The organism is uncultured Apibacter sp. (assembly GCF_946479295.1).
Lineage (GTDB): Bacteria > Bacteroidota > Bacteroidia > Flavobacteriales > Weeksellaceae > Apibacter.
On record NZ_CAMLFD010000014.1, the window covers coordinates 1 to 57,671 of the forward strand.

The window sequence follows — 57,671 nt, forward strand, 5'->3', positions numbered from 1 at the left end:
TTAGAATATAAATGCAAGGAAGATTTTAATGATACACAGTATACATTTATTCAGATGAAAAAAGAATTTTTGGACTATCTGTATCGTATATAGAGATAAGCATATGTGTATATAATTAATGCTATTTTTATTTTCACTTCTATTAATATTTACGCCCCATATCTTATAAGGTAATTACTATTTTACAACTATTTACAGTATTAATAGACTGATAATAAGCAATAAATAAATTTTAGTAATTACTACAGTTATAACTAAGCTTTCATCTAAAGTATTAAAGACTAAGGCTTTGCCCTGAAGGGCAAGAGGAGAACAGGACTATCGTCCTGTTCCCTCTTGCTCAATTTAGCCCGAAATCAAAGAATAGGATAAATTGAAGTTTTAACTCTCATCAGAACTCATCTAGCTTTCTACTTTCTTTAGAAGGTAGGAACCTTAGAGCATTCAAGGCTTTGGTCAGATTGAAAGGTTTTCGCTTATAGATATCATCTGTTCTCTTGTAGATATCTCTAAAGGAAGCATTAAACATCAACTCAAAAATGCAGGCAATCTGTTTTCTTGATGTTGGCTTTCCATTAGAACTTAGAATTTCTTTACTAAGGAAAAGACTTTCTGCGATCTCTACCAAAGCAATAATCCCCAAATCTTTAAATTTAGGGATTACATATAGATTGGACTTAAAAGGTTGTTTTCGGATAAATTGCTCAGGATGGCAAAAGCGTCTTTCTAAGAGGGATAATCCGAAATCAATGATAACTATCGCTTTTTGACAATATAAAAATTTAAATGCATTTTTCTCCCTGCTTGTATCTGATTTGTTTAGATAGGCATGCCAACTCGATACGAGTTAGATTCAATAACCGATAGATTCTTGTATAATCTCTACCGGATCGATTTAATGTTTCTACATTTCTTACAAAGTTCTCATAGGCGCTTGTTGCATTTTATTGGTTGGTTCTTGTGAGTTCTCAGATAATAGGCTGAAAAATCTTGTTTCTGACAAATCATTCATATGCATAATTATTAAGGGTGAATAAATCGGATTATATATTAAGAATCCTTATATGCTGAATAATTAAGTTCATCCTTTATGTGAAATTTCTAATTCTAATAACTTCTGTTTTCTCCACAATCCGCCTCCATATCCAGTCAATGATCCATCCGAACCTATCACTCTGTGGCAAGGAATAATTATAGATATCTTGTTCATTCCATTAGCATTAGCAACTGCACGAGTTGCAGTAGGCCTATCCAACAACTCTGCTTGTTTGGCATAGGATGAAGTTGTCCCGTAAGGTATCTGTAATAATATTTTCCACACTTGTTTTTGAAAAGTTGTCCCAACCATATGTAAGGGTAGATCGAAATGCTTAAGTTTACCTTGAAAATACAGATTTAATTGTTTCTCTAAGGGGGCGAAAAATATATTGTCACCTTGAATTATAGGAGCCTGTAAGGATGTTGTAAGATGTTTTAATTCTGTTTCAAGCATCTTCCTATCAGAGAATTCTAATAAACAGATTCCTTCATCAGTTGCACAAGCGATCATTGTTCCTAAAGTTGTCTCAATACGAGTTAGATTAATTATTTGTTTATTTTTGCTCTTTAACGGTGATGTGCCTACTATGTTCTTATACATATTGTTAAAACCACTTAATGATTCATATCCAGATTCAAATGCAATATCAGTAACTCCAGAACCATTTTTCAGTTTTTGGAAAGCACTATTTATTCTATACATTCTTTGATAAGCGTGAAAGGTTATTCCGTGATTTTTCAAAAACCATCTGCGAATTTGACTTGGCTCTAACCCCATTTCTCTTAAATTAAAGTCCTTAATTTTTATTGATGGGTTTTTCTCTAATAAATCGAACAAGTGAACTATAAATTCAGGAGCTTTACCTTGTTTTTCCATTGGGCGACAAACTTTACATGCTCTATATCCTTTTGTTATTGCATCTTTTGTAGATGAAAAGAATTCAACATTCTCTCTTTTAGGTTTGCGAGCAGGACAAGTAGGACGACAAAATACTCCTGTTGTTTTTACTCCTACAATGAAAGTTCCTTCAAAAGAACTATCTCTTTCAAGTAGAGCCTTATAAAATATGTCTTCTTTTTTCATAGCCTTAGTTTTTGAATGTATTATTATGAATTAATGGATGACTATATAAAACCTTAGTAGACTTTTTATTTAGAGGTATATTCAAAGATTCTATAATTAGCCGAATTTCTAAAATATTATTTAATCCCGGGATGAAAATTCTATCAGTTCCTGCTTGTTCATAATAATTAACTCTCTTTCTGGTTTCTTCTAACGGATTGAATAGTTTAAGATAAGTATCAGTTCTTACATTAATAAAGAAATTAGAAAAACCTTTTTTATCTAAACTTTGTCGTATATTTTTTAGTAATTTCCCTTGTTCTGTCTTTTTAATCTCCCGTCAATTACATCTTAAATATTTATGCTTAAGCACCCTATTTCTGCCAATGATAAGATATTAGTAATAATATTTTTATCTTTTTTAGCAAATCCAGATTCTATATCTACAGATAATGGCATATTTGTTGCCTATTTTGTATTCTTTACTATACTAATAATCAGAAAAAAATATCCTTTCTCCATCATTATAACTCAACGTATTTGCAACACCCCAATTCGTAGTCCCTAATGCTTTAAAATTTGAATTTTGCATTATTATTGCAGACAATGTATCCCATACATTTCCTAGGAAAATACATTCTTCTCTTTTATGTAAATCAAAAAAATCCATCTTAATATCTATTTCATGTTAAGTATGGAGCAAAGCTATTCTTTTATATTTTTGCATACAACCGAAAAATTAACAACCATTTTTGTCTCTTATTATAATACTCATATCTTCTCTGTAATTTGCATTACAAACGATTCCAATTTTTGAGAAAGTGCTTCCATATCCTGACTGGTTTTCTGATTGGTTTTCTTAGCATATATCTATGTCGTTTTTATGTTCGTATGTCCTTATATGCGACTGACTGTCTCGATGGGAACTTCTTTCGATAAGCAGATTGTCGTCGTCATGGTATGATGGGCTACGTGGTATGTGGGCTTTATCGTAATTCCGCAGTTCAATCCTATTTTTCTTAAAATATTATTGCATTGTCTCTTGCTTGAAATAGGAAAGACTTTGCCATTTCTTGATAACCCTTTGTACTTTTCCAATATACACTTTTGGACTTCAAGCAAACGAACATTAGATGGTGTGTTCATCTTCTGTCGTTTACTGTCCGTCAAATGATTTTCTTATTTTATCCGGCGTAAGGTTATTACCATCTATATAGGACAAATCAGCAAAGACCGAAAAAATAAATTGATCGCGAATTATTTCATGGCTTGCTTTCTTGAACTTTAAATCCATTACTTGCTGCAATTCTTCGTTGTTCAAAAAACTTTTGCCTTTTGGAATATGCTTTGCTTTATAAAAAGAAATAGGATTAGTATGTAGTACTCCTGATATGCAAGCTTTGGACGCAACATGTTTAAGTGCTGTCATGTAACAATTAATACCGTTGGTGCTACATTTGCGTTCCGTCCTTAAATATTGTTCGAAATCTTTTATAAATGTGCATTCTAATTCTTTAAGAAATACATAATTGCGTTTATGACATTTAGTTAAGAATCGGACTAAATATTATATAAGGAAACATAGGGCTTATAAGTTTTCTTCGAACATATTACTCCAAGTTTTTGTCAAGCTCCTTATTATGAGATTCAAACAGAGGCATTAATGTATGCTTTTTTACATTTAATCCTCAATAAGTATTTTTTATTTTATCGGCAGTAGCGTAGCCATCTTTCTGCATTGCTTTCTGATAGCAGTTATTAATACCCGTTCTTATTTTATCCAATTTAGCATTAACGGATTGCGCTTTCCTTTATCTTTGTTTGATTTCATGTCCCCTAAATCCAACAGAACACTTATTTTACAACTGAATTGTGCAATCCCTCATCAATTGATATGCGACACATTACAGGAATGCTTCCATCTGGTTTGGGAGTATTCTTTTTTAAGTAAAATAAAATTTTAAAAAAAGTACTTTTCATTTTTCAAAGTTTTTAATAATACAAAATTTATTTACTTCGAGTTATAAGAGATTATGAAGATATATGCCAAAGGCTGACGATTAAAACATTAGCATCTGATTACACTTTCTAAGCAAGTAATGTTTTGATAACTGAATTTTTGCGTAACCTTGCTTTATTTATGAAAATCGACTTATGACAGAGGAAAATGGTATGTAGGTTAAATTATTGTTAGTCTGCAAATTATAGTCTTTTACTTTATCCTGCTGTTTAGCCTCTCTTTTTAGTATCGTAAAAGACGCAAATTACAAAGTGGATCTTGTTTATACAACGCAAAACCAAAAAAATGTCAACTATACAAAATTTAGGAATTTTCAGAATTTTAATTATTGTTTATACAATAAATCAAATTAGTCTTAGCCAATTGGGCATATGGATACCATTATACAACAGGAAAGAATTTTAAAAATCGTGGAACGAATGATGGTTGGAACTTTAGAGGGCGGGGCTAATTTGGAAAAAGAATATTAGATTTCAATGGATATAAAAGTATTTCAAATAAAGATTTTTACAATAAAGTAGTAACTATATTTAAAAGAAAATTAGATAGAGTAGTACTTCTCATAATAGATATGTTTATGTAAACCTTAATAACATTTGTAATAAAAATTTCATCAAATATCCAAATTGAGAAAATAGTGTTTTTTATATTATTAAGCAGAGTAATTTCATATCGCAGTTTTATTTTATTTCTGAAATAGTAAATTATCAGAAAGAATATTCAAAGATAGCATAAATAGAAAACGCAATATCATTATCAAAGGAATTAGATGATGAAAAAGTTTCTATAGAACGCTGGAGATATTTGAAAAATTTATCCCAACAAAGACGTTTCAACCAACAATTGCTTATATCAAGGAAAAAATATTTATTTAATGATGATAAAAGTCAGTTTGGTTAATTAATAGTGCTGAATTTATGGAATCTTTGATAATAATCTTTGGTTATACAGAAGATAAAAAATTATTGAATTGGGTAATGGAAAAAACTATGAGAGAGCTTGGGAGTTTGTTTGTTCAAAAATAATATTTTTGTAAAAAATTACAACAGGAGTGAAGGCATTCTGAGCTATATATGAGAAAACACCAATAATAAAAAAAGAAAGTACGCTATGCAGTTGTTATATTTAAATGATAGAGATAATTGGAAAGATTTTAGTGACTCAGAATATACCAAAATATTAGCCTATATGGCGAATACCTTTGATCCTTTGACAGAAAAATATGAACAAGTAGAATTTCAAAGTTCTGCAAAATAGAGTATTGTAAGAGGTCTGCACTACTCTCTATCTGAAGAAGAATGGGATAATTAAATTAAAGAATTTAAGAAAGATAATTATTATAATCTATCTCGTTTATAAGAAACTATAAAAATTGCTAAAGAATATTAATTATTATGAAATTAAAACTATCAGTACTATTTATCTTTACTTATTTTCTCATGCTTCATGCGCAAAGTAGAAAAGATGTTAATATAGATTTAGAGAAAATTACTCAATATATAAAACTACAAGAAAGAAATTCAGAAGAAATAATAATAATACCTGAAGAGGAATTTATACCTACAGAAGAATATATGCTTCTGCAGCAATCTCTAATAGAAAAATCATTAGAGAAAAGTGGGTATAAAGTACCAGAATATTCTATATTTAGAGAAAGGATAAAACATGTTTTTGGAATTGATTTGGATAAAAGTAAAGAAAAAGTAGTTACCTTGTATGGAGATGCCCCCGTTAATGGTAGAGAAAAAGCATATGATGATGATGAAATAAAAAATCTGCTTCCATTTGCCAAATTGGGATTCAATCAATATAAATATGAGTATTTTGGTTATCCATACATATGGAATATGTTTATAAATAAAGAAAAAAAAATATTAAATTATTATATAAAAAATTTAGGAAGTCTAATTAAAATTTATAATAAAAAAAATAAGAAATATAAAATTAAAAAAGACTTATTATTACTACACTTAAATAAATATATAGTGTATAATGATAAAGCTAGCTTAGATTATTTATTATCTGAAGTGCCAGCTTTAACAAGATCATTAGTATCAAATTTTAATTATGATAAAGAAGATAAAATTAATGAAAGTGTAATGGATGATTTATACACTACTAATGCAGATGATCAACCTATGAGAGAGTCAGAATTGAGGGAATTGATTTTTGTAAAGAAAATTCAAACCGATCCAGACCGGCTATATATAAGAGAGGGGATATTAAAAACTATTGAAAATATAACTAATGAAAATAATTGTAAGTATGCTATAGATTTAAGTAATGCATTAGTAGATTTATTAGATAGAAAGCGAGAAGGAGAAGATATAGGTTGGACGAATGAAGAATTGTATAAAATGGTAGCTTATTCTGCTAATTATATAGATCCATTGTATTGGAAGTATCATAATTTAGAAACAGTAGAATGGGGGGATGGTAATATATTAGGAGCTTATGATTCTTTATTATCTAAAGAAGAAGGGGAAGCTATGTTAAAACAATTTGAGCAAAATAATTATTATAATTTACCTTATTTAAAAGAAGCTATAAAAATTACTAAAAAGTACTAATTATTATGAAATTAAAACTATCTATACTATTTATCTTTACTTATTTTCTTATGTTTCATGCACAAAGTAGAAAAGATGTTAATATAGACCAAAATATAGAAAAACTAAAAAGAATTTCAGAAGGAGGAATAATAGTTCAACCTACAGAAGAAGATATGCTTCTGCAACAATCTTTAATAGAAAAATCATTAGAGAATAGTGGGTATAAAATACCAGAATATTCTATATTTAGAGAAAGGATAAAAGATGTTTTTGGAATTGATTTGGATAAAAGCAAAGGAAAAGTAGTTACCTTGTATGGAGAAATCCCTGTTTATGATAGAGAAAAAGCATATGATGATGATGAAATAAAGTATAATATACTTCCAAAGATTAATGATTTCACAACACTTAATGTATATAAATATACCTTGTGGGAAGAACATCCGTTTAAATGGAATATGTTTATAAATAAAGAAAAAAAAATATTAAATAATTATTTATTCAGTGAGAGTATAGGAAGTCTAATTAAAATTTATAATATAAAAAATAAGAAATATAAAATAAAAAAGGACTTATTCTTACTACACTTAAATAAATATATAATGTATAATGATAAAGCTAGTTTAGATTATTTATTATCTAAACAAGCAGTTTTAGTAAGGTCATTAGTATCAAACTTTAATTATGATAAAGAAGATAAAATTAATGAAAGTGTAATGGATGATTTATACACTACTTATGCAGATGATCAACCTATAAGAGAATCAAAATTGAGAGAATTGATTTTTGTAAAGAAAATTCAAATCGACCAAAGCTGGTTATATAGAAGAAAAGGTATATTGAGAGAATTGATTTTTGTAAAGAAAATTCTAACCGATCAAGACAGGTTATATATAAGAGAAGGAATATTAAAAACTATTGAAAAAATAACTAATGAAAATAATTGTAAATATGCTATAGAGTTAAGTAATGCATTAATAGATTTAATAGATAGAAAGCGAGAAGGAGAAGATATAGGCTGGACGAATGAAGAATTGTATAAAATGGTAGCTTATACAGTGAATTATATAGACCCGTTATATTGGAAGTATCATAACTTAGAAACAGTAGAATGGAGGAATGGCAATATATTAGGAGCTTATGATTCTTTATTATCTAATGAAGAAGGGGAAGTTATGTTAAAACAATTTGAGCAAAATAATTATTATAATTTACCTCATTTAAAAAGGTTAGTAAAAGAAATAATAAATTGATAGAATAAAAATATCATTTCTATCATTATAGTGGAAAGAGGTAATAGTAAGAAGACATGGAAATATCCAAGATGTAACAAATGTAACAATTAAAGAGCTTACTGACTTATCCCTGAATGTAAATAAGCAATTAATGTAGTAAAGTAGATCCTTTGTAAATGAGTATAGAAATAAATACTTGCAGGAGAAAAGCTCATTTTTTCGCTCAAATAAAATTAGAAATAGGTTTTAGCTCTTTTACAGAAAGCTTAAATTGCAGTTATGATAACTTAATGAGTAGTGATTTAAAATATTATAAGGGGTAATACATAAAGATGTAAGGAAGATACCCAAGATCCGAAGGCTACTGGAAATAATAATGCTTAGAATGGGTGAATGAAAAAAAGAATGGAGCAGATGATGACTATAGTTTAACTATTATTTCTTTTAATTATATGATATATGAATTAGAAATCATATAAAATGATTAAAACCATATAATGCTTCTCTTAAAATAGAAATAATCTCTCTTTTTTCAAGTATTTGACATTATAATATATGCTGTATGTATTGCTAAAAAATAATCTCAAAAGCAATCCTTTAAATAAAATTTTATATTAGTCATGTAATTCATTTACCATGTGTAAATTTTTGGTGCATAACAGTTTGCATTTTCTTTAGTCGAATTGAGAAGAAAAGATAAATATATCACCTAATTTATAGGATAAAATAACTAAAATAATTTTTATTGGATTTAATTATCTTTATTTGTTAATTTTTAAAATAAAGATAATAAAAATATATATTTATATATTATAAAAATATATATAATGTATTTCTTGTATAAAAAAAAATACCTAAGTTAGCAGGTAAAAATATTTTAAATACATTCTAAAATGAATCGTAGGTTAAAGAATTCGATCAATAAGTTTTATAAGAAAATAGATTTTAGAATACTATATATATTCATTATATTTATTTTGATTGGCTTATTTATCTTATTCTATAAATATTCTCGGTTTGTTAGTTGTGAGCAAATAGATTTTGCTATTGAAGCTGAAAGGAAGCAAGTAGGAGAAATAATCGGTTTTAAAGATTTAACTCCTGGAGCTAAAAGTTGGTTATGGGATTTTGGGGACAATTCCCCTAAAAAATATGAACAGCATCCTTTGCATAGATATTCAAAATCAGGAATGTATATAGTGACATTAAAAGTAAATGGATCTTGTATTTTGCAAAAAACAATAGAAATAAAAAATATGGGCAAAATCATAGATTCCAGGAAAGTTCCTCAAATAATTTCTCCTACTGTAGTAACTGTAGGTCAACCATTTAATGTCTATTGTAAATATAGCGGAGAAGCCTTTTCTTGGGAATGGAGTTTTGGAGAATCTGGTCAAATGGATGATACTTCAGAATACCCTATATATAATTATAGTGAACCTGGAAAAAAAAGATTGACTCTAGTAATAAATGGAGATATAGCTCATATTGCCAGCAAAGATATTTACGTAAAACCTAGAGTATTAAATGAAGTAAAGGAAACACCAATACTAGGTTTTATACCTGATAAAAATGATGAAGATTTTGAACCTAAACATAATATTTTACCGGAAAATCCATGGGTACCTGTTTTAAAGAATATCTCGGGAGTTCCTGAAGAAACTCCTTTAGAAAAAGAAAAAAATAAAATCATTGAGGATCAAGCACCTTCAATATCTGAAAATCAATTTAAAGAATTATTATTAGAAGTTGCGAAGCAGGGTAAGACAAAGGAAGATTTTAGTAAATATATCAATAACTATGATTTTTCTGTAATAAAAAATGATAAGACCATCATAACCTTTTCTGAATTATGTGAAAAAATTGAAAATAAAAAAATAAAGATAAAATCATTACGTATTGATAGAAACAATAATAATTACATAACAAATATTAATATTAAATATAAAATAAAAAAAGGGCCTTTTTGGATTTATGACTAAATATTGATAAAAACCTTTTAATAAAAAACACATTATATAATTATTTATATATGGAAGAAATTTTTGCTGAAGAAATATATACGGCTTTAGATATAGCTAAAAAATATTCAATAGAAAAAAAGAATGCACAATTTGGTGCTCCCCATCTTCTAAAGGCAATACTTCATAGAGATTTATCTCTACTAAAGGAATTGGAAGCTATGAAAAAAGATGTATTTTTTATAGAAGAATGGGCTGAAGTACGAATTGATGATTTTCCAAAAGCAAGTAAAAACGTACGTCCTGAAGCAGATGAAAGTATTGATAGAATAATAAAAGAAGCGGATGAAATACGAAATATTTTAGGGAGAGAAGAAATCGATCTTTATTGCATAATGGTTGCAATAGCAACTCCAGGAGTAGGTTTTAGCTTTGATCAAATGAAAAGTTTTCCCATTATCAGAGATGAATTATTAATTGATGTTAATAAAGAGATAAATTCTGGAAATATAAAAGATGATCATGTTCATACCAACATAAAATATTTATACAAATACTGTAAAGATCTCTTAATAAAAGCCCAAAAACAACCTAAGCATATTGTAGCTAGAGAAAAAGAGATTAAAGAAATTGTAGAAATTATATGTCGTTTTTCTAAACCGAATGTCCTTCTACAAGGTTATCCGGGAGTTGGGAAATCTGTTTTAATTGAAGGATTTGTAAATTTAATAGTGCAAAAACAGGTTCCGGATGAATTATTAAAAACAAAAATTTACGAATTGGACTTAGGCTCCTTAATAGCAGGTGCTTCGTATAAAGGAGAAATAGAAGATCGTTTAAAAAAGATATTACAAGAACTTAAAACTTATCCACAATCTATACTCGTCATAGACGGAATACATGTTCTATTAGATAAAAATAGTGATAATTCAGGTGTTTCCAGTATTTTAAAAAGTGAAATATCAAGCAATAATGGTCTTACTCTTATTGTTACTACTACTGTTGATGAATATACAAAAAAAATTGAAAAAGATGAAGGACTATCAGGAATGTTTGAGGTTATTAAGGTTGAAGAGCCTAATGAAGAGCAGACCTTTAGAATAATAAAATCGGCCTTGCCTTCTTACTTAGTTCATCATTCTATAAAAGTAACTGATGAATCGATAACAGAATCTATAAGGCTATCACAAAGATATTTAAAGGAAAAGAGTTTACCGGAATCAGCATTAAATCTATTGGATAGAACTATGTCTGTCATTAAAACTGCAGGTGTATCCTTTCTAAAAGAAAAAGATGCCCTTGAGAAAAAGTTGAATGAAATAGGAGAAAGCAATGGTAAAAAGAAACTTGAATTAAAATGGTTCTATGAAGATTTAAAAAAGAAAGCATTGTATTTGATAAGTCAGAAAGAAACTTTACAAGATGATATTGAATTATTATCAGAAGAATCTTTATACGAATATTTAAAATCTTTACTTCATCAAATAACTCAAGTGGCTCAATCAAAGAAAGAGCATATAGATCCTATAGATTTAGCAGCAGTTGTAGCACAAAAAACCGGTATTCCCTTAGGAAAGTTACATTCCGATGAAAAGGATAGGCTTCAAAACATGGAAGACATACTAAAAAAAAGGGTGGTGGGACAAGATTATGCTATTAAGGTAATCACTGAAGCTGTATTGGAATCTCGTTCTGGGTTAAGTAAGGCTGGTCAACCTATAGGTTCATTCTTTTTTCTAGGGCCTACAGGAACAGGGAAAACAGAATTAGCTAAATCTTTAGCCGATTTTTTATTTCAAGATGAACAAGCAATAATTCGATTTGACATGTCTGAATTTAAAGAAGAACATTCAGCTGCCTTATTGTATGGTGCTCCTCCGGGCTACGTAGGTTATGAAGAAGGAGGTTTATTAGTTAATAAGATTAGACAAAAACCATACTCTATCGTGCTTTTTGATGAAATAGAAAAAGCACATACATCTGTATTTGATGTTTTTTTACAAATTATGGATGAAGGAAAGCTTCATGATAGACTAGGTAAAGAAGGTGATTTCTCTAATGCTCTAATATTATTTACTTCTAATATAGGTTCTCAATTTATAGTAGAATCAGTTAACAACGGAAAAGGATTACCCTCGTCCAACCAATTGATGGAAATAATGACAAGAAATTTTAGACCGGAGTTTTTGGGACGTCTTACAGAAATTATTCCTTTCAGTCCGATAAGTAAAGAGAATGCTATGGGCATATTTGAAATTCATTTGAAAAAAGAATTATTAGACTTAGTTAAAGATTTAAACATAAGTCTGAGCTTATCACAAAGCGCCAAATCTTTTTTAGTAGATAATGGATTTAACGCAACTTATGGAGCAAGACCATTAAAGGGAATTATTCGTTCCTCATTAAGAAGGCCTATGGCAAAGAAAATAATTTCGGGAGAAATAAAAGAGGGAAACAATGTCGAAATAGATATCCAGGATGATAATTTACGGTGGATTATAAATTAAAAACAATAATTAAAAAACTTAGATATGTTAAAAAATTATGGTATTGGAGGAAATGAAGTTCCTTTGGATGCAAGCGAAGCAATATTAGAAATTGCACAGAATCGTACTCTTATAGCTCAAAAATTAACTGGTCAAACCCCTATAAGACCTGAAATTGTAGAAGGATTATCAACCGTTGAACAAGTATTCGAACATTTTAAACCGGAAGTGAAAGTGAATTTTGAAGATGCAGATGGAAATACAAAATTCGAAGAGCTAAAATTTAAAAATTTAGGAGATTTTGGAATAAAAGGTATAACTGCTCAAAGTAAATTTTTGACAGATTTACAGGTTGAAAAAGAACAATATCAAAAAATAATAAAACAGCTTAAAACCAACAAAATTTTAAAAGCCGCACTAGAAGATCCTGAAGCTAAAAACGCTTTAATGGAAAGTATAGAAGGACTTATTAATGAATTAAATCAAAAATAATTATGGCTAAAGAAAATCTAAAAGCACAAGTCCAGTCAATGGATGTTCCAATATCAGAACAGGTTAATAAAAAATATGATGTCCAAAGCGGATTGGAAAAATTAGCAAAATTCGGTGGGTTTGATTTATTGGAATCTACTATTGAAAACGTTCAAAATATGAATCCTGAACGAAAAGCTAGACGTCAAATTTTTCTGGGTGATACTAATAAAAAAAATGAACGAAATGCTCTAAAGAAAACTTTGGAACTTTGGCTTAACGTATTAAAAAATAATGCGAGCTTAACAGATATGGTAGCACAAAGTGAAGATAAAAGTAAGCTTGCGGATAAGACTTTACAAAAAAATTTAGCTTCCACGATAAGAGAAACTGAAGAATTAGAAAAAGCTTACCGAACTATCGCTTTATTTTATAAAAACACCGATCAAGATAAAGTTAAAAATGTATCCATAGTTAATGCAGAATTAGAGCAATTAACCGATTTAGATAATACACGTTTTATAGATGCCATTCATTCAGAATTAGTAGATAATTATGATAGATTGGATTTAAAAAATAATTATGGCTTATTAGTTATTCCGGGATATTTAGGAAGCAATAAAGTTGTTGAGAAATGGGCAAAAATAGCTCATGAAAATAAAGTAATGTTGGTAACAGATTTTGCACATTTAGATGAACCGGATGATGTGATGGAAATGTTTGACGAAGCCTATCTTACAGGCGGTGAAATTTATCGCTCAAACGTGCTAATGACTTGTAACTGGTTAGTAGGAAGAGGTAAATTTAATGAAATACAAGAGGAAAATGATTTATACATTCCTCCTTCTGCAGCTTTGGCTGGTAAGATATATGGGACATTAATGTCACAAGTTACAGCAGGTAAAAAATTTGGAGGTATTAATGAAATTGACGGGGTAAAATTTGACCTTAAAAAAAGCGAAATAGCCAATCTCGAAAGTATGGGATTAATACCCATGGTTAATGAATATGGTAAAGTTATGGCCTTTTCAGGCAAAACCTTATTCAATGGAGATAATTTAGGCTTACAAACCTATTCAGTTGTAAGAGTTTTCGATTATGTGACCAAAGTATTAATGGATTTTTTGAATCGAAGAGCATTCGAAAATTTTACAGCAAAAACGAGAAAAGAAATTATGAATCAAATTGTACGGTTTTTAGATGGTATTACTGGACCTGATAAATTGATTGAAAATTTTGAAGTGAGAAGATTCGAGCAAGATGCAGTCCAAAAAGATAGAATTTATCTAGATATACATTTAAAACCCTATTTCCCAGCTAAGAATTTCCTTATAAAAATGGATGGACATAAAGGAGATGATGGAAATGAATGGGATACAGAATACGAACAAAAATAATAGTTGAATATAGCAAGAGAGGAAAATTTTACTCCTCTCTTTTATAAAAAAAATCAATATGAATATTATAAGCAAAATTTTCAAATTAATTTTTGTAAGCGTATGCGCGATATTCGGTAATTATGAATTATACGGGCAATCAAGTGTACCGATGAAAAAAATAACTGAAGATACTTTGCTAACCCGAATAGTTGATTGTAATGCTTTATTTACACTTAATAACAGAAAAATAGATTATTTAAAAAATAAGCCTTATATCTATGCAGAACCATATTTTGAAAGAATATATAATATTAAAAATGATTTTGCAGTATTTCAAATAATAAAGAGAAAAGGCAACAGACCAATACTTTATATCAAGATGTTTAAACCTAATACTTGTTTAAAAAAGGGTGAGGTTTTGGAATTTATCACAGATAAAGGATATCGATATAGAATGAATAATTATTATAAACCAAACTGCGACGGCTATTTAATAAGTAAAATTAGAAGGAAGGACATTAAAAACCTTACACAAGGTGAAATTAGCAGCATAAAGTTACTAACTTTTCATAATGACTATGAATTTAATTTACAATTTATTGAAGCAGAACGGTTAAAAGACGAATTACAATGCTTAAAAAATAATCATTTTAAATTCAAATAAATGCCAATACCTCAATTAGGTTTATCATTATCTATAACAGATAATCCCGGATCTCCATTATATGCAGGAAATGGAGAAAGAGAAAAAATGTCGGATTTTGATTCCGCTATGCATCAACATACAATTACAATAATAATTTCCGATGAAAAAGTAAATGAAATTGAGTTTAATACATCAAATAAGGATATTAATAAAATTAGGTTGCCTGCTTATAAAATGATAGTAACAGATGATAAAACAGAGGAAAGAAGCTATTATGAAGTAACCCGAGATTCAATATTATTTGATGAATTAAAGATCAATAAAACAGGAGGTTTTTCCTTTTTAGGTATTCCTATTTTTAAGAAAACAGTATATAAATTGCCATTAATCGCTTTTGAGCCATTAAATTCAGTTAAAGAAATATTTGAAGTAAGCAAATTTCGTACAAAAAAAGATAATTATTTATCGTATACACTTAATAGAAATTCTGAAAAAGCACTTTTAGTAGCAGGAATTATGCCTGAAACTTTTATAAAACCAACAAATTATGAACATTTCTTTTATATAGAAGATCATAATCAAGGCCAAAAATTTATTGGCGATATTTCATATAGAGAAAAATTTATAAAAACAATTCCAAAAGTCGAAATACATCTTATCAAACGTGAAAGGAATATAAAGGAGTATGAATTAGACAAAAGTGGAAAAGTTAGTAAGATAATATATTTATAATAAAAATTATAGCTTGATATGTATGGAATTTATTATAACACTCCTATAAACTTTAAACAACTAATTGAAAAAAGAGATGTTGAAAAAACTAATTTAGATAAATCTATAGCAAAATATATTAATTTAATAGTAACCTCTTCTTTTGGTGAATGTAAATTCAATGAAATGCTTGGATGTAAGATTTGGGAAATGGATTTTGATTTGTTATCTGACACCAATAGTCTTAGGGATAAATTCAAAAATGATATTAAAGAAGCTATTATTGTGAATGAGAGTAGATTAAATCTGTTGGAGGTTGATGTTATTATTGGGGTAGGACAGAACCCTTCTTATAATAATTCGATAAGATTAAAGAAAAAAGTAACAATGAAAATCGAAGGATTGATAAAAAAAACTAATCGTCCATTCAATTTTTACGGACATTTTTTTATAGGACCACTTTCACAACTTTAACATGGATACTAAAGAAAAAATAAAAGATAGAATATTACGAAGAGCAGCTCAAACATGGGGATATACTGACAGTGAGTTAGAAACATCCTTTGATCCTATAGTAGCTCTTTTACTCGAAGCATGTGCTTCTGAATTGGAAAAAATATCCTCTGAACTAAACAATTCTCGTTCTCGTATTATTGAGAGATTATTAGAAATTATGTCACCGGAAATCAATACGGGAATTGTACCTGCAAGGTCAATTATTCATTTGGAACCGATTGAGAATAATTATACAGTATCAGTTGAACATCAATTTAGATCTAAAAAAGTAATTCAAAACATTTATGATCCCTTACAACCTATAGTTAAAGATATTTATTTTGGAACTACTTTACCGTTTATTTTATCAAAAGCAAAATTAGAATATATTGCTTTTGGAAACTCATTATACTCTTTAAAGAGAATTATACATAAAGACCCAATTACAAAAGAAAACCGATTTTTAAAAAATGGCTCATTATGGTTAGGAATTAATTGTCCCGAAGGAATTGATAAAATTGAAAAGCTTATGTTTTTTACAGATGTTAGAAGCTCTCAACGAGAAATTTTTTATAATTATCTTAAACAAGCAAAATTTTATATAAATGATCAAGAAATTCCTTATAAAGAAGGGTTTAATGTTGAAAATTATACAATAGATATTGATGCAGTTGTAAACAAAAACTATAATAAAATCAATCAATTATACTCAGAAGTTAATGATTTTTATTCAGACAAGTTTTTCCATTTTACTAAAGACATCATTATTAAAGACGAAGTATTTAAAGTTCCTGATGAGCTAATTAACATATTTGGAGACAAGGTAACCAGTATGAACGAGGCAGGGAATATAATCTGGCTTCAAGTTCAATTTCCGGAAGTAGTGATTAATGAAACTTTTGAAAATGTAATGTTTTATATTAATGCAATTCCGGTTATAAATAAAAGACTTTTAACTCAGAATCAAACAATAGGCTCTTTTATAAATTATATTCCTTTATCTTCTGATGACATTTTTTTAGATTTAGATAGCATTAATGATTCTAGAGGTTATCAATACCATATAAAAGAGTTTTCAGAAGGAAATTTAGATATTGGAGATGCTACTCTAAGACACACAGGAGTTACCCGTTTTGATGAAAGAAATGCTTCCGAATTAATACAATATCTCATTGAACTATTAAAAGATGAGAGTGCTTCTTTTACGGTTATAGGAGGAGATTTTATTGATGGAACAATTAAAGAAATTAATAAATCCATAGCTACATTAGAACAGCATATAAAGGAAAAGAAATTTACTAAATCAAATTTTCCTTATGCGATTATCAGACCTAAATCTACAGCAGTAAAAAATGATAATGATTTCTTTACAGTTAGTTATTGGGTAACAAATGGAGATGAAGCCAATGATTTGAAGGTTGGCACCCATTTAGACTGTATAGGTACCAGTGATTTTAAACAAGATACTATCATGTTTATAAACACAACAGTTGGAGGAAAATCGAGGATGGATACCAAAAGTAAAATTGATTCTTATAGAGAAGCTTTATTAACCAGAGGTAAAATTGTAACTTTTGCAGATATAAAAACCTTTTGCCAAAACCATTTTAAATTTACCATTAAAGGAATTGAAATAAAAAAAGGTACCAAAATAGATTCTTCTACTAATAAAGGATTTGTAAGAACCATAGATATAATTTTAGAAAGAAATTTAGCAACTGAATACCAAATTTCAGATTTTGAATGGCAGTATTTATGCGATAATATGCTTTATAAATTAGATAAATCCTCATCTAATATTTATCCTTATAGACTAATAATAAAATGAGAAAAAATATATTTGTCTTATCTGTTTTAATGTTTTTTTTGTTGTATTCGTGCCAAAAAAAATTTTATAATGAAGTTCCTTTTAAGATCACTTATAACCAACAAGAAATAATGGCAAAATTAGGTATTTTACCTAATACTCCTAACACTCCTAATACTCTTCCCATTAAAGATACAACTTTAACTGATAGAGAAATTTATCTTAAAGAAAAGTATTCAATTATATTAGGCATTAAACCCGAAGAATTAAATAATTATAAATTTTATGATTTCATAGATAGATGGATAGGAACTCCATATTCATCTAAAGGATTTACCATGGATAGTCTAAATATCGGACCATTTACGAGTGCTTTATATGAATACGCATTCAAACGTAATTTACCAAGCACTCCTCTAGGAATTTTTAAATCCCCAGAAATAAATTTATTCACAGGACGTGAATTTCTTAAAGAAGGAGATATACTTTTTTTTAGAAATGAAAAGGATACAGCTATTGGTGATATTGCTATATACCTGAGGAATAATAAGATATTGGTTAGTTCCATAAGCCAGGGATTGATAATAAGCAACTTTAATTTTGATTACTTTCAATTAAGTTATGTCAGCGCAGGAAGACTTTATTATATTGATCAGGAAAATAATAAATAATGAATACAATAGAAAAAGATACTTTATTAGAAGAAATAAAGAATACGATAAATAGTATTAAAGATGATTTAAAAGCCGAAGTAATTATTTCAGAAATACTTGAACAAATAGATTCAAAAGAGCAAAATATATTAGTGGATTACAAAGGTCAATTTAAAAGACCTTATAGAAAAGATGTTTTGGGTGCGGAACTCATAAACTATAATTATGATTTAACGGAATATGTAAAAATAAATTTATCTAGGGATGGTATTTATGATACACTCCCGGAAAGTCTGATTCACGAATTAAGTTCTGAAAAGCCCCAAAAAACGGTTTCAGATATGACTGAGCAGTTTAAAGCTCATAAAAAAGAAGAAGAATATGCTAGGAAATTTTTTTTCCCTTTTGAAAATGAATTTTTCATTAAAGCATTAGAAAGAGAAAATATAGAAAAAGAAATTTTACTTGAGCTTAATGGTTCCAAACCATTAGATTTTTTTTATGATTTTTGGCACATTGATCGAGATTTGCCCCCAATATTGGTTTCCAAATTAATCAGAATATTACCTTACTTACATAAAATTGTTGGTAATTTACAAATGACTGTAAATTGTTTAAGCTATTTATTGGATGAAAAAGTTGAAATTGCAGAACAAGGTTATAAAGAACAATCAAGCTCTGAACAAGAAATAAACCTGGGAGAGAGTAGATTGGGGTTGGATATGATTTCAGGAAGTGCATATATGGACTATTCATTATACTTGGAATTTAAAATCGGTCCATTGAAAAAGACTTCGTTTTTAGATTATATTCATCAAGGTAAATTGAAAAAATTTATAGAATTATTTTATGATTACTTTTTACCCATGGAAGTTGATGTTAAAACATCAATATTATTAGAAACCGAAACAGAGATATTTAATTTAACTCAAAATACAATTTTAGGAATAACCACACGAATATGAACTTCAAAACGTATTTTAAGGATTTAATAGATCCCTCAATAATTGCAGGTTTGTTAATTATTTTGGCATTATCTGTAATAGTTTTTGTTTATTTTGGCGCTAAAATAAATGGTTTTAAACAAAAATATAAAAATAAATTTATATCCTATGTTGTTATATTGATATTGATAACAGCATTAATAGTTTTTATAGGGTCATCAGAAGTTTTTAATAATCAGATATTTGGAATATTTATTTTTTATCAGGTTATATTCTTTATTTTAGGCATTATACATTGTATTGTATATAGAAATTACTTTGATGAATTCGATACTAAATCTCCTTGGATTGAAATATTTTTCAGTCTAATAATGATCATTTACATTCTCTTCCCTTTTTTATTTATTTATACAATAGTAAAAGGAAATACCTATGTATACAATATGATGTATTCTTCTTTAGTTTTTTCGATCCCTACTTTAATCTATTTAACATTTAATGCCTCTATATCCATTCCGCCCAAAATATATAAAACCTGGGAATTTCCGGAAGAACATGCTTATCCTGATCCACCGGATAGTGAGTATAGAGATATGGTAGTAATTACTTTTATTTTCCATAGAGACCCTAATTCAGATACAAGAACCGAATTTAGAGCCAAGGCCCCAATACGTATGGATTTTGGAAGATTATTTTACCACTTTGTAAATGATTATAATTTAAGAAATCCAGATTCAACAATAAACTTGCTTGATCATAACGGAGAAAAGCAACATTGGGTCTTTTACTTAAAAAGTAAGTATCTAGGTTTACCTAAATTTATAAAACCGGATTATCCATTATATGTAAATTCTATTGAGGAAAACAGTGTAATTATATGTCAGCGTACACCACCATTAATTAATTCTGAAGAAGAATTGAAATATAATTTAGAAAAATCAGAAAATGATAAAATAGAAAATCTTAAAGAAAGAAATAATGATAATTTTTAAAATACAACCTTTATTATGTTAGAAAAGTTAAATTATTTTCCTGTTAATTGGGTTGATGGGATGAAGATAAATAAGTCACATTTTATATCCATGCAAGATAACTTTGTTGATATGATGCGGGATGCCATTGGTAGTCACGTAACTCCAATAAATTATGGTCTCCTTCCAGTATACAATACTATGGAATCAATAAAAATATCACTTGTTATCGATAATCATAAATTGCTACGGGTAAAAATTGAAGAATGTCATGCTGTAACTCCTAATGGAGCAAGAATTGAAATTACCCCCTTAACTAATTCGATTGATATACAAATGCCTTATCCTGAAGCGGTTTACGATTTGACTGAAGAGCAAGAAATTATTTTACTTGCCAATATAGTCGTTAACCCCTTTCAAAATTTACCTTTTGGGATTTTAAATCCAGAAGAAAATCCTCCTAGATATCCCTTTCTTACCCCAACCTATAAATTACATTTGGTTCAAGAAGGACAAATATCAGATCAATCTTCAAATGTAGGCTATCAGCTTACGGTTGGAAAAATTGTCGTGAGTAGAGAAGAAACATATTTACAGCCAGGATATATACCTCCATGTACCTCAACCAATAGCCATAAAGACTTAGTAGATGTACATACAAATATTGATAAGTTCATGGGACAACTGGAATTATATGCCGTTCAAATCGCCCAAAAAATAAATAGAAAAAATCAAACTAATGATTTGGCATTAATGGTATTGAAACTTTCCGATTTGGTTATAAATTATCTGGGGAATGAAATCAATTCTTTACGTTGGCTAGGATTATATACCACACCAGCATATATGTTGGATAAGATAGTAAGACTTGCAAGAATTATGAAAAATTTTGTAGATGCCAAATCTGGAGCGGGTAAGGAAGAGTTATTGAATTACTTGGCAGAATGGTGTGGGCTTTCTCAAGGAGATTTCGAAGTTCTCTTTACGGATTTAGTGAATGTAGGATATAACCACTCACAAATTGATAAAACAATTAAAAAGGTAAATATATTTATGCAAATGATTGAACAATTATTTGCAGCACTAAACAGACTTGATTACATTGGAAAAAGAAATGATACAGGCATATTTATTAAAGAAAGTTTTGAAAATAATCCAATTGAAAAAACTAAAAAAAGTAGATTTTTTGATGACTAAAAAATTATTATATGGAAATATTGAATAAAAAAGATAGATGGATAGCTTTTCTTCTGTTTATATCGTTGTTTACAATAACAATTGTTGTTATAGTTATATCTATATTCTTTAATTACCAATTACCTTGGAAAGAAAATTACGAGCTTAGAAAAGAGAATGCTGCAATGATATATGAATTTAAGTATCAAGAAAAGTTTGAAAATCAAATGGAGGTATTAAAAAAATATATTGACTCAATAGATATGCCTAATAATGATATTTATTATTATCAGCAAAAATCTATAGATATGATTATAAAAATGGAGCAAAATATGCCTGGTAAAGATAGCATACGAAGAAGATTATTATATACGAATTTTTTGTTAACAAGTCGTTCTCTTATTGATGCTAAGAAAACCTTGAAAACTTATGCTAAAAGTAAATCTGAAATTGATACATTACTAGCTAAAGTGGATGCCTATAAAAAACAATTACAAATTGTAACAAGGGAATTACAAATATGCAGCCAAATAGTAACAACCAAAAATTAACAAATATTTAACATTGATTAATGGGATAAGATTTTTTTAAAATATTTATATTTGTGTTATAAGTATAAATAATTTTATTAATTAATAATCAATAATTTTTTTTTTATTATGTCATTTAAAGCAAGACTTGAAGTAGCAGGTAAGACCTACAACATTTTAAATGTTAATTATTCTTTAGCTCAAGAAACAGATCCAACAGGTCGTCCATCTTCTCAAACTAGAGGAGGAAGAATAGAAGTTACTGTAGAATCTACAGGAGAAAGTGACATCTTTGAATGGATGACAAACAGTTTTGAAAGAAAAGATGGTAAGGTAATCTTTGTAAAAAGAGATTCTAATGCCACATTGAAAGATTTAAGTTTTACAGATGGATATGTAGTTAAGTATAAAGAAAATTTTGATGCTTCCGGTACTAATCCACTTACTGAAACATTTACCATTTCTGCAAGATCAATTAAAATGGGAACTGGAGAACATATTAACGAATGGGTATAACCCCATCAATTAATTACTTTCTAAAATAAAAGGGAATTTTTAATTCCCTTTTATTTATGCAAAAATTAATATAATCAAAATAAAAATAAAGATATGTCATCATTCTTAGCTAAATTAGAAATGGATGGTAAAACACATAATGTTCTACAGTGCAAATACAGTTTTAATCAAGGAGTAGATAGTACAGGAAAACCACAGGCTAGCATTCGTGGAGGGCAAATTCATTTGACGATTGAAAGCACAGGAGCTCCCTATTTTGTAGATTGGATGCTTTCGACGGAAAAAACGAAAGATGCAAAGATAATATTTTATCGTAGAGACGCTATGAGTAAATTACAAGAAGTTAAATTTGAGAAAGGATATTGTATAGAATTTTCGGAAGAATTTGACTCTGTGAATAACGAACCTATGAAAATTAATCTTTTAATTGTAGCGAAAACACTTTCCATAAGTAATGTAGCTTATGAAAATGTGTGGAAAATAGGATAAATATGTTTATTTACCTATGTACTATATAAATTTAATTAAGTATAGATAAAAAGGCGTATTTCGCCTTTTTTAAATTTAAACATATACTTAATTAACTGTTTTTTTTCTCTTTTTCTTTTTATGATCATTATTGATAGCCCGTTCCCTTTTTAATTCTAAATATTTTTCAAATTGTTCCGGAGATAAAATTTCCTTTAATTTAAAATCAATTTCTCTATTATTATTTTCCATTAAAAATCTTAACTCAGTATCGCTAATTCCTGTATCTATTGCATTTTTAACCTTTGTAATTTTTTCTAATATAAATTCGTGAAGTTCCAATTTTTGGAAATCATCAAGATATACATCTTTATCTAAATCATTAATCTGTTTTTCAGTAATTTCTTCAGGTTTTATAGTATTATCTTGAGCATAAGTAACTATAAAAGTAGCTTGTAGGAGAAATATTAGTAAAAAAATTTTAGAAAATCGCATATGGTATAAATTAATGTGATAAAATTACTTAAAAAAATAATTTTTAATGCTATTTGTAACATAAATTTAGAACTTTTTTATATTTTAGTATCCTAAATAAGAAATGTGTTTACTTTGTCTAACATAAAAAAGAAATTAGCAGATTATTGCGTTTATCAAGAACGCAGTCATTATGAAGTAGAACAAAAATTGAAAGAATATACTTTTTTAGATCAGGATGAAAGAGGAGAAATAATTGTATGGTTAATTCATAATAATTTTTTAAATGAAGAAAGATTTGCGCTATCTTATACAAGGGGTAAATTTTATCAAAAAAAATGGGGTAAAATTAAAATTACACAAGGATTAAAACAAAAAAAAATTCCTAACAATTTAATAAACATTGGATTGGAACAGATAAATGAAGATGATTATATTTCAACAATTAAAGAATTAGCAAATAAAAAGTGGAATACAATTAGAGAATCTGAAATATTTTTAAAAAAGAAAAAATTATATAATTATCTTCAACAAAAAGGTTATGAAAATCATTTTATACATGAAATTATTGAGAATATTGATTAATCAAGTTTATAATTTCTTGAGTAGTCCTAACTCCACTATCTCTCCATTTTATTTCACCGTTCTTAAAAAGTATAAGTGTAGGCACTGATTGAACACGATAGGAATTTGCTAACTTTGGATTTTTATCGATATCCACTTTTAAAATTATTATTCTTTCGCCAATTTGTCCTTTAACTTCTTTTAAAATAGGTGCTAATATTTTACATGGTTGACACCATTCAGCTGAAAAATCTAATAATACAGTTTTATCGCTATTAATAATATTTGAAAAATTTGACATATTTTTTACTTTATTAGTATATTATATTTAGTACAAAAATTAAACCGATAGAGAGTAAAAATTAATATCTTTTTAAATTGCTTCATGTCAATGCCTTTAAATTCATTTGTTTTTTAATCTAAAAATGACATTTAAATGCGAAAAATGTATAATTTAAAAATAAATGAGCGAAAGCTAATTTAGAAATAATAGAATAAATTTAAAACTTGTTTTTATAAAAAAATGTTTGTTTGAATAAAATTGAAATTTATTCGCTACATTAAATAAAATGATAATAATTTCTTAAAGAATTAAAAAATTATAAAAATTCAATTTTTATCTTAATATCAATCACTAAAAAGTTAAAAATTGCATTAGTTGCAGAAATTGAATTCTCAAAACTTATAGAGCATAATAAAAGAAATATTTATAATTTACTAGACTTACTAAAAAAAATCCTGAATCAGAATTTGGGTTTTTGTATAGATTAAAACTATAATACTTAAAATAAAAGCGTTATTCAAGTATATAATATTGCTTTTTATTAGAATAGATAAATAAATTTAAATTCTACTTATGCTCATATCAAAAAAAAGCATAATTTCGTTTATTTATTAAAATTGCTAAGAAGATCAATATTCATACTAATTACTATATGTATGGGAATAATGGCCCATGCTCAAGTTATTGATTGGAAAAATCCTAATTTTAGATATAAGATCGTTGAAATCAAAGACTCTATTTTGAAAATAGATACTTTAATTGTTATTCCCGATAAAATATCTATTAAAAATATAAATGATGAAGAAATTAATCCTGATTTTTATTCATTAGATTCATCAAGTAATACTTTATCTTTCAATCCTTCATTGATAAATCAGAATTTAAAAATTAGTTATTACATATATCCGGAAAAAAAAGAAAAAATAATTTTTTCTAAAGATACTTCACTTATAGTAAGGATTAATAAACCTAAAAAGTATTTTGAAATAATAGAAAATTCTAAAAAAAAGAATGAATTTTTTCAAAATTTATCAAGTTCCGGAACATTAATAAGAGGTATAACTTTTGGAAATAATCAAAGTGCTTCTGTGCAGTCCTCATTAGATCTGGAACTATCCGGACAATTAAGTAAAGATGTTAGAATAAAAGCTGCTATTTCAGATCATAATATACCCATTCAAGCAGACGGATATACCCAACGGCTAGATGAATTTGATAAAATATATATTGAGTTATCAACGAAAAGTTCATACATACGTGCGGGACATTTAGATCTTATTCAAGATAAAGATTATTTTGGTAATTTTTCTAGAAAAATTACCGGTATACAAATAGGGACTCGAATAAAAAATAAAAATTCATACACAGATTTATACGCTTTAGGTTCATTATCCCGAGGAGAATTTAATAGAATGAAATTTAATGGTATTGAAGGTAATCAAGGACCCTATAAATTAAAAGGAAATCAAGGAGAACTTTTTATAATTGTCATTTCAGGATCGGAAAAAGTATACATGAATGGTTCATTATTAAAAAGAGGAGAAGATCAAGATTATATAATGAATTATAATACGGGAGAACTAACCTTTACCCCTAAAACTTATATATCTTCCAATAGTAGGATTGTCGTTGAATATATTTATAATACCACTACTTATACACGTTTTTTATTAAACACTGGCGGTAAATATGAGTCGGATAAATTTAGCTTTAGCGCTAATATATTTTCTGAAAATGATACTAAAGAAAGCAATCAAGATTTAACAGATGTTCAAAAAAATGTACTTAGTCAAGCAGGTAATGATAAAGATAAGATGTATGCATCTAACGCTAAACTAACTGAATATGATCCCAATAAAATCCTGTATAAAAAAATAAACTTTGGATCAGATGAAATATACCAATACTCTACCGATAGTTCGCAAGAATTATACACGCTTTCTTTCACTTATATGGGAAAAAACAAGGGAAATTATAGAATCATTCAATTACCTGTCAATGGTCGTGTATATGAATATATTCCTCCCATTGACGGTATATTACAAGGAAATTACGAGCCGGTAACCCAACTAATGCCACCGCAAAAAACGCAAGTAGTTTCAACAAATACCGAATATAGATTTGCTTATGGAAATGTCGGGATAAATTTAGCGTTAAGTAATTACGATGAAAATACATTTTCTTCCGTAGGGAATAAAAAAAACACAGGTTATGCAAGCAGATTTTATATAGATATAAAGAATGAAAAAAATAATTGGAAAAGTAATCTGAATTTATCCCATACATTTATTCAGAAAAATTTCCATATTTTAGAAAGAATACATGAGGTAGAATTTGATAGAGATTTTAATATTTCGCAAGAATTTAACGGCATAAATCAACATAAATTTAGTTTGAATTGGAAGAATGTTTTTTTTGATAAATGGATCGTAAATTACACTTTTAATTTATTAGACGAAAAAAACTTCTATACTGGTTATAAAAATGACATATTGCTAGGATATAGAAAAAAAAATACTGACTTTCATTCTAAAATAAGTTATTTGCATACTACACAACAAGACAGTATAAAATCAAATTTTATCAAATACACTACAGAATTTCATCATAAAATAGGAAGCCTGAAAACAGGCATAGGATATAAAGGAGAATCAAATAGAAATAAAAATAATTTAGTATCGGAATATACTTCTTCTAGTTTTAACTGGAATGAAATATATACTACTTTTTCTTTAGATAGTTTAAAAATAACCACAGAGTTAAAATTATATATTAGATCAGACGACTCAGTTCGCGTAGGTAAACTGAAGAATTTTACAACTTCCTATGGAAGTATACTAACTAATCATTTAATAAAAACTCAAAAACATAATTTATACTTAGATTTTCATTATAGAAAAGTTCATTATAGTAAAGCAGTATATAGTAATCAAAATGATGAAAATTACATATTAGGATCACTCCGTTGGAATAAAATATTATGTAATAATGGGGTACAATTAAATTCAGTTTATGAGTTATCTAGTGGACAAGAAGCGCAAAGAGAATTCAAATATGTGAAAGTAACAGATGGGAAAGGTATTTATAAATGGACGGATTATAATGGAAACGGAATAGAAGAGCTTGATGAATTTGAAGTTGCAGAATTTAGTGATCAAGCCCAATACATACGTGTATATACAGATAATATCAATTATGTAAAATCAAATAGCAATAAATTTATTTTTAGCTTACAAATATCGCCTTCAAGATTTTTACGATCAAGCTGGTGGGAAAGAATAGGATTACAATCGGCATTCCAATCAGTTTCATCGTATAAGAAAAAAAATAAAACAGCAGAATTAAATCCCTTCTCGAAGAGTGACCTTTTAACTCAAACGCAAAGTTTTACCACAAATTTATCTATTAATAGACTAAGTATTCATAAGTGGATGGCAACCTTTCAATATATGGAAAATAATAATACACAATATATATTTACAGGGAGAGAAAAAAGAAATAATGATAATTTTCAAGTGTTATTAAATTATAAACCATGGAAATTCTGGATTTTTGCCATTCAAAGTAATTTAATAAAGGATAAAAGTAGATCTCAACTTTTTTCAACCAAACGCTTTACTATAGAAACTACGGCAATAAATCCATCTGTAACCTATGAAATACAAAAAAATATTAGCTTAAGTACTTTAGTTAAATATCAAAACAAAAAAAATATATTAGGAAATGAACGTTTAGATTGGAGAGAGGTAGGTTTAGAATTACGTTGGAATGATGAAAAAAGAACCTCTCTTACAGGTAGTTATTCATACATTAAAAACGATTTAAAAGGGAATAACTATTCATTAGTTTCCAGTCAAATGATGGAAGGCTTACTAAGCGGAAAGAATAGTGTTTGGAAAATTTATCTTCAAAGAGAACTCAGTTCTGTCTTTACCTTGAATATAATCTATGACGGTCGTAAGAGTGAGGAATCCCAGGCAATCCATACGGGAAGTGTTCAGATAAGGGCTTCTTTCTAATAAAATTCAATAAAAATTTAATTTATTTAGAAAATTTATTTGAGCTAATAGAAAAGAATTTCTTGAATAAATCACATTTAATTTTTATTGCATAAATAAAGAACTATTTATAAATCAGGTCATAAATATCATGCAGATTTTTAAAAATATAACACCTATTTTCAATTTTATATAAAAAAATGTTTTTAAGAAAATAAAATTAGGGTATAACGAATGGTATATATTTGCGAAATTTATTACATTTGATACGTAAACTCTAATTATAAAAAACAAACGCTTATCATGAAAAAACTGATTTGGATTTTTTTTACTCTTGCAATAATAGTACAGGCTCAAGTAAAGAATCCTATCAAGTGGAAGTCTGAAATTAAGCATACTAAGGAAAACAAATACGAGGCCATATTTACAGCAATATTGGAACCTGGTTGGCATGTATATTCCAAAGATATTAAAGTAGAAAGTGCCATTCCTACTCAATTTGTGTACTCTGAAAACTCTTCTATTCGATTAGTAGGTCCAACCAAAGAAATAGGTAAAAAGATCGAAGAATACTCGGACGTATTTGAAGGAAACTTAATTTATTATTCTAATAAGGTAGAATATCGACAACAATTAGAGATTAAGGGTACTAATCCCGTAGTATTTGAAGCAGAAATCGAATTTCAGATATGTAACGATAAAGTTTGTTTAGCACCCGATGTAGAATCTTTTACATTTACAATAACTCCGGAAGATAAATATGAAGAAACAACTCAAATAATACAAAAAGATACAATTAAACATTCTTCGGTTGTATTAACTCCTAAAGTGGACTCTATCGATTCTGACCGAATGAAAGATTTTGTCGAATCTAAAACAGCAGTTAATACAATTAATAAAAATCAAATTATAATTCCCAGCTTAAATGTAGCAGAACCCATATCTAAAGAGTGTGGTGAGAAAATAATAAAAGAAGAGGGGAATATGTGGATTTTCGCATTTGGATTTTTGGGGGGATTGGTAGCTTTGTTAACTCCTTGCGTTTATCCCATGATTCCGTTGACCATATCCTATTTTACCAAACATGCTAAAAGTAAAAAGCAAGGGAAAAAAGATGCATTGATTTATGCCTTTTTCATCCTATTAATCTTTGTATTATTCACTTTACCATTTCATTTAATTAGTGGAATAAATTCCGATATTTTTAACCAAATAGCTACCAATATATGGTTAAACCTTATCTTTTTTATAATTTTTATTCTATTTGCATTTAGCTTTTTCGGTTATTACAATATCACACTTCCTAGTTGGATGGCTAATAAGTCCGATAAAGCTTCCGAATCGGGAGGGGTAATAGGATTATTTTTTATGGCATTAACTTTAGTCATAGTATCTTTCTCATGTACCGGACCTGTATTAGGAAGTATATTAGCCAATGCAATTCAAAATCCAAACCAATTGACCATGGCATTTGGAGGTTGCGGTTTGGCTTGGGCATTAGTTTTTGGCATATTTGCATTATTTCCACAATTTTTACATAACATGCCTAAATCCGGAGGATGGATGAATACAGTAAAAGTTGTCTTAGGATTTCTTGAATTAGCATTAGCGTTTAAATTTTTATCTAAGGCAGATTTAGTAGCAAAAACGTTCTTTTTGAAAAGAGAAATTTTTATTGCCATTTGGATTCTTATTTCCATATCAGTAGTGCTCTATTTATTAGGGGTAATTAAATTTCCTCATGACGATAAGCATCCAAAGATTGGAATTGGGCGAAAAATCTGGGCATGTATATTTATAGGTATAGCGGTATATATGCTTCCCGGATTGTTCCCTTCAAAAAAACCGAATTTAAAATTACTTAGTGGATTAACCCCACCCTTAAATATAAGTATTTATAAAAATAATCAGACAGAAGGAGTATTAGGACTTACCAGTGTACATGATTATTATGAAGCCATAGAAATTGCAAAAAAAGAAAATAAGCCTATATTAATTGACTTCACAGGATACGGATGCGAAAATTGTCGAAAAATGGAAGAATATGTTTGGAGTGAAACAGATATTTGGAATATCTTACATGATAAATTAATTATTGCATCACTGTACGTAGATGACTCAGAAGAATTACCAAAAAATGAACAAATAACTATAAGTTTGAAAGAGGGTCGAAAAAGAAAAATTAAAACGGTTGGAAATAAATGGTCTACTTTTCAAAGGGAGAACTTTAATTCTAACTCTCAACCATTTTATGTTTTGGTAACTCCGGATAGCCAAATAATAAATTTCCCAGTTGCCGGCTATATGGATAAAAAAGAATTTAAGAAATTTCTGCTATGTGGAATTAATGCTTATGAGGAGATGAAAAAATAGAACCAAATATTTATATTAAATGAAAATATTAATTAACTAATTGAGAACATATAGTATGAAAAAAAAATTAGTTGTATTAACAGGAGCAGGAATGAGTGCTGAAAGTGGTCTGAGCACTTTTAGAGACTCAGGTGGATTATGGGAAAATTATAATGTGCAAGAAGTTGCTTCCATAGAAGGATGGTATAAAAATCCGGAACTTGTTCAGAATTTTTATAATATGCGTAGAGCAGAATTGCAAAATCACGAACCCAACCAAGGACATTATTTGCTAAAAGAATTTGAATCCATTTTTGATATTTCAATCATAACGCAGAATGTTGATAATTTTCATGAAAGAGCTCAATCAACAAAAATTCTTCATTTACATGGGGAGCTTACAAAAGTGAGAAGCGAAACTAATGAATCATTAGTTTATGAAACCTTACAAGATGTTCATATGGGAGATTTAGCTGAAGATGGAGGACAATTAAGACCCCATATTGTATGGTTTGGTGAGATGGTGCCCGAAATGGAAAAGGCTATCGAAATAACTCAAAATGCAGATTTATTTCTTATTATAGGGAGTTCTTTACAGGTTTATCCAGCAGCATCTTTATTAGACTTCGTTCCTATAACCTCAAAAGTGTATGTAATCGATCCTAAACCTGTTGAAACAGCGTTACGAAATGATATTATATTCATTCAGAAAGGAGCATCCGAAGGATTGGAATATTTTAAAAATCATTATATCGAATAAAGAGTTACACTGGGGCATAATAAAATAATTTATATTAAATAATACGTATATGGTCAACATATACTTATAAATACAATTAATTATAATGATTAAGATAAAGTAAATTCTATGATATAATTTTATATATTTGAAAAAATAATAAAGTAGAAATTATGAATATTATTCTTTTTGATGGGAAAGAATACTCCGATCTGTTGCCGTTAACTTATACACGTCCTGTAGCAGAATTAAGAATGGGAATATTGACTTTTGCTGAAAGATGGAGATCAATATTCCAGACAGAGAAAATTTCATATTTGACTCAAGAATATCTTTCAAAAAAATATTCCCTTCATACAGAAGAACAAAATTTTTTCATTAACCCAACTTATTTCCCCTACCAAGAATTTATTCTCACACTTAAAAATTTAGAATTTGGAGAAGCTATCTATCATAATGAGGAACTAATAGCTTCAAAAACTACACTCGAAAATTTTCAATTAAATAAATTTGATAAGAAGAATAATATAGAATTCAAAGGAATTCATATACAATATCCATGGGACTTATTTACCTACAATGCAAAGGCTATAGCCTATGACTTTACATTAGTAACACAAGGAAGAAAATCAAAGGATTTATCTGATACGGTTAAAATTATAGGAGATCCATCACAAATTTTTATAGAAGATGGAGCTGTTGCAGAATGTGCGATTTTAAATACCAAAGAGGGGCCTATTTATCTAGGGAAGAATACAGAGGTTATGGAAGGTGCAATGATTCGAGGTTCGTTTGCCTTGTGTAAAGGTTCCAAAATAAATATGGGGGCAAAAGTCTATGGAGGAACAACTATAGGACCGTATTCCAAAGTAGGAGGAGAAGTAAATAATATTATAATATTGGGATATTCTAATAAGGGGCATGAAGGATTTTTAGGAAATTCGGTAATAGGGGAGTGGTGTAATCTTGGAGCCGATACAAATGCCTCTAATTTGAAGAATAATTATGCAGAAGTAAAGCTTTGGAATTATACCGCACGAAAATTTATAAACTCAGGATTGCAATTTGCCGGTATGATTATGGGCGATCATTCAAAATCTGCTATAAATACACAGTTTAATACAGGTACAGTAGTGGGAGTTTCTGCAAATATATTTACCCCAGGTTTTCCTCCAAACCTTATAAAATCATTTTCATGGGGAGGTAGGTCAGAAAGCCCTCTTTTCAAATTAGAACAAGTTTTTGAGGTAGCAGAACGGTCTATGAAAAGAAGAGGGATTGAATTATCAGAAGTAGATAAAGAAATAATAAAGTATATATATAATAACTATTAGGAATTTATATAAATTTAGCAAAAAAATAAGGTTTAAGATTCGATTTGGTTTGAATAAGTCAAATTTCATTAAGTTAAGTTTTTTGTAAGAAAAAAAAATTATAAATTTGCCCCTTGAATTAATTATATAAATTAATAATAAGATAGGATGGCTAGAACTTATAATAATGTTCTTGAGTTAATTAACAATACGCCGTTAGTTCGCTTAAATAGAGTAACAGAAGGGATGAAAGGTTCTTTTTTTGCAAAATTGGAATGTTATAATCCCGGACACTCAACTAAAGATAGAATTGCACTTCATATAATTGAAAATGCTGAAAAACAAGGTTTATTAAAGCCAGGTGCAACTATAGTGGAAACAACTTCAGGGAATACCGGTTTTTCCATAGCTATGGTAAGTATCGTTAAAGGCTATAAATGTATTTTAGCTGTAAGCGATAAAACAAAACCTGAAAAAATTTCATTTCTTAAAGCAATGGGAGCTAAAGTATATTTATGTCCGGCTAATGTTCCGGCAGATGACCCCAGATCCTATTATGAAGTTGCTAAACGAATAGCCGCGGATACCCCTAATTCGTTATATATTAATCAATATTTTAATCAAGAAAATACAAAATCTCATTATCTAAGTACAGGTCCTGAGATTTGGGAGCAGACCCAAGGTAAAATTACCCATCTTATAGGATGTACAGGAACAGGTGGAACTCTAACCGGTGCAGCACAGTTTCTAAAAGAAAAAAATCCTAATATTAAAGTGATAGGAGTAGATGCCGTAGGCTCAGTATTAAAAAAATACTTTGAAACAGGAGAAGTTGATCCTAATGAAATAAAGCCTTATCAAATAGAAGGTCTAGGTAAAAACCTAATACCTGGTGCATTGGATTTTTCCGTAATTGATAAATATGTTAAAGTATCAGATGAACCTAGTGCTTATGCTACAAGAGAGTTAGCGCTTAAAGAAGGAATGATGGTAGGCTATACGAGTGGAGCAAGTTTAACAGCGGCACGAACTGTCGCAGATACTTTTGATGAGAGTTCTGTAGCTGTTCTAATCTTTCCGGATCATGGATCAAGATATATGACTAAAGTTTTTAGTGATGAATGGATGTCATCTCAAGGTTTTGTTAATAGCAAATTGAATGGATTAGAATCACACGCTACTGTAGAAAAAATATAAGTAACTTTGGTTAAATAATAAAAATGGATATTTTTGAGAGAATAAAAAATAATCCCGGTCCTCTTGCTAAATATGCGGACTATGGGGAAGGTGAATATATATTTCCTGTTCTAGAAGGAGAAATCAGTCCGAGAATGAAATTCAAGGGTAAAGACATGATAGTCTGGAGCATTAATGATTATTTAGGACTAGCCAATCATCCTGAAGTAAGAAAAGCTGATGCCGAAGCTGCCGCTAAATATGGTATGGCGTATCCGATGGGTGCTCGTGCCATGTCTGGGCAGACCCATTACCATGAAGAATTGGAAAAACAACTTGCTGCTTTTGCTAATAAAGAGGCGGCATATCTTTTGAATTTCGGTTATCAAGGTATGCTATCAATAATTGATACTCTTGTTTCCAAAAATGATGTGATTGTTTATGACGTTGATAGCCATGCATGTATTGTAGATGGCGTAAGGCTTCATTTCGGTAAAAGATTTACCTATCAGCACAATGATATGGAAAGCTTAGAAAAAAACCTTAAAAGAGCAGTAAAAAACGCAGCAGAATCAGGGGGAGGAGTTTTGGTGATTACTGAAGGGGTTTTTGGAATGAGAGGTGAGCAAGGAAAATTAAAAGAAATCGTTGAGCTTAAAAAGAAATATAATTTTCGATTATTAGTAGATGATGCTCATGGTTTCGGTACGTTAGGTAAAACTGGAGCAGGTGCAGGTGAAGAACAAGGATGCCAAGACGGTATTGATGTTTATTTTTCTACCTTTGCAAAGTCTATGGCAGGAATTGGTGCATTTGTAGCATCTAATAAGGAAATTATCCGATATTTAAAATATAATCTACGTTCACAGATTTTTGCCAAATCACTTCCAATGCCTATGGTTATTGGGGCTTTAAAAAGATTGGAGTTACTGAAAAGTAAACCTGAACTTAAAGATAGATTATGGCATAATGTAAAAAAACTTCAAGAAGGCCTTAAAGAAAGAGGATTTGATATAGGCAAAACCAATACTTGTGTAACTCCTGTATACATGCAGGGAGATGCTATTGAAGCAACATTATTGATAAAAGATATCCGTGAAAATTATAAAATATTTACCAGTGTGGTAGTATATCCGGTTATACCAAAAGGAATGATTCTTTTACGTTTAATACCAACAGCTTCACACACAGATGAAGAAATAGATAAAACTCTTCAAGCATTCGAAGCTGTAAGAGACAAACTGGTGAATGGAGTATATAAGCAAGAAATGGCGGATTTAAATATTAATATAATTTAAATTAAATCATATTTATTTAAAAAAACCTGATTAGAATAGTAATCAGGTTTTTTTTATTTGATATTCAAATTATATTTTTATGTAAAAAAATGGATTGAGAACATTTGCTTTTATATATTTTTTATAAAATACACGCTTTTGAAATACCTATTTATTCTTTATTTTTAGAATCTATTGTTATAGTAACGGGGCCATCATTGATCAATGATACTTTCATATCTGCCCCAAAAACTCCTGTTTGAATAGATATTTTTAATAATTGACAAAGATAATCTTTGAATTTTTCATACATGGTCTTAGCATATTCATGTTTTGCTGCTTTTATATAGCTGGGCCTGTTTCCTTTTTTTGTAGATGCATGAAGGGTAAATTGACTAACTAATAATATGTCTCCTTGAATATCTAAGAGAGATTTATTCATGATACCTTTTTCGTCATTAAATATTCGTAAATTACAAATTTTATTAGCCAACCATTCTATATCCTCTTGATTATCCGCATCTTCAATGCCTAAAAATAATAGTAATCCTTGATTAATTTTACCCACTATTTTATTCTCAACCCTAACAGACGATTCTGAAACTCTTTGAATAACAACCCGCATTATCTATCAATGATTACAAATCGTTTAAAATCTTTGTTATCTCACTTAAATTGGGGGCTATAATAATATCCACCCTTCTATTTATAGCTTTTCCTGTAGCAGTAGAATTATTAGCTAATGGAGCGTATTCGCTCTTACCTGAAGCTGTCATTTGTTTGGGAGATACCCCTTCAGATTGAAGAATTTTGGTAATAGCAGTAGCGCGCATTACAGATAAGTCCCAATTGTCTTTTATGTTTCCGTTACCGGCATATTTATCAGAATCGGTATGTCCTTGAATTATAATATTTAGATTATTATCTTTAGATAAAACTTCGGAAAGGTCTTGTAGAGCTTTTATACCCTCGGCCTCTACAGTCCAGCTTGCCGATGGGAAAAGAAGCTTATTCTCCATAGAAACATAAATATTTCCTTCTTTTTCTTCGACGGTTATTCCTTTACCTTCATAATTTTTTAAAGCTATTTGTAGCTTGTTTTTTAATTTCGAAACTGATTCCTTTTGTTGTGAAATTAATCCTTCCAGTTCATTTATCCTTTTAATCTTTTCTTGTAATTGACCTTGGGTTTGTTCCAATTCATTTAGGATTTTTTTTCGAGATTGTTCGGTGGTTTGGACTTCGTTGGAAATTTGTGCATTTTTAGTCTTCAAATCTTCCATATCTTTCAGCTTAGTAGCATATTCAATTTGAAGATCCGAATATTCAGCATCTAATTGAGCTTTCTTTTTTGCAAGAGCTTCTTGCTGCTGTTGTAATGAAGAGTATTGGTCTGATAACGATTTTAATGCATCTTCTTTCTCCTGAATGGCTTTCTGACTTTTTCTTTCTCCCTGTAAGGATGCGTAATATTTTTTTTCTAATTCATCATATTTGGATTGCGGTACACATGAGGTAGCAATTACCAAAAGAGAAATAATGCAAGTTGCTTTTTTCATAATTAGATAATTTAATTAAAGATTTTGTAATTTATTTAGATCGAAATCTATCCCTACAGGGGCATGATCCGAATGAATGGCTTGTGTTAAAATATAAGCTCTTTGTAAATGTTTGACTAAGGGTTTAGTAACCAATGAATAATCTATTCGCCAACCTTTATTGTTGTTTCGCGCAGTTTTTACCCTATAAGTCCACCACGAATATTGAAAAGGTTCATGATTGAAAACGCGTAAGGTATCAACAAGATTACATTGTTTAAAAAATCGATCCATCCATTCCCTTTCTTCAGGTAGAAATCCTGAAACTTTAGCATTTCTTACTGGATCATTAATGTCGATGGCTTTGTGACAAATATTTATATCTCCGTTTATAATAAGATTTTGATAATCTTTTTCTAAGTTTTTAATATATTTTAATAAGTATTCGCAAAAGTCTAATTTAAATCCTAGACGAGCCATATTAGTTGCGGAAGGAACATAAACACTTATCACCGAATAATTGTTGAAATTTGCTTGCAATACTCTTCCTTCCTGATCATATTCTTGATTATCGCATCCATATTTTACAGATATAGGCTTTTCTTTTGATAATATAGCTACACCACTATACCCTTTTTTTTCAGCGGAAAACCAATAAGAATGATATCCTAAACTTTCAAATTGTGACACGTCAAATTGATCTGTGTGAGCTTTAATTTCTTGTAAGCAAAGTATATCAGGATTTGCCGATTTTATCCATTCTACTAAGCCTTTATTTATGGCGGCTCTTATTCCGTTAACATTGTAACTCAATAGTTTCATTTTACAAAAATACAGTTTTTTACACTTTGATTTTTTATAAATAGTATTCCTCTTTCTATTAAATTATAGTTAAATTTAAAATGTAACAAAAATTATGTGAAAAGAATTTTTGCTAAACGCAATAATATAAAAATATAATTTTATACTAAATAGAATAAAAAAATAGTAAGTGAGCATCTATATTTATTTTAATTTGATTATTGAAAAATTAGTACTATATTAAATGTTTATTTATAAAATACAATAAATATTTAATAATAAAGATATTATTATTTATATGCATTTTATTATAAAAAAGCTTTGAAAATTTATTTTTTATATATTTATTATTCTTAGCTATTCCCAGAAAATTTTTCTAAAAGGAACTGTTAATTTTTGCTGAAAATATATTAAACACTTCTGTAAAAATCACTTTAGCTAAACAAGATTCTATTACAATTACCACTCAATTAGATGATAAAAATTCTTTTATTTTCAAAGATTTGCATCCAGGATTATATAATATAAAATTGAAGAAAATGAAGAAGAGCTATATGCAGATTTTTTAATAATAAAAGAAAATATAGACTTAGGTACAATAAAGCTTTATAAAAGTAAAGAAATACAGCAAGTAATTATAAAGGGTAAAAATAAAATAATTGAGAGGAAAATAGACATAACGGTATTGAATGTAGAAAAATCTATGGTATCCACTTTAGGTACAGGTTTTAATGTATTAGTGAAGACTCCAAAAATAAAAGTTGAAGGAAATAATATCAAAATAATAGGGAAAAGTTCAGCTAAAATAATTGTTGATAACAGGTTAGTTGAACTATCAGGAGAATCGTTGAATAACTACTTACAAAGTATCCCGTCAGATGAGGTAAGAAGTATAGAAATAATTACAAATCCATCCTATCAATATGATTCAGAGGTAAATATCGGATTAATTAGTATTGTTTTTTAAAAAACAAAAAAGATTCATGGAATTTATCTTTACAAGTGGATGTAAAACAATCGCATTATACATTTTTATTATTCCTTTATTGATTGGAAAGTAGTAACGAAATAATATTCAATATTCCGAATATAAATTGGATAATTTACAAATAGGAAAGATCAAAAATATTTGTTGGTTATTCTATTTTTCAACAGATAATTCCTTTTATTTTGATAAGAATAAAAATTTTATATTTAATATAAATTGGAATTTTAATTTAAAAGGGAAGTATGTAATAAGTGCTGTGAATTTTTATCATAGTGTAGATCTATCATTTAGAATGTTTTTCTTTAGTAAAAAATTACAAATTACTCTGGACAGGAGAAGATATTTTTTAAACCAAAAAAACTGACTATACGGATTTTACAAATAATATTAAACAAATCTTGGTATGGAGAGACCAATCATTATGTTCAACTTTCAAAAATATATAAGCTAATCAATTATTAACTTAAAATAAAAAAGAGAAATTCGAAAATGAAGACGGAAAGAATATTAAACGATGCACAAAATTCTTAATAAAATAAGTGCTTAATTTTTCAAGTTTGTGCATGTAAATTAATTTTAAAATAAATTATTTAAATGAGAATTTTTCCTCTTAGAAGCCGAAATATTTATTTTGTGATGACGCTACTATGGCTTTAAATTCTGAGAAATGAAAGGATTATTCATGATAATTTATAAAAATTATTTAAGGAGGAGAACTATAATTATTATTGCCAAACGGCTATCAACTGTAAAAAAGAAGATCAAGTTAAAATGGTAAAACCGAGTGAATCATAGAAACAGAATATCATAACCAATTAGTAAAACTTAAATTAAAATAATATAAATGGGTAAGAATCAGTTTAAATTATGATTCCAAACTTTCTAAAAATTCAATTACTGGAGTAAAAGAAATATCCTCAATAACCTTAAAAAAATCTATTTCATCCTGGTGAGGCAAAAAGTCAGATATAATCCGTATGATGAAATCATGGGGTCTTTTCAAATACATGAAACTATAATCTTCCATGTTAATAAGCGTGCCAATCGGTAAATGGGAAGTGGTCACAAATTTATCGGAAGTAAGGGAAGTGAGAGTAGGGAATTGGGTACGGGAAGCGGAAAGTAACAATTTTCCATTTTCAAAAATTTCACCCGAATATCCATATAAAGAAGAAGCTACTACCTCTACTAAGCAGCCTTTTTGTAATTCTTTAGGCATGGTTTGTTCAATTCCGGTTATTGCCGTGAAACCCACTAAAATATCTAAATCGGATTTTGGTTTATTGACCAGGGATTTTGCAATTTTCTCACGACCAATTCCAGTTACAATGACTTCATATGAATGCTTTAGCGATGAAAACTCTGTTATAGCATCCATTATTTTTTGATTTTCTTCCCGCATAGGGGTAAATAAATTAATTCTCATATTTCTATTCCTGATTTAAATAATTGAAATATTCTCGTAAAAGATTTGAATTTGGCTGTCCGGCTGTATTAATTTCCAATAATTTAGGTCTATGGGAAGAATTAAAAAATGACTCTAAGTGTTTTACTAACTCTTCTTGATTATGAGCTTGTAAATACTCAAAATTATATTCTTTAGCTAGTAGTTGAGCAGTACGGTCGTGATGAGTGACAAAAAATTCATCTAAAGCATTTGATGTATCGGGTCCCGGAATGATTTTAAAAATATCTCCACCTCCATTATTTATGAGAATAATTCTAAATGTATGAGGGATGTATTTATTCCATAAAGCATTAGAATCATAAAAGAAACCAATGTCGCCGGTTATTAAAACAGTAGGATGGTGATCGGCAACGGCAAAGCCGACTGCAGTGGAAGTAGATCCATCAATACCACTGGCTCCTCGGTTGCAAAATATTTTATTTTTAGAATTAAAATTAAATAATTGCGCATATCTAATCATGGAACTATTGGATAGTTGAAGATTATACGAATCAGGTATTTTTTTATCCAAGGTTTTTATTACCCATAAGTCTGAAAACGGAAGATGAGCAACAAATTCATGATGTCTTTGTTCGCGTTCATTCTTTAATTGTTTCCAGAGTAATGAATAAGTAGAAGTTTTTGACGAAATTTTCACTAATTTCTTTAAAAAAATAACGGGATTTTCTTCTATTTTTTCAGTTAAAGAAAAATAGGTGTCAGGATGCCAAAATTCATCCAAATGCCAATGTGCCTGTAAATTTGATTTACGTAAAAAATCTTTAATTTTCTTAGAAACGATATTCTGTCCTATGGTAAGAAGTAGATCGGGTTTATACTCTTCCATCTTATCTTCACCGAATGGGAACATATAGCGATCGATAGTAGGATAAAATTTGCTGGAGTTGAGATTTGATGTAATTTCAGTAAGAATAATCGTATCTTCTCTATCAGCAAATCTTTCAAGCAAATGAGTAAGCTTCGAATTAGGTTGTTGCATTCCTACAAGGATCATCTTTTTAGAATAATGATTCCAAGTAGGTAATAGAGGAGAATATAAGTCCGAATTATAGCTTTTATACGGAAGAGCTAGTTTGTCAATAATAATTTCTATTTTTTCAGTTTGTTTGTATAATGGTTCTGAAAATGGAATATTTATATGTACCGGACCGGATTTTAAGATACACGTATGTAATGCTTTTTTTAAATCCAGGAAATTTTGTGTAATTGATTCTTCATTTTCCGATTCAGATAACTGAAAAGATCCATAAATATGGTTACTGTAAATGTTTTTTTGTCGAATTGTTTGTCCGTCAAAAATATCTACATAATTCTCGGGTCTGTCGGCTGTAAGTACTAATAAAGGAACATTCTGGTAGAACGCTTCAATAATGGCCGGATAATAATTGGCCGAAGCCGTTCCACTGGTGCAACAGATGACTACCGGCTTTTTTTTGGATTGAGCCATACCTAAAGCAAAAAATGCGGCAGAACGTTCATCGACTATACTATAGCAAGTATACTCTTTATGATTTGTAAAATGTATGGTTAAAGGCGCATTTCTGGAGCCAGGAGAAATGATAATGTCAGTAATATCGTATCGATATAAAACTTCTCCTAATAATTGTACTGATAATTTATTGCTATACATATTTTAATAAGTTAAAAAAAGAAAGAGATTAAAATTTTTAATCTCTTATTTATAATGCCTTATCCATATATTTTGTTTAATAAGTAAGCATACCACCGTTCACATTAAGTACATGTCCGGTAACATAACTTGATAGATCACTGGCAAGATATAGACAAGCGTTGGCAATATCTTCCGGTGTTCCACCTCTTTTTAGAGGAATATTGTCTCTCCATTCTTGAATAGTTTTTTCATCTAATGCTTCCGTCATTTCGGTTTCGATGAATCCCGGAGCGACTACATTGCAACGAATATTTCTTGATCCCAATTCTAATGCTATTGATTTAGAGAAACCAATAATTCCTGCTTTGGATGCGGCATAATTCGCTTGTCCAGCGTTTCCTTTCACACCAACTACAGAGCTCATATTGATAATCGACCCTTTTTTTTGTTTCATCATAGGTTTGACGATTGCTTTGGTAAGATTAAATACCGAATCAAGATTTATACGGATCACTTCATCCCAATCTTCTTTATTCATTCTTAATAGTAAGTTATCTTTGGTAATCCCTGCATTATTTACTACGATATCTATCTGACCGAATTCTTTGATAACATCATCTGCAAGTTTTTGTGCTGATTCAAAATCAGAAGCATCTGATTGGAATCCTTTTACTTTAGTAAGGTTACCAAGCTCTTTTTGCAATTCTTCTGCTTTAGCGACAGATGATGCATATGTGAAAGCAATCTGAGCCCCGTTTTTAGCAAATACTTCTGCAATTCCTTTTCCGATTCCTCTGGTTGCTCCGGTAATTATAGCGGTTTTTCCTTCAAGCAATTTCATATAGTAATCTTATTTTTTTTCAAATATAATACTTTTGTCATTATCAAGGTATTTTTAAAATTATACTGCAATATATTTTAATGATTTGAAAAACCATAGGGGTTAAATTTTTATATTTATTTCAAAACAAATTTCCATAACTAGTAATTGTTACATTTTTTAGGAATTTAAAAAATTAATCTATTATAATTCTTTAAAGATTAAATTTTTGTTCAACAAATGATTTAATAAGATTTACACTTTTTTCAATTCCTAAAACAGAAGAGTTTATGCAAAGGTGATAAGAATTTGCATGCCCCCAATTTTTTTTATTATAGAAGTTATAATATTCTTTTCTTTTTCTATCTATTTTTAAATTTAATTCTTCAGCCTCTTTTAACGAAATATTTTTTCTCTGAGAAGTTCTCCTAATGCGGTCTTCTTTGTTAGCGGTTATGAATATATCGATTCGTCTTTCGAATTCACGTAAAATATAATCGGAACATCTACCCACAAATAAAGCGGAACCTTTACGAGCTTCCTCTTTAATAATTTCACTTTGTATTTCAAATAAATTTTCGTTTCCTAAATAATTTTTAGAAAGTTGCATTCCTAAGAAATTTTCGAAAAAGCTATAACAATTTTTTTCATCTGCTTGCTCAAAAATCTCGGGATTTAAACCGCTTTCTATAGAAGCTAAATTGATGATTTCCTTATCATAATAAGAGATGTGTAAAGCATCAGCAAGTTTCTTTCCAATTTGCCGGCCACCGCTTCCCAACTGTCGACCAATGGTAATAAAATATTTTTCTGTCATAACATATCTATATTAGTTTATCAGGATTTCGGTTTAGTAAATTCTTTGTATTGTTTAAGCAGCATAATTGCAGCCAAAATAGTAGCGAAAAAATCTGCTGCAGGCATACTTATCCATATTCCTGCAATACCAAAAAATCTAGGGAGAATTAATAGAAAAGGGATTAAAAACAAAATTTGACGTGTTAATGACAAAATAATAGCCTTTTTAGCCATTCCTATACTTTGGAAAAATGTTGAAGTAACGATTTGAAAACCTACAATGGGATAGCAAATAAAAACTATTCTCAGCCCTAGAGATGCAATATCGATGAGTTCTTTATCAGTTGTAAATATGGAAGCTACCGCATGAGGAACAGACTCAACTATAATAAATCCTGTACACATGATTAGGGTTGCAATTAATATCGTTTTTTTTAATACTTCTGTAACTCTCGAATATAATTTTGCTCCGAAATTATATCCGGCAATAGGTTGCATACCTTGATTTAGTCCCAATACAACGGTTACAAATAGAAAAGCGATCCTATTAACAATTCCATAAGCTCCAACGGCAAGATCTCCTCCGTATTTTAATAATCCCTGATTTATAATTATCACAATAACAGATGCAGCAGCATTCATTAAGAAAGGAGACATACCAATCGATAAAGAGTCTTTTACTATATATTTATTTAATTTAAATATGCCTTTTTGAATATGAATAAAATTATTCTTATCGCAAAATAAATAGATCTGCCATATTAATATAGTTGTTTGTGAAATGATAGTTGCATATGCGCTTCCCTGGATACCCCAGCCAAATACAAATATGAATAAGGGATTTAAAACTAGATTTATGAGTACTGTAAATATGGTTGCATACATAGACTGTCTGGGTTTCCCGGAAGAGCGCAACATTGAATTTAATCCGAGATACATATGAGTGATCACGTTTCCTGACAGAATTATAATCATGAAATCATGGGCATAAGGAAGTGTTTTTTTGCTGGCACCGAAAAAGTATAATATAGGGTCTAGAAATAGTAAGGAAACAATAGTAAAGGAAATACCAATAATTAAATTCATAATGAATACGTTTCCTAAAATGCTGTTTGCCGTAGTATAATCCTTTTGGCCTAATCGGACAGAAAGTAAAGTAGCGGCACCGGCTCCTACAAGAGAGCCGAAAGCAGCGGCAAGATTCATGAGGGGAAAGGTGATAGCTAATCCGGAAATAGCCAATGGTCCGACTCCATGTCCTATAAAAATGCTATCGGTAATATTATAAAGAGAGGAGGCTATCATTGCTATGATAGCAGGGATGGCATATTGCTTTAATAATTTTCCAATATTCTCAGTTCCTAATTCAATAGGAGTACCGGTTAATCTCATATTTTAGTTATCTTAATTTTAAAAGGTTATAAAATTGTCAAATGAAGTAAATAGGTCGCGCTATAAAATTAATAATTTTTTATATAATGTGATTATACACACATAAATAAATATACTGCATTAATGAACACTAAATAAAATAGCAGCTAATAAGCTGCTACATGGATGTATTGTTGGATTATTTCATTGTTTAATCTTCTTGAATAAGACTTTCACCTTTTTCCCCATACTTTTTTGCTCTATCTTTTAGATATTCAGCCTCATTTTTACCCACATCAACCATATTGTTTAAATTTTTCTTAGTTTTAGAGGTAAATTTATTTAGTTCATTAGATACTTTATCGAAAAAACCATCTTCTTGCATCTTTCTGGCGATATATCCAATAGCTGCACCCAAGAAAGTTCCTAAAATTATTTTTTTCATGACATTTTATTATAAGGTTATTTTGTTCTAAATAATGATATAATCCATAAAAGGGCTACAGAACCAATTACAGACATTAAAAGCATTCCTAATTTACCACCACTGGAAAAACCAAATAGGCTGTAAATCCATCCGCCGAGTATACTTCCAATAAGACCGACAAGCAAATTGACAAACATGCCGAAGCCGCTTCCGCGCATAATTCTTCCTGCAATAAAACCGGCTATAATTCCAATAATTATAGACCATAAAATACCCATTCCTTGCATTAATATAAAATTTTTATATGTTTTTAATATTTTTTGTTAATGAAAGAAGTGTAATTATCTTGTAGTTTTTTTATATCTTAAACAATAAATATGCCATCTAAATCACATTTTAATGTGATTATTTTAGAATATTATAAAATAAACTTATTGTGAGATAAATCACATAAACTAAAATGAAATTGGTTCTTATTGAATGAAGATTCTTAAATTCTTACTAATTATATTAAATAAATAAGGATATAAATTGGTAATATAGATAACTTTAGATAAAATTTTTTATAATAAAATTTACTAAAACTGTAAATAAGATGGGGAGCAGTATTATATAGAAAAAGTAACTGTTTTTACTAAAAAACAGTTACTTTTTCTATAGTTTAAATTGATATCATTTAAAATATCGAATATAAACTGTATACTATTGTATATCTTTAGCTACTTTTCCAACAGTTAATCCTTGTACTAAAATAGAAAATACGACTACTACATAAGTAACGGCTATAATAGTTTCCTTATAATCACTGTCTGGAACGGTAAGCGCTAAAGCTATTGAAACACCGCCTCTTAATCCTCCCCAAACCAATACAGCAATAGTTCCTTTACTGAACTTTTCTTTAAAAGGAATAATTATTGTAGGGATTTTAATTGAAATGTATCTGGCAAATAAAACTATAATAATGCATATAATACCTAAAAGCCAGTAATGAATCAAATCATCAATAAGTAAAAGTTGAAATCCCATAAAAAGGAATAAAATAGCATTCATAACCTCATCTATCAATTCCCAGAAGTAACCTACGCTGCTTTTTTCAGTAGTTCCTAATTTTCTTCTTGATTCTCCTATGATTAGTCCGGCACCCACCATAGCTAGTGGCGCAGAGGTATGCAACGATCTAGCTATAAGGTATCCTCCCATAACAACGGCCAAGGTAATTAATACAGAAACTTTATAATCGTTAGAAGTTCTTATGGCATAGGCAGCAAGGTAACCAAGTGCAGTTCCTAATAATAAACCGCCTATAGCCTCTCTTAAAAATAAATCAAATATATGGGCAAATGATAAATCCATATGTCCGGTAGCCACAACAACTGGGTTATTGGCAAGATTCGCTAATATTGCAAATAACACTACGGCCACCCCATCATTAAGCAATGATTCTCCGGCAATTTTGGTTTCTAATGATTTTGAAACATTAGCCTGTTTCAATATACTTAATACAGCAATTGGGTCTGTAGGTGAAATTAATGCTCCAAAAAGTAAGCAATAAATTAAAGGTATTTCGGTATGTACATTTATAATAGGAAGAAGGTAATTAGAAGTGTAATAAAGTCCTGTTCCCACTACTATCGCAGATATTATCACTCCCAATGTGGAAAATATTATTACAGGAAGCCTTTGCTCTTTTAAATCTGACATATTAATATGTATAGCTCCGGCAAAAAGCAGGAAATTTAACATACATCCCATCAATATTTCAGTAAAATCAAATCCTTTGATTAGGGAAGCAATATCATTTAAAGGTTTTGAGGTAAGACTTCCTAAAAGAACTAAAATAATTGACATAATTAATGCGATGATCATAATTCCAATAGTAGATGGAAATTTTAAAAATCTAACATTAATATATGAAAAAATAGCAGCTAAAATAATAAGAATTGAAAATGAGTAGTATAATTCCATGAAATTAAATAAAATTTTTTGCAAAGATAAGAAATAAAATTAGAGTAAAAATAAAATGAAAATAGTAAACCAATTTAAAAAATGAAAAAATTATATATTTATATTATAATTCCAATTAATATAGTTTGATTATTTTATAAAAATAAAAAAGCGTTCAGTTTTTTGAACACTTTTTTTATTTGAGGAGATTAGGTTTTTATGAGTTCAGAGGTCATTTACTCGCATCGTTCAAGGCCGTAATATCTTCTTTGGAAAGCTGTAAATCCACGGCTTTTAATATGTCTAACTGTCCTAGTTTGGAAGCACTTGCAATTGGAGCGGTCACACTGGGTCTTTGAATGATCCAAGCTATGGATACTTGAGCCGGTGTAGCGCTATTTCTTGCAGCTACATCTTCTAAAGTTTTAATAATTCTCAAACCTCTTTCATTTAGATATTTTTTTAATCCTTCTCCTCTTTTGCTTTTATTCAAATCTTCTTCTGAATGATATTTACCGGTTAGAAAACCACTTGCCAAAGAATAATACGTCATAACTCCCAACTTATATTTTTCAGCTAACGGTTCATATTCCTTTTCATATTTCTCACGATCATATAAATTATATTCTGGTTGTAATACTGAATAGGAGGGAAGGTTATTGGTTTTGCTTATTTCTAAGGATTGTAATATTCTTTTTGTAGTCATGTTGGAAACGCCTATATAACGTATTTTACCTTCTTTGATCAATTGTTGATAGGCCTCTAGAACTTCTTCAATAGATGTGTCAGGGTCATCAAAGTGAGTAAAATATAAGTCTATATAATCAGTTTGTAAACGTTTTAACGATTCTTCAATCTCTGAGAGAATGTATGATTTTTTTAAGCCTTTATGAGTACTGTCTATTTCTCCACCTACTTTAGAAGTAATTACTAACTTGTCTCTGTTTCCTCTCCGATTAATCCATTTTCCAATGATCGTTTCGGATTCTCCTCCTTTATTTCCGGGTACCCATGCAGAATATACATCAGCCGTATCAATAAAATTAAAACCTAATTCTGTATATTGATCTAATAATTCAAAAGAAGTATTCTCATCGGCAGTCCAACCAAAAACATTCCCTCCAAAAGCAAAAGGATAAACTTCTAAATCAGTCGGACCTAATTTTCTCTTTTCCATAATCATATGATTTAATATGTCTGTATAAAATCTAAAATTATACCAAATAAATACAGAAAAGTGTCATTTATTTTTTACAATTTTAAAGTAAATCATTTCTAGTGCCTTATTAGTAATCCGGCTAATCATTTCATCTCTTGTTACGTTAGGATAATAGTACTTTGTTGCATATGTTTTTCCATTCATATATAAACCTACATAAGCCAATCCTACAGGATCATTAAATTCATCGGATCCTGGACCGGCTATTCCTGTAGTAGAAATGGCAACCGTTGAATTAAACAAACTAGCACATTTATTAGCCATTTCTTTTGCTATTTCTTCACTAACTACTTTATGAACATCGATGTAAGATTCGGGAATTTGTAAAATACTTTCCTTGATTTTTGAACTATAAGCTGTTATACCTCCTTTGTAATAAGAAGAAGATCCAGCTAAATAAGTAATCTTGTGGGAGATATTTCCTCCGGTAATACTTTCTGCTACTGACAAAGTCAGATGGTTTTTTGTAAAGAAATCTGCAATGATTTCAACAATATTTGTAGTTTGGGCAGATATAAGGTTTTCCTTGAGTATTGAAGATAGCTTTTCAATTTCATTGGTTATAGCCTTTTCCAATATTTCTTTATTATTTCCCTTAGCGCTAAGTCTAAGCTCAATTCGCGCACCCGATGGTAAATACGATAGTGATATGAAATCAGGTAGGTGGCTTTCCCAATTGTTCAAGGTAATGGCTAAATCACTTTCAGGATAGTTAACTACGATTACGGAACGTCTTACAATATAAGGTAATTTATATTCCTTTTTTATTTTTGGAATTATAAATTCATCAATCATAGCTTGAGTTTCATAAGGTACTCCGGGTAAATTAATTAATACCTTATTAAATTTTTTTGTCCATAAAATTGGAGCGGTGCCGTATCGATTTATGATAACTTCTGAACTTGAAGGAACCATTGCTTGTTTTTTAGTCAAGTCATTCATAGTGCGACCATTAGTGCAATATAATTTCGTAATGAAATCTAAAGTTTTTTGGTTTAGAATCAATTCGTCGCATAAAAAGTTAGCAATGGTCTGTTTGGTTCTGTCATCCTTAGTAGGGCCTAATCCTCCGGTAGTTATTATAAAATCATTATCAGAAGCAAAAGCGTCCGTTAATTTTTTTATAATTGAATTCGGATTATCGGAAATAGTTGAAATCTGGCTGACAGAAATTCCTATTTGGTCAAGTTTTTTAGCAATAAAATTAGAATTTGTATCTAAAGTTCTCCCGGAAAGAATTTCATCTCCAATAACAATAATATAAGCTTTCATTACATCGGTTTTTAATTAACAAAATTAGATAATTGTATGAAATATTTGTATAGATTTTATAGTATTATATTTTGTAAACAATAAATATTTCAATATTAGCAGTCAATCAAGCAAATAATTTGTATAAAGTAGACCTATAAGATACAGGTAGGTAGTAAACAAAGAAATAATCAGCCATAGAAATAATATTTCTTAAATTTGAGCTTTTAATTCTACCTATTATTTAGAAATTTTATCGTAATTCTAAAAAAATGAAAATTATTTGATGCAAAACATTTACAGTAAATACACATAAAATAAACTTTATGATAAACACAGTCATTTTTGATATGGACGGGGTAATCGTAAATACGGAGCCCATTCATGAATTATCATTTAAAAAGCATTTTAAAGATATCGGATTGAATATATCACAAGAAGAATATGAGACCTTTAGAGGATTATCAACGAAAAATTTATATCAAAATTTAAAACAGAAATATGGATTAAAACAAGGAATTGAAGAATTGGTTCAGCAAAAAAGGGATATATTCAATAAAATTTTCCAAGAAGATGAGGAACTCGATTTATTGCCAGGGGTAAGAAATCTTATTGAAGATTTATATAGAAATAATTTTCAAGTAATATTAGCTACATCTTCTGCAAGAGTAACTTTAACAAAAGTTTTAGACCGATTCCGATTATTTCCTTATTTTAAACATATCGTAAGTGGTGAAGATTTTCCAAAATCCAAACCTGATCCGGCTATCTTTTTGGAAGCAGTTAGATTATCAGGTCAACCCAAAGAAAATTGTATAGTCATAGAAGACTCGACTAACGGAGTTATTGCAGCCAATAAAGCTGGAATATTATGTGTTGGTTATCAGAGTGATGCTTCAGGTAATCAAGATTTGTCTACTGCAAATTTGATAATAAATGATTTCTCAATGCTAAATTCCAATAATATCGATTCAATTTTTTTAATTAAATAACTTTAATATATTTGTTTAAATTCTTTTTAAAGTGAAAAAAAATTTTGAAATTCTTAGAACCTATCGCAGATCATTAGTAAAAGAAATTGATGATTTAGATATGGATCAAATACAAAAGATTCCGAAAGGTTTTAAAAATAATATATTTTGGAATGTTGCTCATATATTGGTTTCTCAACAAATCTTGCATTATACGATGTCAGGACTGACCCCGCTTATAACCAATGACTGGATTGAAAATTATCAAAAAGGAACTTATCCTAGATTTATAAATACAGAAGACGAAATTCAATATTTAAAGGATAAACTTATTACTTCCATTGACCAATTAGAAAGTGATTATAATGAAAATAAATTCATATCGTACACGAAATATGAATCTCAAATGGGATTTGAAATTTCATCAATTGAAGATGCTATAACTCTTAACAATACTCATGAAGCCATGCATTATGGAATTGTTATTACTATGAAAAAGCTAGTTTGATAAAGGTATCTTTTGTAAAGAATATATAATAAAAAACACATACATGAATTCTGTATGTGTTTTTTATATAAAATATATTTTATAATTTAAGATAAGGCTTCCGTAATCTGAGGAATAATTTGCTTTTTACGAGAAACCACTCCTTTTAGGATTGCTTCGCCGTTACTTAATTGAACTCCAAACGCCTTTTCCGCAGCAGATGCAGCATTTCCCATTGCTAATATTTTAGAATCACTATCTAAAATATTAGTAATTACCAATAAGAAGAGATTGTATCCCTGAGTATTTATTTCCTTGGAGATAGTATCTTCAATACTGTCTTTTTTAGAAAAGACATCATCGTAATCGATAGTATTTACTTGAGCAACACGTATTTTATTTCCGTTAACTTCGAAAGATTTAGCATCAAGAGAAATCAGTTCTTCAGCAGATTTATTAGAAAGATTAGTTCCGGCTTTAAGAAAATCTAGTCCGTATTTTTCAGCTTCAATTCCTGCAATTTTTGCCAATTCTTGAGCCGCATTAATATCTTCTTGTGTGCATGTCGGAGATTTAAATAACAAAGTATCGGAAATAATTCCGGATAACATCAACCCTGCTATAGCAGGTGGAATATCAACGGAGTTTTCCTTGTACATTTTCAGAATTATAGTTTGAGTGCATCCTACCGGCTCGGCGCGATAATATAAAGGAACCGAAGTATGAAAATTTGCAATACGATGGTGATCAATTACAGCTAATATATTTAATTCTTCGATATCTGAAATAGATTGTTGGAATTCATTATGGTCTACCAATATGATATCTTTGGTCTCATCAGAGGCTCTGGAAATAATTCTTGGAGCGTTTATTTTAAAATAATCAAGAGCAAACTGGGTTTCCTCATTAGGGGTACCTAGAGCAACTGCCTCTGTATTTTTACCTAAACTATTTTGCAAATAAGAGAAGGAAATAGCAGAAGTAATTGTATCCGTATCAGGATTTTGATGCCCTGTAATTAATACTTTATTCATGATAGATAAAATTAGATGTTTTTTTAAATCATGTATTATAAATAAACATGTTGTTTTTATATTATTTAATACAAAAGCAAATATACATTTTTAAACTTTTTTTGCAAAGAAACGTACATTCTAATTACTTACTGTATTACATATTTTTAAATTAACTAAAACTTTTATATTTTTGCAAATATTACAAGTAACGGATATGTTTCAGAATTTACAAGATAAATTAGATAAAGCACTACATAACATCAGCGGACGTGGAAAGATTACCGAAATAAATGTTGCAGAAACCGTAAAGGAGATTAGAAGAGCTTTGGTTGATGCAGACGTTAGCTATAAAGTTGCCAAAGATTTAACCAAAAGAATCCAAGATAAGGCTTTGGGGCAGAATGTACTTACTTCAGTTACACCTGGTCAACTTATGGTTAAGATCGTACACGATGAATTGGCCGATCTAATGGGAGGAGAAAATGTCGGAATAAACTTATCCGGGAATCCTTCAGTGATATTAATAGCCGGATTACAAGGTTCCGGTAAAACCACCTTTTCAGGGAAATTAGCCAATTTTCTAAAAACAAAAAAACAAAAGAAAGTTTTGTTAGTAGCTTGTGACGTTTATCGTCCGGCAGCTATTGATCAATTAAAAGTTTTAGGAAATCAGATAGGAGTAGAAGTATATACTGAACTTGACAATAAAAATCCGGTTGAAATATCCAGCCATGCTATAGAATATGCTAAACAAAATAGATTTAATGTAGTTATAATCGATACGGCTGGACGTTTGGCAATAGATGAAAATATGATGAATGAAATCAGAAATGTTCATCAGAAAGTTAAGCCTGACGAAACCTTATTTGTTGTAGATTCCATGACAGGACAAGATGCAGTGAATACAGCAAAAGCTTTTAACGATGTGCTGAACTATGATGGAGTAGTATTAACTAAATTGGATGGTGATACTCGTGGTGGAGCCGCTTTGACAATACGCACGGTAGTTCAAAAGCCAATCAAATTTATTTCTACTGGAGAAAAAATGGAAGCGTTAGATATCTTCTATCCATCTCGTATGGCAGATCGTATTTTAGGAATGGGGGACGTGGTATCTTTAGTGGAAAGAGCACAGGAGCAATTTGATGAGGAAGAAGCGCGTAAGCTACAGAAAAAGATAGCTAAAAACCAATTCGGTTTTGATGATTTTCTAAATCAAATAAAGCAGATTAAAAGAATGGGAAACATGAAAGATTTGCTTGGAATGATTCCCGGTGCAGGAAAAGCTTTAAAAGATATTAATATAGACGATGATGCTTTTAAGCATATTGAAGCATTGATTTATTCCATGACACCGGAAGAAAGAAGAAATCCGGCAATCATTACAACTTCCAGAAAGAACAGGATAGCTAAAGGGAGCGGAAGAAGCATACAAGATATCAATCAACTGTTGAAACAGTTCGAACAGATGAGTAAAATGATGAAGATGATGCAAACTCCACAAGGTAGGATGATGATGCAGGCTATGGCTAAGCAAATGTCAGGAGGAAAACCCTTTTAATAGAGGTTTACCCATTATAATATTTTAATAAGGACCAATGTAAAGCTTCTATAATCATTTATTTTTTTAAATGATTTAGAGCTTTATTTCCTCAATAAAAATTAAAATTCACATATCATAATAATAGTTTCTTTATTCTTCATATTCAATAATTTGATTTCAATGACACATTTTCAAGAATAAGAATAAAAAATATTTTATTCTCAGATATAAGTTGAGAATATCATTTACCAATATAAATAAGAAGTTCCCCTTTAGTATAACAAATACTAACTTTATCATCACAGGCGACATTACGTGTCCCTATCCTTTGAGGTAATAGGAGTGTTTCTCCGAATAACGGATATTGTAATCCTTGAGTATAAATATTTTTAGCCTCAAAAAAAGGAATTAAAGAAATAATTTTCCCTTTTACCCCTTTAAGCTTAGTTTTCTTATTGGAAAAAAAGAATTTTGAAAAATCATCGTAGAAGGTTATTCGAAGTTTATTTTTAAAAAATAAAGCGGTAGACAAATTTCCTATGAAATGATCGCTTTCTTTTCCACTTCCTCCATATACATCTACTTCTAATATATTTTGTTTTAATAAAAGCTCTAATGCCTTATGAAAATCAGTCTTATTTTGATCCGGCGTTTCAATTATTTTAATTGACGAAGTAATATTTGATGAATTAATACTATCCAAATCCCCTGATATATAAGTTACAGACAAAGGAAATTTATTAACATATCTTGTGTATGAACCATCAGTACATGTAATAATTGAATAAGACTCAAGATCTTTAGGTATTTTCTTAGGTTTTTTTCCGTTTAAAAAAAGAAGTGCTTTACTCATTAGGATTCCATGGGATTTCTTTGTTATTCGCTAAATACCCGAAATATCTGGCAAGAACAAATAGATAATCGGATAATCGATTTAAATATTTTATTATAAGAGGCCGAATTTCATCAGCTTCACTTAAAGTCACTGTGCTTCTTTCTGCTCTTCGGCAAATAGTTCTTGCAACATGAGAAGTAGAAGTGGCGATATTTCCAGTGGGAAGAATAAATTGCTTCAGAGGAGGAACCTTTTCACTCATAATATCTATCCATTGTTCCAATAAAAATATTTTTTTATCGGAAATCAAACAAGAAATTTTCGGTTTTTCGTTTGTAGAAAACATTCGATCAGACGGAGTTGCTAATTCAGCGCCAATATTAAATAAAGTATTTTGTATCACATGGAGCTGTTCATCAATTTCCTTATAAGAATTATAACTTCTAATAAGTCCTATATAGGAATTTAATTCATCTACCTCACCACAAGCTTGAATTCGAATGTGGTTTTTTGTTACACGCTTTCCACCATATAATCCAGTGGTACCATTATCTCCGGTTTTCGTATATATAATCATAGATATGCATTGATATTTTTAACTATTAGTAAAAAAGTTAAAACTTAGAGTATTTAAATTTATTATTCTTTAAAAGACTTTTGAAAATAGTTCTTTGGAGAAAACCAAGGATTAGGTTTTACCTAAAATTTTTTTTATTTTTTTCTTTCTTTCCTTTTTTTTAATAAATATAGTGTTTTTTTTATGCAATTGATCAATTATAAAATTATAATTTGTATTACTATAATAAGAATATTCCTTTGCGATAATAGGAATCATTTCATCAGTTAATGATAATCGAATAAAATTTTGAAGTCTTTGATCTAAAGATAAAGGTTGAAATTTCATTCTATTCAAATCAATTAAATAAAAAATATATGACTCTTTTTCTTTTTTTATCAAAACATTCCCGGGAGAAAGGTCTTTAAATAAAATATCATTCTCATGAATTTTAAATACAAATTGGGTAAATTCTTTAATTATTAAATCCCAATCAGTAAACATGTTTTTTTGTTCAATTAGTTCCCGAAAAGTAAAATCGTAATTAAAATAATTAGAAAAATAAAAAGAATGTTCAATTCTAGATAAATTGAATTCTTCAAAATAACCGATCGGTTTTGGTGTATTTATACTTTTAGAACTTAAGATTTCAGCATGGATAAAAGATCGATACGCTTTAGATTTCCTAAAGCTTGCATATGCAATTTGATTAATAAAATGCGGTTTTTTAAAAGATTTAACAGCTAAAGTGCCTAATATCGGATGTACGATTTTACGTAGAGTGTTTCTTTCTTGAAATATTATCTCTCCTAAAGAATCAAAATCTTCAATTATTTTATAAAATATATCGGTATAACAGTCATATTCACTAGAAATATGGGCTTTCCATTTCATATTTTTTTAATTTTTAATTTTTCATTTCTGGAGAAAAATTCACTCAATATAATTCCAGTGGACATGGCAACATTAAGGCTTTCTGTTTTTTGTTCCAAGCCAAATCTCGGTATAGTAAGTGTTTGATTACACAATGTTTTCATTTCTTTTGAAACTCCATTTCCTTCATTCCCCATTACAATATAAAAATTTTCAGGTAAATTAGTAGTATAAAGATTTTCACCCTTCATATCTGTTCCCAATATAGGGATTTTTGAGTGAGATAAAACGTTGTAAATATCTGTATAAACTACATTTACTCTGCTCAATGATCCCATGGCAGCTTGTACCGTCTTCGGGTTATAGGCATCGGTAGTTCCTTTACTGCATAAAATTTGTTTTATTCCATACCAGTCTGCAAGCCGAATTATTGTTCCAAGATTTCCGGGATCTTGGATTTCATCCAATACCAATTGAATCCCACTAATTGCTTCGATTTTATTCGAAGGAATTTCCAATAAGGCTAATGCATCATGCGGTGTAGTTAAAAAACTAATTTTTCTTAATTCTTCTGTACTAATAATTTGGTACTGATACTCTTTTAGGAAAGAGATCGGGACAGTACTGTAAATACTTTTTATAGAAAAGTTTGAAAAGATAAATTCTTTAATACTTTTTATACCTTCGACCACAAATAAATTATATTTTTGTCTATATTTTTTTTTTGCAAGAGACTGAATAATTTTAATTTTACTGGCAGACATCATAAAAATGAAATTAAGATACAATATTATAGTAAAATTATTGATTTTTGTTCAACTGTTTCTCATTTTTTCATGTAGAACTAATAAAGTACCTAAAAATGGACATTTATTCATTGATAATAAGTATAAATATGTTGATAAAAAAGGAAAACCATATTTGGATAAATACGGAAATCCATTTTTAAATAAAAACGGGAAAGAAATCCTTAATCAATACAAGGAACCATTTGAGGATGAATTAGATGATTATGTAAAACAAAAGTCCAATAAAAAAATACTCTTCACAGTTCCGCTGGGGCTATGGCTTTATGATTTATCAAATCCGGCATTTGATTCAATATATGCGGAATATTATCAAGTAGGTCAGAAACAAAGAAAACAAAAATTGCTTGATTCTCTTTATATCAAGTATAAATTACAAAAATATGTGGGCAAATCAAGATGGTTTGACCGTTTCTTTTATAATAATGGAGAAGCACCCGTTTTAGTGGATACTGTGATATCAAAAACTTCATCAAAAAATATAGAACAATATTTTAAAAACAGGGGATGGAGAAAATCAAATGTTAGTGACACCATTATTACATCAGGAAAAAAAGCCCATGTACAATATACTATTCGACTAGGTCGTCCCATGATCATGGATACTATTATATATGATATTGCCGATGAAATGAAAGACGATTTATACCATCGTTATTTGAATAGAAGAAGACAAGCTGGAACTCGAAAATCACAATCAGGAGAATTATCAAAAGAAGAATATATTTCGAATTTTTTCAGTAGAGGTTCATTAGTGAAGAGAGGGGATAGGTTAGATGCTTATGTGATTGAAAATGAGATTTCTCGTTTAGAAAATCGATTTAAAAATATGGGCTATTATCGTTTTAATGAACTTAAAGATGAAGTGATCTATTATGTAGATACAGCCAAAAATGTTTATGATGTTTCAGTAAAATTATCAATCAAAAAAAGTCAACTAGGAGATGTTACAACCAATCAAAAGGGTGATACCATTAAAAAGGATTCTTTAGTACATAAATTTAAAAGATTTAAATATAATAAAATAAACGTATCTCTTATAGATAATG

55 protein-coding genes and 1 pseudogene (1 of these 56 running past the window's edge) are annotated in these 57,671 nt (G+C 29.1%); 30 read left to right on the plus strand and 26 right to left on the minus strand.

The window, feature by feature from the left end; genetic code table 11:
- Positions 1-391 precede the first annotated feature (391 nt).
- The 6 genes and pseudogenes from Q0T35_RS08610 to Q0T35_RS08635 all read right to left on the minus strand — a co-directional run bounded on the left by Q0T35_RS08610 (position 392) and on the right by Q0T35_RS08635 (position 4,081).
- Positions 392-628, minus strand: a complete 237-nt coding sequence (locus Q0T35_RS08610) for a hypothetical protein (protein ID WP_295812162.1) — start codon at positions 626-628, stop codon at positions 392-394.
- 453 nt (positions 629-1,081) lie between these two features.
- A complete protein-coding gene (locus Q0T35_RS11175; protein WP_366800169.1) occupies positions 1,082-2,122 on the minus strand; it encodes a methylated-DNA--[protein]-cysteine S-methyltransferase in 1,041 nt (346 codons plus the stop codon).
- A gap of 4 nt (positions 2,123-2,126) precedes the next feature.
- Positions 2,127-2,435 (minus strand): isocitrate lyase/phosphoenolpyruvate mutase family protein, encoded by a 309-nt coding sequence (locus Q0T35_RS11180; RefSeq protein ID WP_366800176.1) that lies wholly within the window; start codon positions 2,433-2,435, stop codon positions 2,127-2,129.
- 156 nt (positions 2,436-2,591) lie between these two features.
- Positions 2,592-2,771, minus strand: a complete 180-nt coding sequence (locus Q0T35_RS08625; RefSeq protein WP_295812165.1) for an isocitrate lyase/phosphoenolpyruvate mutase family protein — start codon at positions 2,769-2,771, stop codon at positions 2,592-2,594.
- 486 nt (positions 2,772-3,257) lie between these two features.
- Positions 3,258-3,647, minus strand: a pseudogene (locus Q0T35_RS08630) (phage integrase SAM-like domain-containing protein); the annotation flags it as partial.
- A gap of 308 nt (positions 3,648-3,955) precedes the next feature.
- On the minus strand, positions 3,956-4,081 hold the full coding sequence (locus Q0T35_RS08635) for a hypothetical protein (RefSeq protein ID WP_295812166.1): 126 nt from the start codon (positions 4,079-4,081) through the stop codon (positions 3,956-3,958).
- Between the two features lie 1,150 nt (positions 4,082-5,231).
- Between Q0T35_RS08635 and Q0T35_RS08640 the strand changes: the two genes are divergently transcribed.
- The 18 genes from Q0T35_RS08640 (at position 5,232) to tssD (Q0T35_RS08725) (ending at position 23,143) form a co-directional block, all read left to right on the plus strand.
- Positions 5,232-5,378, plus strand: coding sequence for a hypothetical protein (locus Q0T35_RS08640; protein ID WP_295842598.1), 147 nt, complete (start codon positions 5,232-5,234; stop codon positions 5,376-5,378).
- A gap of 137 nt (positions 5,379-5,515) precedes the next feature.
- Positions 5,516-6,691 (plus strand): hypothetical protein, encoded by a 1,176-nt coding sequence (locus Q0T35_RS08645; protein WP_295842602.1) that lies wholly within the window; start codon positions 5,516-5,518, stop codon positions 6,689-6,691.
- Positions 6,692-6,696: 5 nt separating this feature from the next.
- On the plus strand, positions 6,697-7,926 hold the full coding sequence (locus Q0T35_RS08650; RefSeq protein WP_295842605.1) for a hypothetical protein: 1,230 nt from the start codon (positions 6,697-6,699) through the stop codon (positions 7,924-7,926).
- A gap of 875 nt (positions 7,927-8,801) precedes the next feature.
- The gene (locus Q0T35_RS08655) at positions 8,802-9,890 is read left to right on the plus strand and encodes a PKD domain-containing protein (RefSeq protein ID WP_293919373.1); all 1,089 of its coding nucleotides are present in this window, start codon (positions 8,802-8,804) and stop codon (positions 9,888-9,890) included.
- Positions 9,891-9,940: 50 nt separating this feature from the next.
- Positions 9,941-12,376, plus strand: a complete 2,436-nt coding sequence (locus tag Q0T35_RS08660) for an ATP-dependent Clp protease ATP-binding subunit (protein WP_295812175.1) — start codon at positions 9,941-9,943, stop codon at positions 12,374-12,376.
- Between the two features lie 24 nt (positions 12,377-12,400).
- Complete coding sequence (locus tag Q0T35_RS08665; protein WP_293919052.1) at positions 12,401-12,847, plus strand: hypothetical protein; 447 nt, start codon at positions 12,401-12,403, stop codon at positions 12,845-12,847.
- Positions 12,848-12,885: 38 nt separating this feature from the next.
- The gene (locus Q0T35_RS08670) at positions 12,886-14,223 is read left to right on the plus strand and encodes a DUF5458 family protein (protein WP_295842654.1); all 1,338 of its coding nucleotides are present in this window, start codon (positions 12,886-12,888) and stop codon (positions 14,221-14,223) included.
- A gap of 58 nt (positions 14,224-14,281) precedes the next feature.
- The gene (locus Q0T35_RS08675) at positions 14,282-14,869 is read left to right on the plus strand and encodes a hypothetical protein (RefSeq protein ID WP_293919055.1); all 588 of its coding nucleotides are present in this window, start codon (positions 14,282-14,284) and stop codon (positions 14,867-14,869) included.
- Positions 14,870-15,583 carry a hypothetical protein gene (locus Q0T35_RS08680; RefSeq protein WP_295842608.1) on the plus strand — a complete coding sequence of 238 codons (714 nt, stop codon included), beginning with the start codon at positions 14,870-14,872 and terminating at the stop codon, positions 15,581-15,583.
- An 18-nt stretch (positions 15,584-15,601) separates the two neighbouring features.
- Positions 15,602-16,036 (plus strand): GPW/gp25 family protein, encoded by a 435-nt coding sequence (locus Q0T35_RS08685; RefSeq protein WP_293919058.1) that lies wholly within the window; start codon positions 15,602-15,604, stop codon positions 16,034-16,036.
- A 1-nt stretch (position 16,037) separates the two neighbouring features.
- Positions 16,038-17,885 (plus strand): type VI secretion system baseplate subunit TssF, encoded by a 1,848-nt coding sequence (locus Q0T35_RS08690; RefSeq protein ID WP_295842611.1) that lies wholly within the window; start codon positions 16,038-16,040, stop codon positions 17,883-17,885.
- On the plus strand, positions 17,882-18,535 hold the full coding sequence (locus Q0T35_RS08695; RefSeq protein ID WP_295812199.1) for an NlpC/P60 family protein: 654 nt from the start codon (positions 17,882-17,884) through the stop codon (positions 18,533-18,535). The genes Q0T35_RS08690 and Q0T35_RS08695 overlap by 4 nt, the downstream gene beginning before the upstream one ends.
- The gene (locus Q0T35_RS08700) at positions 18,535-19,482 is read left to right on the plus strand and encodes a type VI secretion system baseplate subunit TssG (RefSeq protein WP_293919063.1); all 948 of its coding nucleotides are present in this window, start codon (positions 18,535-18,537) and stop codon (positions 19,480-19,482) included. Before Q0T35_RS08695 ends, Q0T35_RS08700 begins: the two co-directional genes overlap by 1 nt.
- Positions 19,479-20,453: a TssN family type VI secretion system protein gene (locus Q0T35_RS08705; protein WP_295812203.1), complete on the plus strand. Its 975-nt coding sequence runs from the start codon at positions 19,479-19,481 to the stop codon at positions 20,451-20,453. Before Q0T35_RS08700 ends, Q0T35_RS08705 begins: the two co-directional genes overlap by 4 nt.
- Before the next feature lie 15 nt (positions 20,454-20,468).
- The gene (locus Q0T35_RS08710) at positions 20,469-21,629 is read left to right on the plus strand and encodes a hypothetical protein (protein ID WP_295842615.1); all 1,161 of its coding nucleotides are present in this window, start codon (positions 20,469-20,471) and stop codon (positions 21,627-21,629) included.
- A gap of 11 nt (positions 21,630-21,640) precedes the next feature.
- Positions 21,641-22,159, plus strand: coding sequence for a type VI secretion system TssO (gene tssO / locus Q0T35_RS08715; RefSeq protein ID WP_295842618.1), 519 nt, complete (start codon positions 21,641-21,643; stop codon positions 22,157-22,159).
- A 108-nt stretch (positions 22,160-22,267) separates the two neighbouring features.
- Entirely contained in the window at positions 22,268-22,654 is a 387-nt protein-coding gene (gene tssD / locus Q0T35_RS08720; RefSeq protein WP_295842621.1) for a type VI secretion system tube protein TssD, read from the plus strand.
- A gap of 93 nt (positions 22,655-22,747) precedes the next feature.
- Positions 22,748-23,143: a type VI secretion system tube protein TssD gene (gene tssD / locus Q0T35_RS08725; protein WP_293919359.1), complete on the plus strand. Its 396-nt coding sequence runs from the start codon at positions 22,748-22,750 to the stop codon at positions 23,141-23,143.
- A gap of 87 nt (positions 23,144-23,230) precedes the next feature.
- On the opposite strand, the gene Q0T35_RS08730 is transcribed toward tssD (Q0T35_RS08725), so the two are convergent.
- Positions 23,231-23,617 (minus strand): hypothetical protein, encoded by a 387-nt coding sequence (locus Q0T35_RS08730; protein ID WP_295812207.1) that lies wholly within the window; start codon positions 23,615-23,617, stop codon positions 23,231-23,233.
- A 105-nt stretch (positions 23,618-23,722) separates the two neighbouring features.
- On the opposite strand from Q0T35_RS08730, the gene Q0T35_RS08735 reads away from it, so the two are divergent.
- Positions 23,723-24,181, plus strand: coding sequence for a regulatory protein RecX (locus Q0T35_RS08735; RefSeq protein ID WP_293919357.1), 459 nt, complete (start codon positions 23,723-23,725; stop codon positions 24,179-24,181).
- Here Q0T35_RS08735 and trxA read toward each other — a convergent pair.
- Positions 24,162-24,461 carry a thioredoxin gene (gene trxA / locus Q0T35_RS08740; RefSeq protein ID WP_295812210.1) on the minus strand — a complete coding sequence of 100 codons (300 nt, stop codon included), beginning with the start codon at positions 24,459-24,461 and terminating at the stop codon, positions 24,162-24,164. The genes Q0T35_RS08735 and trxA overlap by 20 nt on opposite strands.
- 638 nt (positions 24,462-25,099) lie before the next feature.
- Between trxA and Q0T35_RS08745 the strand changes: the two genes are divergently transcribed.
- The 6 genes from Q0T35_RS08745 to Q0T35_RS08770 all read left to right on the plus strand — a co-directional run bounded on the left by Q0T35_RS08745 (position 25,100) and on the right by Q0T35_RS08770 (position 35,319).
- The gene (locus Q0T35_RS08745; RefSeq protein ID WP_295842623.1) at positions 25,100-28,462 is read left to right on the plus strand and encodes a hypothetical protein; all 3,363 of its coding nucleotides are present in this window, start codon (positions 25,100-25,102) and stop codon (positions 28,460-28,462) included.
- Positions 28,463-28,744: 282 nt separating this feature from the next.
- Complete coding sequence (locus Q0T35_RS08750) at positions 28,745-30,814, plus strand: cytochrome c biogenesis protein CcdA (RefSeq protein WP_295842626.1); 2,070 nt, start codon at positions 28,745-28,747, stop codon at positions 30,812-30,814.
- A 55-nt stretch (positions 30,815-30,869) separates the two neighbouring features.
- Positions 30,870-31,553: a Sir2 family NAD-dependent protein deacetylase gene (locus Q0T35_RS08755; protein ID WP_293917123.1), complete on the plus strand. Its 684-nt coding sequence runs from the start codon at positions 30,870-30,872 to the stop codon at positions 31,551-31,553.
- 152 nt (positions 31,554-31,705) lie between these two features.
- On the plus strand, positions 31,706-32,866 hold the full coding sequence (locus tag Q0T35_RS08760; protein ID WP_293917121.1) for a GlmU family protein: 1,161 nt from the start codon (positions 31,706-31,708) through the stop codon (positions 32,864-32,866).
- Between the two features lie 147 nt (positions 32,867-33,013).
- A complete protein-coding gene (locus tag Q0T35_RS08765; protein ID WP_293917118.1) occupies positions 33,014-34,042 on the plus strand; it encodes a PLP-dependent cysteine synthase family protein in 1,029 nt (342 codons plus the stop codon).
- A 23-nt stretch (positions 34,043-34,065) separates the two neighbouring features.
- Complete coding sequence (locus tag Q0T35_RS08770) at positions 34,066-35,319, plus strand: pyridoxal phosphate-dependent aminotransferase family protein (protein WP_293917116.1); 1,254 nt, start codon at positions 34,066-34,068, stop codon at positions 35,317-35,319.
- 151 nt (positions 35,320-35,470) lie between these two features.
- On the opposite strand, the gene dtd is transcribed toward Q0T35_RS08770, so the two are convergent.
- Genes dtd through Q0T35_RS08785 form a run of 3 tightly spaced genes read right to left on the minus strand, consistent with a single transcriptional unit; the run spans position 35,471 to position 37,658 of the window.
- Positions 35,471-35,923, minus strand: a complete 453-nt coding sequence (gene dtd, locus Q0T35_RS08775; RefSeq protein WP_293917114.1) for a D-aminoacyl-tRNA deacylase — start codon at positions 35,921-35,923, stop codon at positions 35,471-35,473.
- Positions 35,924-35,936: 13 nt separating this feature from the next.
- Positions 35,937-36,857, minus strand: coding sequence for an OmpA family protein (locus Q0T35_RS08780; RefSeq protein WP_293917112.1), 921 nt, complete (start codon positions 36,855-36,857; stop codon positions 35,937-35,939).
- A gap of 15 nt (positions 36,858-36,872) precedes the next feature.
- Positions 36,873-37,658, minus strand: coding sequence for an exodeoxyribonuclease III (locus Q0T35_RS08785; protein ID WP_293917111.1), 786 nt, complete (start codon positions 37,656-37,658; stop codon positions 36,873-36,875).
- 682 nt (positions 37,659-38,340) lie between these two features.
- Here Q0T35_RS08785 and Q0T35_RS08790 point away from each other — a divergent pair.
- Positions 38,341-38,604, plus strand: a complete 264-nt coding sequence (locus Q0T35_RS08790; protein ID WP_295842628.1) for a hypothetical protein — start codon at positions 38,341-38,343, stop codon at positions 38,602-38,604.
- An 886-nt stretch (positions 38,605-39,490) separates the two neighbouring features.
- Here Q0T35_RS08790 and Q0T35_RS08795 read toward each other — a convergent pair.
- The 10 genes from Q0T35_RS08795 to Q0T35_RS08840 form a co-directional block, all read right to left on the minus strand.
- Positions 39,491-40,051 (minus strand): hypothetical protein, encoded by a 561-nt coding sequence (locus Q0T35_RS08795; RefSeq protein WP_293917106.1) that lies wholly within the window; start codon positions 40,049-40,051, stop codon positions 39,491-39,493.
- 4 nt (positions 40,052-40,055) lie between these two features.
- Positions 40,056-41,723, minus strand: a complete 1,668-nt coding sequence (gene menD / locus Q0T35_RS08800; protein ID WP_295842630.1) for a 2-succinyl-5-enolpyruvyl-6-hydroxy-3-cyclohexene-1-carboxylic-acid synthase — start codon at positions 41,721-41,723, stop codon at positions 40,056-40,058.
- 76 nt (positions 41,724-41,799) lie between these two features.
- Positions 41,800-42,546 (minus strand): 3-oxoacyl-[acyl-carrier-protein] reductase, encoded by a 747-nt coding sequence (gene fabG / locus Q0T35_RS08805; RefSeq protein WP_293917100.1) that lies wholly within the window; start codon positions 42,544-42,546, stop codon positions 41,800-41,802.
- A gap of 193 nt (positions 42,547-42,739) precedes the next feature.
- A complete protein-coding gene (locus Q0T35_RS08810) occupies positions 42,740-43,342 on the minus strand; it encodes an AAA family ATPase (RefSeq protein ID WP_293917099.1) in 603 nt (200 codons plus the stop codon).
- 20 nt (positions 43,343-43,362) lie between these two features.
- Positions 43,363-44,715: an MATE family efflux transporter gene (locus Q0T35_RS08815; RefSeq protein WP_295812229.1), complete on the minus strand. Its 1,353-nt coding sequence runs from the start codon at positions 44,713-44,715 to the stop codon at positions 43,363-43,365.
- 190 nt (positions 44,716-44,905) lie between these two features.
- Positions 44,906-45,139, minus strand: coding sequence for a hypothetical protein (locus Q0T35_RS08820; protein WP_295842632.1), 234 nt, complete (start codon positions 45,137-45,139; stop codon positions 44,906-44,908).
- Positions 45,140-45,156: 17 nt separating this feature from the next.
- Entirely contained in the window at positions 45,157-45,408 is a 252-nt protein-coding gene (locus Q0T35_RS08825; RefSeq protein ID WP_293917094.1) for a GlsB/YeaQ/YmgE family stress response membrane protein, read from the minus strand.
- A 415-nt stretch (positions 45,409-45,823) separates the two neighbouring features.
- Complete coding sequence (locus tag Q0T35_RS08830) at positions 45,824-47,086, minus strand: sodium:proton antiporter (protein WP_293917093.1); 1,263 nt, start codon at positions 47,084-47,086, stop codon at positions 45,824-45,826.
- A gap of 211 nt (positions 47,087-47,297) precedes the next feature.
- Positions 47,298-48,242 (minus strand): aldo/keto reductase, encoded by a 945-nt coding sequence (locus tag Q0T35_RS08835; RefSeq protein ID WP_295812233.1) that lies wholly within the window; start codon positions 48,240-48,242, stop codon positions 47,298-47,300.
- A 63-nt stretch (positions 48,243-48,305) separates the two neighbouring features.
- Complete coding sequence (locus tag Q0T35_RS08840) at positions 48,306-49,556, minus strand: CinA family nicotinamide mononucleotide deamidase-related protein (RefSeq protein ID WP_295812236.1); 1,251 nt, start codon at positions 49,554-49,556, stop codon at positions 48,306-48,308.
- A 305-nt stretch (positions 49,557-49,861) separates the two neighbouring features.
- On the opposite strand from Q0T35_RS08840, the gene Q0T35_RS08845 reads away from it, so the two are divergent.
- Positions 49,862-50,527 (plus strand): HAD family phosphatase, encoded by a 666-nt coding sequence (locus Q0T35_RS08845; protein ID WP_293917089.1) that lies wholly within the window; start codon positions 49,862-49,864, stop codon positions 50,525-50,527.
- A gap of 31 nt (positions 50,528-50,558) precedes the next feature.
- On the plus strand, positions 50,559-51,014 hold the full coding sequence (locus Q0T35_RS08850) for a DinB family protein (RefSeq protein WP_293917088.1): 456 nt from the start codon (positions 50,559-50,561) through the stop codon (positions 51,012-51,014).
- A gap of 86 nt (positions 51,015-51,100) precedes the next feature.
- Here the strand turns inward: Q0T35_RS08850 and Q0T35_RS08855 are convergent, their stop codons facing one another.
- A complete protein-coding gene (locus Q0T35_RS08855; protein ID WP_295812241.1) occupies positions 51,101-52,027 on the minus strand; it encodes a manganese-dependent inorganic pyrophosphatase in 927 nt (308 codons plus the stop codon).
- Positions 52,028-52,223: 196 nt separating this feature from the next.
- Here Q0T35_RS08855 and ffh point away from each other — a divergent pair, with 196 nt between their 5' ends.
- A complete protein-coding gene (gene ffh, locus Q0T35_RS08860) occupies positions 52,224-53,570 on the plus strand; it encodes a signal recognition particle protein (RefSeq protein ID WP_295842633.1) in 1,347 nt (448 codons plus the stop codon).
- 223 nt (positions 53,571-53,793) lie between these two features.
- Here the strand turns inward: ffh and Q0T35_RS08865 are convergent, their stop codons facing one another.
- From Q0T35_RS08865 to Q0T35_RS08880, 4 genes are all read right to left on the minus strand, one after another.
- Positions 53,794-54,405 carry a thiamine diphosphokinase gene (locus Q0T35_RS08865; RefSeq protein WP_293917084.1) on the minus strand — a complete coding sequence of 204 codons (612 nt, stop codon included), beginning with the start codon at positions 54,403-54,405 and terminating at the stop codon, positions 53,794-53,796.
- Positions 54,398-54,964, minus strand: a complete 567-nt coding sequence (locus Q0T35_RS08870; RefSeq protein ID WP_293917082.1) for a cob(I)yrinic acid a,c-diamide adenosyltransferase — start codon at positions 54,962-54,964, stop codon at positions 54,398-54,400. The genes Q0T35_RS08865 and Q0T35_RS08870 overlap by 8 nt, the downstream gene beginning before the upstream one ends.
- A 111-nt stretch (positions 54,965-55,075) precedes the next feature.
- Positions 55,076-55,837, minus strand: a complete 762-nt coding sequence (locus Q0T35_RS08875; RefSeq protein WP_295842637.1) for a Kdo domain containing protein — start codon at positions 55,835-55,837, stop codon at positions 55,076-55,078.
- On the minus strand, positions 55,834-56,583 hold the full coding sequence (locus tag Q0T35_RS08880) for an RNA methyltransferase (RefSeq protein WP_295842640.1): 750 nt from the start codon (positions 56,581-56,583) through the stop codon (positions 55,834-55,836). Before Q0T35_RS08880 ends, Q0T35_RS08875 begins: the two co-directional genes overlap by 4 nt.
- 4 nt (positions 56,584-56,587) lie before the next feature.
- On the opposite strand from Q0T35_RS08880, the gene Q0T35_RS08885 reads away from it, so the two are divergent.
- Positions 56,588-57,671, plus strand: the start of a protein-coding gene (locus tag Q0T35_RS08885) for a BamA/TamA family outer membrane protein (RefSeq protein WP_295842642.1). 1,754 nt of this gene lie beyond the right edge of the window; 1,084 of the gene's 2,838 nt are visible here — the first part of the coding sequence; the start codon lies at positions 56,588-56,590; its stop codon lies beyond the right edge, outside the window.

Bases quoted from the DNA above. Each gene is read 5' to 3' on its own strand.
- Q0T35_RS11175 (WP_366800169.1), bottom strand. From the start codon at position 2,122: ATGAAAAAAGAAGACATATTTTATAAGGCTCTACTTGAAAGAGATAGT.
- Q0T35_RS08625 (WP_295812165.1), bottom strand. From the start codon at position 2,771: ATGGATTTTTTTGATTTACATAAAAGAGAAGAATGTATTTTCCTAGGA.
- Q0T35_RS08635 (WP_295812166.1), bottom strand. From the start codon at position 4,081: ATGAAAAGTACTTTTTTTAAAATTTTATTTTACTTAAAAAAGAATACT.
- Q0T35_RS08640 (WP_295842598.1), top strand. From the start codon at position 5,232: ATGCAGTTGTTATATTTAAATGATAGAGATAATTGGAAAGATTTTAGT.
- Q0T35_RS08645 (WP_295842602.1), top strand. From the start codon at position 5,516: ATGAAATTAAAACTATCAGTACTATTTATCTTTACTTATTTTCTCATG.
- Q0T35_RS08650 (WP_295842605.1), top strand. From the start codon at position 6,697: ATGAAATTAAAACTATCTATACTATTTATCTTTACTTATTTTCTTATG.
- Q0T35_RS08655 (WP_293919373.1), top strand. From the start codon at position 8,802: ATGAATCGTAGGTTAAAGAATTCGATCAATAAGTTTTATAAGAAAATA.
- Q0T35_RS08660 (WP_295812175.1), top strand. From the start codon at position 9,941: ATGGAAGAAATTTTTGCTGAAGAAATATATACGGCTTTAGATATAGCT.
- Q0T35_RS08665 (WP_293919052.1), top strand. From the start codon at position 12,401: ATGTTAAAAAATTATGGTATTGGAGGAAATGAAGTTCCTTTGGATGCA.
- Q0T35_RS08670 (WP_295842654.1), top strand. From the start codon at position 12,886: ATGGATGTTCCAATATCAGAACAGGTTAATAAAAAATATGATGTCCAA.
- Q0T35_RS08675 (WP_293919055.1), top strand. From the start codon at position 14,282: ATGAATATTATAAGCAAAATTTTCAAATTAATTTTTGTAAGCGTATGC.
- Q0T35_RS08680 (WP_295842608.1), top strand. From the start codon at position 14,870: ATGCCAATACCTCAATTAGGTTTATCATTATCTATAACAGATAATCCC.
- Q0T35_RS08685 (WP_293919058.1), top strand. From the start codon at position 15,602: ATGTATGGAATTTATTATAACACTCCTATAAACTTTAAACAACTAATT.
- Q0T35_RS08690 (WP_295842611.1), top strand. From the start codon at position 16,038: ATGGATACTAAAGAAAAAATAAAAGATAGAATATTACGAAGAGCAGCT.
- Q0T35_RS08695 (WP_295812199.1), top strand. From the start codon at position 17,882: ATGAGAAAAAATATATTTGTCTTATCTGTTTTAATGTTTTTTTTGTTG.
- Q0T35_RS08700 (WP_293919063.1), top strand. From the start codon at position 18,535: ATGAATACAATAGAAAAAGATACTTTATTAGAAGAAATAAAGAATACG.
- Q0T35_RS08705 (WP_295812203.1), top strand. From the start codon at position 19,479: ATGAACTTCAAAACGTATTTTAAGGATTTAATAGATCCCTCAATAATT.
- Q0T35_RS08710 (WP_295842615.1), top strand. From the start codon at position 20,469: ATGTTAGAAAAGTTAAATTATTTTCCTGTTAATTGGGTTGATGGGATG.
- tssO (WP_295842618.1), top strand. From the start codon at position 21,641: ATGGAAATATTGAATAAAAAAGATAGATGGATAGCTTTTCTTCTGTTT.
- tssD (WP_295842621.1), top strand. From the start codon at position 22,268: ATGTCATTTAAAGCAAGACTTGAAGTAGCAGGTAAGACCTACAACATT.
- tssD (WP_293919359.1), top strand. From the start codon at position 22,748: ATGTCATCATTCTTAGCTAAATTAGAAATGGATGGTAAAACACATAAT.
- Q0T35_RS08730 (WP_295812207.1), bottom strand. From the start codon at position 23,617: ATGCGATTTTCTAAAATTTTTTTACTAATATTTCTCCTACAAGCTACT.
- trxA (WP_295812210.1), bottom strand. From the start codon at position 24,461: ATGTCAAATTTTTCAAATATTATTAATAGCGATAAAACTGTATTATTA.
- Q0T35_RS08745 (WP_295842623.1), top strand. From the start codon at position 25,100: ATGGGAATAATGGCCCATGCTCAAGTTATTGATTGGAAAAATCCTAAT.
- Q0T35_RS08750 (WP_295842626.1), top strand. From the start codon at position 28,745: ATGAAAAAACTGATTTGGATTTTTTTTACTCTTGCAATAATAGTACAG.
- Q0T35_RS08755 (WP_293917123.1), top strand. From the start codon at position 30,870: ATGAAAAAAAAATTAGTTGTATTAACAGGAGCAGGAATGAGTGCTGAA.
- Q0T35_RS08760 (WP_293917121.1), top strand. From the start codon at position 31,706: ATGAATATTATTCTTTTTGATGGGAAAGAATACTCCGATCTGTTGCCG.
- Q0T35_RS08765 (WP_293917118.1), top strand. From the start codon at position 33,014: ATGGCTAGAACTTATAATAATGTTCTTGAGTTAATTAACAATACGCCG.
- Q0T35_RS08770 (WP_293917116.1), top strand. From the start codon at position 34,066: ATGGATATTTTTGAGAGAATAAAAAATAATCCCGGTCCTCTTGCTAAA.
- dtd (WP_293917114.1), bottom strand. From the start codon at position 35,923: ATGCGGGTTGTTATTCAAAGAGTTTCAGAATCGTCTGTTAGGGTTGAG.
- Q0T35_RS08780 (WP_293917112.1), bottom strand. From the start codon at position 36,857: ATGAAAAAAGCAACTTGCATTATTTCTCTTTTGGTAATTGCTACCTCA.
- Q0T35_RS08785 (WP_293917111.1), bottom strand. From the start codon at position 37,658: ATGAAACTATTGAGTTACAATGTTAACGGAATAAGAGCCGCCATAAAT.
- Q0T35_RS08790 (WP_295842628.1), top strand. From the start codon at position 38,341: ATGGTATCCACTTTAGGTACAGGTTTTAATGTATTAGTGAAGACTCCA.
- Q0T35_RS08795 (WP_293917106.1), bottom strand. From the start codon at position 40,051: ATGAGAATTAATTTATTTACCCCTATGCGGGAAGAAAATCAAAAAATA.
- menD (WP_295842630.1), bottom strand. From the start codon at position 41,723: ATGTATAGCAATAAATTATCAGTACAATTATTAGGAGAAGTTTTATAT.
- fabG (WP_293917100.1), bottom strand. From the start codon at position 42,546: ATGAAATTGCTTGAAGGAAAAACCGCTATAATTACCGGAGCAACCAGA.
- Q0T35_RS08810 (WP_293917099.1), bottom strand. From the start codon at position 43,342: ATGACAGAAAAATATTTTATTACCATTGGTCGACAGTTGGGAAGCGGT.
- Q0T35_RS08815 (WP_295812229.1), bottom strand. From the start codon at position 44,715: ATGAGATTAACCGGTACTCCTATTGAATTAGGAACTGAGAATATTGGA.
- Q0T35_RS08820 (WP_295842632.1), bottom strand. From the start codon at position 45,139: ATGAAAAAAATAATTTTAGGAACTTTCTTGGGTGCAGCTATTGGATAT.
- Q0T35_RS08825 (WP_293917094.1), bottom strand. From the start codon at position 45,408: ATGCAAGGAATGGGTATTTTATGGTCTATAATTATTGGAATTATAGCC.
- Q0T35_RS08830 (WP_293917093.1), bottom strand. From the start codon at position 47,086: ATGGAATTATACTACTCATTTTCAATTCTTATTATTTTAGCTGCTATT.
- Q0T35_RS08835 (WP_295812233.1), bottom strand. From the start codon at position 48,242: ATGGAAAAGAGAAAATTAGGTCCGACTGATTTAGAAGTTTATCCTTTT.
- Q0T35_RS08840 (WP_295812236.1), bottom strand. From the start codon at position 49,556: ATGAAAGCTTATATTATTGTTATTGGAGATGAAATTCTTTCCGGGAGA.
- Q0T35_RS08845 (WP_293917089.1), top strand. From the start codon at position 49,862: ATGATAAACACAGTCATTTTTGATATGGACGGGGTAATCGTAAATACG.
- Q0T35_RS08855 (WP_295812241.1), bottom strand. From the start codon at position 52,027: ATGAATAAAGTATTAATTACAGGGCATCAAAATCCTGATACGGATACA.
- ffh (WP_295842633.1), top strand. From the start codon at position 52,224: ATGTTTCAGAATTTACAAGATAAATTAGATAAAGCACTACATAACATC.
- Q0T35_RS08865 (WP_293917084.1), bottom strand. From the start codon at position 54,405: ATGAGTAAAGCACTTCTTTTTTTAAACGGAAAAAAACCTAAGAAAATA.
- Q0T35_RS08870 (WP_293917082.1), bottom strand. From the start codon at position 54,964: ATGATTATATATACGAAAACCGGAGATAATGGTACCACTGGATTATAT.
- Q0T35_RS08875 (WP_295842637.1), bottom strand. From the start codon at position 55,837: ATGAAATGGAAAGCCCATATTTCTAGTGAATATGACTGTTATACCGAT.
- Q0T35_RS08880 (WP_295842640.1), bottom strand. From the start codon at position 56,583: ATGATGTCTGCCAGTAAAATTAAAATTATTCAGTCTCTTGCAAAAAAA.